The 56,068-nt window shown below is 71.2% G+C and carries 51 protein-coding genes and 1 pseudogene (1 of these 52 only partly in view); 29 read left to right on the top strand and 23 right to left on the bottom strand.

The window, feature by feature from the left end; genetic code table 11:
• Nucleotides 1-307, top strand: the end of a protein-coding gene (locus ACFRFC_RS30910) for a cystathionine beta-synthase (protein WP_382691912.1). It extends 1,082 nt beyond the left edge of the window; 307 of the gene's 1,389 nt are visible here — the last part of the coding sequence; its start codon lies beyond the left edge, outside the window; its stop codon occupies nt 305-307.
• Nucleotides 308-831: 524 nt separating this feature from the next.
• On the opposite strand, the gene ACFRFC_RS30905 is transcribed toward ACFRFC_RS30910, so the two are convergent.
• Nucleotides 832-1,266 (bottom strand): hypothetical protein, encoded by a 435-nt coding sequence (locus ACFRFC_RS30905; RefSeq protein ID WP_382691940.1) that lies wholly within the window; start codon nt 1,264-1,266, stop codon nt 832-834.
• A gap of 118 nt (nt 1,267-1,384) precedes the next feature.
• Between ACFRFC_RS30905 and ACFRFC_RS30900 the strand changes: the two genes are divergently transcribed.
• From ACFRFC_RS30900 to ACFRFC_RS30865, 8 genes are all read left to right on the top strand, one after another.
• Nucleotides 1,385-1,819 carry a PPOX class F420-dependent oxidoreductase gene (locus tag ACFRFC_RS30900; RefSeq protein ID WP_382691911.1) on the top strand — a complete coding sequence of 145 codons (435 nt, stop codon included), beginning with the start codon at nt 1,385-1,387 and terminating at the stop codon, nt 1,817-1,819.
• A gap of 1,409 nt (nt 1,820-3,228) precedes the next feature.
• Entirely contained in the window at nt 3,229-4,560 is a 1,332-nt protein-coding gene (locus ACFRFC_RS30895; RefSeq protein WP_382691910.1) for an MFS transporter, read from the top strand.
• A gap of 26 nt (nt 4,561-4,586) precedes the next feature.
• Nucleotides 4,587-5,645, top strand: coding sequence for a LacI family DNA-binding transcriptional regulator (locus ACFRFC_RS30890; RefSeq protein WP_382691909.1), 1,059 nt, complete (start codon nt 4,587-4,589; stop codon nt 5,643-5,645).
• 143 nt (nt 5,646-5,788) lie between these two features.
• Nucleotides 5,789-6,793: a nucleoside hydrolase gene (locus ACFRFC_RS30885; protein ID WP_382691908.1), complete on the top strand. Its 1,005-nt coding sequence runs from the start codon at nt 5,789-5,791 to the stop codon at nt 6,791-6,793.
• Between the two features lie 85 nt (nt 6,794-6,878).
• Nucleotides 6,879-7,622 (top strand): MgtC/SapB family protein, encoded by a 744-nt coding sequence (locus tag ACFRFC_RS30880; protein ID WP_382691907.1) that lies wholly within the window; start codon nt 6,879-6,881, stop codon nt 7,620-7,622.
• A 257-nt stretch (nt 7,623-7,879) separates the two neighbouring features.
• Complete coding sequence (locus ACFRFC_RS30875; RefSeq protein WP_382691906.1) at nt 7,880-9,379, top strand: aromatic amino acid ammonia-lyase; 1,500 nt, start codon at nt 7,880-7,882, stop codon at nt 9,377-9,379.
• Nucleotides 9,376-10,251 carry a MurR/RpiR family transcriptional regulator gene (locus ACFRFC_RS30870; protein WP_382691905.1) on the top strand — a complete coding sequence of 292 codons (876 nt, stop codon included), beginning with the start codon at nt 9,376-9,378 and terminating at the stop codon, nt 10,249-10,251. Before ACFRFC_RS30875 ends, ACFRFC_RS30870 begins: the two co-directional genes overlap by 4 nt.
• Before the next feature lie 117 nt (nt 10,252-10,368).
• Entirely contained in the window at nt 10,369-10,974 is a 606-nt protein-coding gene (locus ACFRFC_RS30865; protein WP_382691904.1) for a hypothetical protein, read from the top strand.
• Nucleotides 10,975-11,038: 64 nt separating this feature from the next.
• On the opposite strand, the gene ACFRFC_RS30860 is transcribed toward ACFRFC_RS30865, so the two are convergent.
• The 5 genes from ACFRFC_RS30860 to ACFRFC_RS30840 form a co-directional block, all read right to left on the bottom strand.
• The gene (locus ACFRFC_RS30860) at nt 11,039-11,413 is read right to left on the bottom strand and encodes a hypothetical protein (protein ID WP_382691903.1); all 375 of its coding nucleotides are present in this window, start codon (nt 11,411-11,413) and stop codon (nt 11,039-11,041) included.
• A 14-nt stretch (nt 11,414-11,427) separates the two neighbouring features.
• Entirely contained in the window at nt 11,428-12,015 is a 588-nt protein-coding gene (locus tag ACFRFC_RS30855) for a roadblock/LC7 domain-containing protein (protein WP_382691902.1), read from the bottom strand.
• A gap of 43 nt (nt 12,016-12,058) precedes the next feature.
• Complete coding sequence (locus ACFRFC_RS30850; RefSeq protein ID WP_382691901.1) at nt 12,059-13,063, bottom strand: hypothetical protein; 1,005 nt, start codon at nt 13,061-13,063, stop codon at nt 12,059-12,061.
• Nucleotides 13,060-13,455 (bottom strand): hypothetical protein, encoded by a 396-nt coding sequence (locus tag ACFRFC_RS30845; protein WP_382691900.1) that lies wholly within the window; start codon nt 13,453-13,455, stop codon nt 13,060-13,062. The genes ACFRFC_RS30850 and ACFRFC_RS30845 overlap by 4 nt, the downstream gene beginning before the upstream one ends.
• 236 nt (nt 13,456-13,691) lie before the next feature.
• Nucleotides 13,692-15,170, bottom strand: a complete 1,479-nt coding sequence (locus tag ACFRFC_RS30840; protein ID WP_382691939.1) for a diaminopimelate decarboxylase — start codon at nt 15,168-15,170, stop codon at nt 13,692-13,694.
• 268 nt (nt 15,171-15,438) lie between these two features.
• On the opposite strand from ACFRFC_RS30840, the gene hutU reads away from it, so the two are divergent.
• From hutU to hutI, 4 genes are read left to right on the top strand one after another with little or no spacing between them, the layout of a single operon-like run.
• Entirely contained in the window at nt 15,439-17,103 is a 1,665-nt protein-coding gene (hutU, locus tag ACFRFC_RS30835; protein ID WP_382691899.1) for a urocanate hydratase, read from the top strand.
• A gap of 26 nt (nt 17,104-17,129) precedes the next feature.
• Entirely contained in the window at nt 17,130-18,365 is a 1,236-nt protein-coding gene (locus ACFRFC_RS30830) for an allantoate amidohydrolase (RefSeq protein ID WP_382691938.1), read from the top strand.
• Nucleotides 18,362-19,732, top strand: coding sequence for a formimidoylglutamate deiminase (locus tag ACFRFC_RS30825; protein ID WP_382691898.1), 1,371 nt, complete (start codon nt 18,362-18,364; stop codon nt 19,730-19,732). The genes ACFRFC_RS30830 and ACFRFC_RS30825 overlap by 4 nt, the downstream gene beginning before the upstream one ends.
• A 26-nt stretch (nt 19,733-19,758) precedes the next feature.
• Complete coding sequence (gene hutI, locus ACFRFC_RS30820) at nt 19,759-20,937, top strand: imidazolonepropionase (protein ID WP_382691897.1); 1,179 nt, start codon at nt 19,759-19,761, stop codon at nt 20,935-20,937.
• 35 nt (nt 20,938-20,972) lie between these two features.
• On the opposite strand, the gene ACFRFC_RS30815 is transcribed toward hutI, so the two are convergent.
• Nucleotides 20,973-21,902 carry an RNA polymerase sigma factor SigF gene (locus ACFRFC_RS30815; protein ID WP_382691896.1) on the bottom strand — a complete coding sequence of 310 codons (930 nt, stop codon included), beginning with the start codon at nt 21,900-21,902 and terminating at the stop codon, nt 20,973-20,975.
• 258 nt (nt 21,903-22,160) lie between these two features.
• Between ACFRFC_RS30815 and ACFRFC_RS30810 the strand changes: the two genes are divergently transcribed.
• Nucleotides 22,161-22,538, top strand: a complete 378-nt coding sequence (locus ACFRFC_RS30810) for an STAS domain-containing protein (protein WP_382691895.1) — start codon at nt 22,161-22,163, stop codon at nt 22,536-22,538.
• A 154-nt stretch (nt 22,539-22,692) separates the two neighbouring features.
• Nucleotides 22,693-23,202 (top strand): ATP-binding protein, encoded by a 510-nt coding sequence (locus ACFRFC_RS30805; RefSeq protein WP_382691894.1) that lies wholly within the window; start codon nt 22,693-22,695, stop codon nt 23,200-23,202.
• A 27-nt stretch (nt 23,203-23,229) separates the two neighbouring features.
• Here ACFRFC_RS30805 and ACFRFC_RS30800 read toward each other — a convergent pair whose 3' ends face one another.
• Together ACFRFC_RS30800 and ACFRFC_RS30795 are read right to left on the bottom strand one after the other, a co-directional pair.
• Complete coding sequence (locus ACFRFC_RS30800) at nt 23,230-25,476, bottom strand: hypothetical protein (protein ID WP_382691893.1); 2,247 nt, start codon at nt 25,474-25,476, stop codon at nt 23,230-23,232.
• Between the two features lie 520 nt (nt 25,477-25,996).
• Nucleotides 25,997-26,245 carry a hypothetical protein gene (locus ACFRFC_RS30795; protein ID WP_382691892.1) on the bottom strand — a complete coding sequence of 83 codons (249 nt, stop codon included), beginning with the start codon at nt 26,243-26,245 and terminating at the stop codon, nt 25,997-25,999.
• A 356-nt stretch (nt 26,246-26,601) separates the two neighbouring features.
• Here ACFRFC_RS30795 and ACFRFC_RS30790 point away from each other — a divergent pair, with 356 nt between their 5' ends.
• Nucleotides 26,602-27,771: a helix-turn-helix domain-containing protein gene (locus ACFRFC_RS30790; RefSeq protein WP_382691891.1), complete on the top strand. Its 1,170-nt coding sequence runs from the start codon at nt 26,602-26,604 to the stop codon at nt 27,769-27,771.
• Between the two features lie 91 nt (nt 27,772-27,862).
• On the opposite strand, the gene ACFRFC_RS30785 is transcribed toward ACFRFC_RS30790, so the two are convergent.
• Complete coding sequence (locus ACFRFC_RS30785; RefSeq protein WP_382691890.1) at nt 27,863-28,681, bottom strand: class I SAM-dependent methyltransferase; 819 nt, start codon at nt 28,679-28,681, stop codon at nt 27,863-27,865.
• Nucleotides 28,678-30,018 carry a helix-turn-helix domain-containing protein gene (locus tag ACFRFC_RS30780; protein ID WP_382691889.1) on the bottom strand — a complete coding sequence of 447 codons (1,341 nt, stop codon included), beginning with the start codon at nt 30,016-30,018 and terminating at the stop codon, nt 28,678-28,680. The genes ACFRFC_RS30785 and ACFRFC_RS30780 overlap by 4 nt, the downstream gene beginning before the upstream one ends.
• Nucleotides 30,019-30,322: 304 nt before the next feature.
• Here ACFRFC_RS30780 and ACFRFC_RS30775 point away from each other — a divergent pair, with 304 nt between their 5' ends.
• From ACFRFC_RS30775 to ACFRFC_RS30760, 4 genes and pseudogenes are all read left to right on the top strand, one after another.
• The gene (locus tag ACFRFC_RS30775; protein WP_382691888.1) at nt 30,323-31,438 is read left to right on the top strand and encodes a hypothetical protein; all 1,116 of its coding nucleotides are present in this window, start codon (nt 30,323-30,325) and stop codon (nt 31,436-31,438) included.
• Nucleotides 31,435-31,815, top strand: a complete 381-nt coding sequence (locus ACFRFC_RS30770) for an ASCH domain-containing protein (RefSeq protein WP_382691887.1) — start codon at nt 31,435-31,437, stop codon at nt 31,813-31,815. The genes ACFRFC_RS30775 and ACFRFC_RS30770 overlap by 4 nt, the downstream gene beginning before the upstream one ends.
• A pseudogene (locus ACFRFC_RS30765) lies at nt 31,808-31,930 on the top strand (NUDIX hydrolase); the annotation flags it as partial. The gene ACFRFC_RS30770 and the pseudogene ACFRFC_RS30765, both read left to right, overlap by 8 nt.
• Entirely contained in the window at nt 31,927-32,334 is a 408-nt protein-coding gene (locus ACFRFC_RS30760) for an NUDIX hydrolase (RefSeq protein ID WP_382691886.1), read from the top strand. The pseudogene ACFRFC_RS30765 and the gene ACFRFC_RS30760, both read left to right, overlap by 4 nt.
• Nucleotides 32,335-32,466: 132 nt before the next feature.
• On the opposite strand, the gene ACFRFC_RS30755 is transcribed toward ACFRFC_RS30760, so the two are convergent.
• The gene (locus ACFRFC_RS30755) at nt 32,467-33,966 is read right to left on the bottom strand and encodes a peptide MFS transporter (protein ID WP_382691885.1); all 1,500 of its coding nucleotides are present in this window, start codon (nt 33,964-33,966) and stop codon (nt 32,467-32,469) included.
• A gap of 476 nt (nt 33,967-34,442) precedes the next feature.
• On the opposite strand from ACFRFC_RS30755, the gene ACFRFC_RS30750 reads away from it, so the two are divergent.
• Together ACFRFC_RS30750 and ACFRFC_RS30745 are read left to right on the top strand one after the other, a co-directional pair.
• Nucleotides 34,443-35,120: a response regulator transcription factor gene (locus tag ACFRFC_RS30750; protein ID WP_355739402.1), complete on the top strand. Its 678-nt coding sequence runs from the start codon at nt 34,443-34,445 to the stop codon at nt 35,118-35,120.
• Between the two features lie 12 nt (nt 35,121-35,132).
• Nucleotides 35,133-36,413, top strand: coding sequence for an ATP-binding protein (locus ACFRFC_RS30745; RefSeq protein ID WP_382691884.1), 1,281 nt, complete (start codon nt 35,133-35,135; stop codon nt 36,411-36,413).
• Nucleotides 36,414-36,520: 107 nt separating this feature from the next.
• Here ACFRFC_RS30745 and ACFRFC_RS30740 read toward each other — a convergent pair whose 3' ends face one another.
• On the bottom strand, nt 36,521-37,126 hold the full coding sequence (locus tag ACFRFC_RS30740) for a GtrA family protein (protein WP_382691883.1): 606 nt from the start codon (nt 37,124-37,126) through the stop codon (nt 36,521-36,523).
• Between the two features lie 164 nt (nt 37,127-37,290).
• Between ACFRFC_RS30740 and ACFRFC_RS30735 the strand changes: the two genes are divergently transcribed.
• The 3 genes from ACFRFC_RS30735 to ACFRFC_RS30725 are packed head-to-tail and all read left to right on the top strand — an operon-like array spanning nt 37,291 to nt 40,264.
• Nucleotides 37,291-38,508 carry a 5-(carboxyamino)imidazole ribonucleotide synthase gene (locus tag ACFRFC_RS30735; protein ID WP_382691882.1) on the top strand — a complete coding sequence of 406 codons (1,218 nt, stop codon included), beginning with the start codon at nt 37,291-37,293 and terminating at the stop codon, nt 38,506-38,508.
• A complete protein-coding gene (gene purE / locus ACFRFC_RS30730; protein ID WP_382691881.1) occupies nt 38,505-39,026 on the top strand; it encodes a 5-(carboxyamino)imidazole ribonucleotide mutase in 522 nt (173 codons plus the stop codon). The genes ACFRFC_RS30735 and purE overlap by 4 nt, the downstream gene beginning before the upstream one ends.
• Nucleotides 39,027-39,031: 5 nt before the next feature.
• Entirely contained in the window at nt 39,032-40,264 is a 1,233-nt protein-coding gene (locus ACFRFC_RS30725; RefSeq protein ID WP_382691880.1) for a dipeptidase, read from the top strand.
• Nucleotides 40,265-40,365: 101 nt separating this feature from the next.
• Here ACFRFC_RS30725 and ACFRFC_RS30720 read toward each other — a convergent pair whose 3' ends face one another.
• Nucleotides 40,366-41,523, bottom strand: a complete 1,158-nt coding sequence (locus tag ACFRFC_RS30720; protein WP_382691879.1) for an acyl-CoA dehydrogenase — start codon at nt 41,521-41,523, stop codon at nt 40,366-40,368.
• 246 nt (nt 41,524-41,769) lie between these two features.
• Here ACFRFC_RS30720 and ACFRFC_RS30715 point away from each other — a divergent pair, with 246 nt between their 5' ends.
• Nucleotides 41,770-43,113, top strand: a complete 1,344-nt coding sequence (locus tag ACFRFC_RS30715; protein WP_382691878.1) for a UDP-glucose dehydrogenase family protein — start codon at nt 41,770-41,772, stop codon at nt 43,111-43,113.
• Between the two features lie 204 nt (nt 43,114-43,317).
• Here the strand turns inward: ACFRFC_RS30715 and ACFRFC_RS30710 are convergent, their stop codons facing one another.
• A complete protein-coding gene (locus ACFRFC_RS30710; protein WP_382691877.1) occupies nt 43,318-43,824 on the bottom strand; it encodes a CGNR zinc finger domain-containing protein in 507 nt (168 codons plus the stop codon).
• A 132-nt stretch (nt 43,825-43,956) separates the two neighbouring features.
• Between ACFRFC_RS30710 and ACFRFC_RS30705 the strand changes: the two genes are divergently transcribed.
• A complete protein-coding gene (locus ACFRFC_RS30705) occupies nt 43,957-44,313 on the top strand; it encodes a VOC family protein (RefSeq protein ID WP_382691876.1) in 357 nt (118 codons plus the stop codon).
• Nucleotides 44,314-44,323: 10 nt separating this feature from the next.
• On the opposite strand, the gene ACFRFC_RS30700 is transcribed toward ACFRFC_RS30705, so the two are convergent.
• The 5 genes from ACFRFC_RS30700 to ACFRFC_RS30680 form a co-directional block, all read right to left on the bottom strand.
• Entirely contained in the window at nt 44,324-44,863 is a 540-nt protein-coding gene (locus tag ACFRFC_RS30700; RefSeq protein ID WP_382691875.1) for a GNAT family N-acetyltransferase, read from the bottom strand.
• A 127-nt stretch (nt 44,864-44,990) separates the two neighbouring features.
• Nucleotides 44,991-45,383 carry a DNA-binding protein gene (locus tag ACFRFC_RS30695; protein ID WP_382691874.1) on the bottom strand — a complete coding sequence of 131 codons (393 nt, stop codon included), beginning with the start codon at nt 45,381-45,383 and terminating at the stop codon, nt 44,991-44,993.
• On the bottom strand, nt 45,380-45,661 hold the full coding sequence (locus tag ACFRFC_RS30690) for a hypothetical protein (protein ID WP_382691873.1): 282 nt from the start codon (nt 45,659-45,661) through the stop codon (nt 45,380-45,382). The genes ACFRFC_RS30695 and ACFRFC_RS30690 overlap by 4 nt, the downstream gene beginning before the upstream one ends.
• A gap of 69 nt (nt 45,662-45,730) precedes the next feature.
• Nucleotides 45,731-46,924 (bottom strand): hypothetical protein, encoded by a 1,194-nt coding sequence (locus ACFRFC_RS30685; RefSeq protein WP_382691872.1) that lies wholly within the window; start codon nt 46,922-46,924, stop codon nt 45,731-45,733.
• A gap of 97 nt (nt 46,925-47,021) precedes the next feature.
• Nucleotides 47,022-48,365, bottom strand: coding sequence for an LCP family protein (locus ACFRFC_RS30680; protein WP_382691871.1), 1,344 nt, complete (start codon nt 48,363-48,365; stop codon nt 47,022-47,024).
• A 174-nt stretch (nt 48,366-48,539) separates the two neighbouring features.
• Between ACFRFC_RS30680 and ACFRFC_RS30675 the strand changes: the two genes are divergently transcribed.
• On the top strand, nt 48,540-49,082 hold the full coding sequence (locus tag ACFRFC_RS30675; RefSeq protein ID WP_382691870.1) for an acyl-CoA thioesterase: 543 nt from the start codon (nt 48,540-48,542) through the stop codon (nt 49,080-49,082).
• 44 nt (nt 49,083-49,126) lie between these two features.
• Here ACFRFC_RS30675 and ACFRFC_RS30670 read toward each other — a convergent pair whose 3' ends face one another.
• Nucleotides 49,127-50,620, bottom strand: a complete 1,494-nt coding sequence (locus ACFRFC_RS30670; RefSeq protein ID WP_382691869.1) for an LCP family protein — start codon at nt 50,618-50,620, stop codon at nt 49,127-49,129.
• Between the two features lie 151 nt (nt 50,621-50,771).
• Between ACFRFC_RS30670 and ACFRFC_RS30665 the strand changes: the two genes are divergently transcribed.
• The gene (locus tag ACFRFC_RS30665) at nt 50,772-51,800 is read left to right on the top strand and encodes a glycosyltransferase family 2 protein (protein WP_382691868.1); all 1,029 of its coding nucleotides are present in this window, start codon (nt 50,772-50,774) and stop codon (nt 51,798-51,800) included.
• A 102-nt stretch (nt 51,801-51,902) separates the two neighbouring features.
• Here the strand turns inward: ACFRFC_RS30665 and ACFRFC_RS30660 are convergent, their stop codons facing one another.
• Together ACFRFC_RS30660 and ACFRFC_RS30655 are read right to left on the bottom strand one after the other, a co-directional pair.
• Nucleotides 51,903-53,597 carry an LCP family protein gene (locus ACFRFC_RS30660; protein ID WP_382691867.1) on the bottom strand — a complete coding sequence of 565 codons (1,695 nt, stop codon included), beginning with the start codon at nt 53,595-53,597 and terminating at the stop codon, nt 51,903-51,905.
• 126 nt (nt 53,598-53,723) lie between these two features.
• Nucleotides 53,724-55,331, bottom strand: coding sequence for an LCP family protein (locus ACFRFC_RS30655; RefSeq protein WP_382691866.1), 1,608 nt, complete (start codon nt 55,329-55,331; stop codon nt 53,724-53,726).
• Between the last annotated feature and the right edge of the window lie 737 nt (nt 55,332-56,068).

Below are 56,068 nucleotides of genomic sequence, written 5' to 3'. Positions count from 1 at the left end.
CGTCTCCCAGATGCCCGTGGTCAAGCCGGGTGCCGGGCACCCGGACGTGATGGCCGCCGAGGTCGTCGGGTCGGTGGTGGAGCGCGAGCTGCTCGACGCGCTGTTCAGCCGGCGTGCCTCGCTCGACGACCCGCTGGAGAAGCACATGTCGGCCCCGCTGCCGCAGGTCGGCTCCGGCGAGCCGGTCTCCGACCTGATGCAGGTCCTGGGCAGCTCGGACGCGGCGATCGTGCTGGTGGAGGGGAAGCCCAAGGGGGTCATCGGACGTCAGGACCTGCTGGCGTTCCTCGCCAAGAACGGTAAGTAGCGGGAAGTAGCGGGGCGTCGTGGGGTGTAGTGGGGCACGGCAGGGTGTAGCGGTGATTAGCGGGACGTGACGCGAAGTCACGGCGACGTCGCCGTGAACGGCCGGTGTACCCGGCGAATCCCCGGTGACCTGCGCGGGTGCCGGACTTCGCGCAAGTGGTACGAGGGTGTCACGTGGCCGCAGCACCGGCTTAACACGCGTCCGGCACATTGGTTGATGTCGGCAGGGCGGGAGCGGCTCCCCGCCCAGGCCGGCACCGAACGTCCAAGGACCTCCGGAGCGGCTCCCGGACCTCCATGGACGCCCGGACGTGCAGGCCCTCACCGGGCCCGCGTCCCTCGCGGGGACCGCCGTCGTCCCGCCCCCCGGACACGGGGGTGCGGCGGTCCCCGCGCATACTTCTCACGGCCTTCGGGGGCTGTGCGCGTCCTTCGGGGCGGCGGTTCGCGATCCGCCGCCGAGGGCTATCCGCACAGGCTCCGTTGGCCGACCGGGACCGGCCGGGGGGCCGGTGGGCCGGGGGCTCACTCCTCCCAGGCGTCCGCGTCCTTGTCCTTCTTGTTTCCGCCGCGGCCGCCGAACAGGTTCGGGTTGGCGCGGGCCGCCTGGAAGGCGTTCACACCCACGATGCCCGCCCAGGCCACCATCAGGCCCGGGAGATCGGCGACCCCGCCGCCGATCGCGGACAGCGGGATCGCCAGCACCAGCGAGACGATCCCGAAGCCGAAGCGCTCGCCCCAGGAGTCCGTGGGCTGCGGGGAGCGGCTGCCGCGGGCCGCCGTCATCTGCTGCTCGGCGAACTGGCGGCGCACCCGCCGTTCGACCGCGCCGTCGATGCGCTGGTCGACCTTGTCCAGGAACGAGTCGACCAGCGCGGACTCGTACTCCTCACCCAGCTCCCGGCGTGCCTGGAGAGTGGCGTTGAGTTCCTTCTTCAGGTCGGCGTCCTGCGCGTCCATTCCGGTCATGCGTACCACCGTAAAGAGCGGGGACCCCGGCCGCACTGGGGTTAGCCCCCGTTTTCCCCTGACCCTTCCCTGATGGCCCCTGATGGCCCCTGATGGTGATGATGGGGTCATGACCGCCACATCATCGTTCAGCCCGCGTGTCCTGCTCGCCGAGAGCCGGCTCGGCGTCCTCGCCACGATCAAGTCGGACGGCCGCCCCCAGCTCTCACCCGTCATGCCTTACTACGACCCGCAGGCCGAGATCCTCTACGTCTCGACCACCGAGGCGACGGCCAAGACCGCCAACCTGCGCCGGGACCCGCGTGCCGCGCTGGAGGTGACCGGCCCCGACGGCATGTCCTGGGCCACCGCCGAGGGCACGGTACGTCTCACCGGGCCCGGGACCGACCCCGAAGGCCCCGAGGTGGAGGCGCTCGTCGACTACTACCGGCGGGCCGCCGGGGAGCACCCGGACTGGGCCGAGTACCGGTCGGTGATGGTGTCCGACCGCAGGGTGCTGATCATTCTGACGGTGGAACGGGTGTACGGCGCCAGCATCGGCTGACGGCCTCGCGGGGGAGCCTCCGGCTGTCCCCTGATGGCACCACGGGGAGCCCCGGTCCCTCCCCCGGACGGCACTCCGGGCGAGCCCGGCGCCCCCCCCGGCCCTCCCCGGGGGCCACCTGCAACCGGGTGACCATGTGTGCGGCGGCAGCGGCCCGTCGGGGCCTGCGCTGGCCGGGGCGCCCCGAACGACTGCCGATGCCTCCGGGGCAGGACCCCGGTGAACCCACCCCGGCGGAGGCCGGTCTCCGGATGCTCCCCATGGGCCTGGGCTCCATGGTCATGTCGGCTCGCTGCCCCGAGAGGCGGCTCGGTCCGGGGGCGGTGGTGGCTCCGGGGGCGGCCGTCATGGCGCTCCCCTGCCTGATGTCGAGCCGGTGCCTGATGTCGAGCCGGCTGACCGCGGACACGGCCGCCTGGCTGGTCGTGGCGCAGCCGATCTTAGGTTGGGGCCGGGGCCGCATCATGGCGGCGCCGGCGGGCGCCTCGCTCATGGCCGTCGCGACCCGGCCGAGCCGGGCGCCGAGCAGACCGTGTGGCGGACGACGCGTCAGGCCGCAGGGGGCCCGGGGATCGCGGTCATCGGCAGCATCCTCGGCGTGGTTCACCGCTCGGCGTGGGGGGCTACCTCGACTGCCTCGACTGCCTCGGCCACAGCGCGGCGGGTCGTTCGACGCCCGCCGGTGAAGCCATGACGGTGACGCGACCACGGACCACGTCCGCGCGGATCCTCCCGCCGGAGTGCACCACCGGCTTCTCGACCGTGGGCAGGCAGGCGTCGATCGCATGCTCCCGCGTGCCAGGCGTGCCAGGCGTGCCAGGCGTGCCAGGCGTGCCAGGCGCGCCCCGCGTGCCCGACGTGCCTCGGGGCCTGCGCGGCCGCGCGCATCCTCGCACAGCGGGCAATGATGTGGTGGCCGTACCCTGTCGCACCCGGGTGCTGTACCTGTCGCGCACCCGGCTGTACCTGTCGCCCCCGGCCGCACCCCGCCGCACCCGACAGCCGCAGCCCGCCCCCCGCGTCGCCGCACGGCAGTGCACAGGCGGCCGCCCCTTGAGCCGACATCCACCGAAACGCCCCCCATGGTCACCGAGCAGGCATTTCCGCGCACCCCCTTGTCAGGCGTGAATCGCGACTGTACGGTCCCTCAACCGGGGTAGACAACCCGGGTAGACATCCCGGGTAGACGCCCCGGGTAGACAGCTAGAGCCGAACAACCAGAACCAGAGCCGAACACCAGAACCAGGGCCGAACGCACGCACAACTCGGGACTTGACGGTGCGAACAACACGGAGACGTGCTCGATGAGGGACTTTCCAGAAGGACCGGCGGCCACGGCCGACCAGGCAGACCAGACAGACAACGTGACTGTGCTTCCAGAGCCGGGAAGCGCGGGCACCAATGCATCCGTGACGACAAAGGATGGCGCCGGAGCGAGCGGCAAGCGGTCGGATTTCCGCCGCGCCACGCTGTCGATCTGGCTCGGCACGACCATGGAGTACGTCGACTTCTCGCTCTACGGTCTGGCGTCAGGGCTGGTCTTCGGAGAGGTGTTCTTTCCCGGGACCTCGCCGGCGGTGGCACTGCTCGCCGGATTCGCCACCTACGCGGTGGGCTTCCTGGCCCGGCCCGTCGGTGCGGTCTTCTTCGGACGCATCGGTGACCGCAAGGGGCGAAAGGTCGTCCTGGTCACCACGATCGCCATGATGGGTCTGTCGACCATGCTCATCGGGCTGCTGCCGACCTACGCACAGGCCGGAGTGCTCGCCCCGATCCTCCTTGTCTGTCTGCGCCTGATACAAGGACTGGGGGCCGGCGCCGAACTGTCGGGCGGCGTGATCATGCTCGCGGAGTACGCACCACCAGCCCGCCGCGGCCTGGTGTCCGCGGTGATCGCACTGGGCTCCAACAGCGGGGTCCTGCTCTCCTCCGGGGCCTGGCTGCTGATCATCCAGATGCCTCAGGACAGCCTCATGTCCTGGGGCTGGCGCATTCCCTTCGTCGCCAGCGTCTTCATCACCGGCGTCGCGCTCCTCATCCGCCGGTTCATGAACGAGAGCCCGGTGTTCCTCCAGAGCCAGCAGGAGGCGAAGACGGTGAAGGCCGCCGCCCCGCCGGCCGACACCCGTTCCTTCTGGCAGCGCAACCGGGCCTTCTTCATCCTGCTGGGCCTGCGGATCGCGGAGAACGGACCGTCGTACCTGGCGATGACCTTTGTCGTCGGCTATGTCGCCAAGGTTCTGGTCATGGACGAGAGCCTCCCGGCCGAAGCGGTGTTCGTCGCCTCGCTCCTCGGGTTCCTGGTCATCCCGCTCTCGGGCTATCTGACCGACCGGTTCGGCCGCCGTGTGGTCTACCGGGGGTTCTGTATCGCGCTGGCGCTGTACGCCTTCCCGGCCTTCGCCCTTCTCCAGAGCCGCGAGCCGGCGGTCGTGTTCACCATCATCGTCCTCGGGATCTGCCTGGCCAGCCAGGGCATCTTCGCCGCGCAGGCCGCCTACGGAGCCGAACTGTTCGGCGTGCGCAGCCGCTACACGAGGATGGCCGTCGCCAAGGAACTGGGCTCGATCCTCTCGGGAGGCATCGCCCCCGTCGTCGCCTCCGCGCTGCTCGCGGCCTTCGGCCAGTGGTGGCCGGTGGCGGCCTACTTCGCGGTCATGGCGCTCATCGGTCTGGTGACGACGTTCTTCGCCCCCGAAACCCGTGGACGTGACCTCACGGCGGCGGAAGATGCGATATGAGTGGCACAACCGTCATGCTCACCTCCATGACTGATTCCAGCTCCGGCGGTGCGGCAGCCGACCACGAGAACACCGCGGCCCCCCGACGCGTCACCCGTCGTGACGTGGCGCGGGAAGCGGGCACCTCGGTCGCGGTGGTGAGCTATGTGCTCAATGACGGGCCGCGGCCGGTGGCGGCGCCTACCCGCAAGCGGGTGCTCGACGCCGTCGAGAAGACCGGCTACCGCCCCAACATCCTTGCCCAGGCGCTGTCCAAGGGCGTGACCCGGACCTTCGGTTTCGTCGTCCCCAACATCGCCAATCCCTTCATCGCGTCCGTCGCCCACCTGATCGAGAAGCAGCTCTTCGCGCAGGGCTGTGTGCTGCTGCTCGGCGACAGCGGCGACGACAGGGAGCGCGAAGCCGAACTGGTGGAGAGCTTCCTGGAGCGACAGGTGGACGGCGTCATCTACATGGGGGTGACCCAGGACCTGCACCTGGAGAGCCTCGTGCGCACCCGGACGCCGGTGGTGGTCTTCACCCACGCGTCCTCCGACGGCCTCGCCGCGTCGGTCCGTATCGACGAACGCGCCGCCGCCCGGGCCGCCACCGAACACCTCATCGAGCACGGGCGGACGCGGCTGGGTGTGATCACCGGTCCGGAAACCATGCTGAACGCGCAGATAAGGCTCGGCGGCTGGCAGGACGCGGTGGAGGCAGCCGGCCTGCCGGTGGTGAGCGAGTGGATCCTGCACACCCCGTACACGCGTCGCGGCGGCTATCAGGCCGGCCGTCGGCTCCTGGACGCCGACCAGCTGCCGGACGCCGTCTTCGCGGGCAATCAGGAACACGCGCTGGGACTGATCTCCGCGCTGTCCGAACGGCAGGTGCGGGTGCCCGACGACCTGGCCGTCATCTGCCTCAACGGCACACCGGATGCCGAGTACAGCGTCCCGTCGCTGTCCTCGGTGCGTCAGCCGATCGAGGCCATGGCCGAGAGGGCACTGGCGGTGCTGTCCAACCCGGACGCCTACCGACCCGACCCGATCACCTTCGACTTCGAGCTGGTGCCCTACCGCTCCTGCGGCTGCCCGCACGAACGCTAGGGCGTGCAGGGCGTCGCGGGGCGGGCGGGAATTGTCAGACACGCCCCAAGGCCCAGCAGACACCCGCCGTCCGGCCCGTGCCGCCTCACTCACCCGCGGCACGGGCCGGACAGGCGGAACGGGGAAACGAGAACGGAGTATGAGTGCGCATCATCATCGACTGCGACCCGGGAAACCGCGTGCCGGGCGCGAATGTCGACGACGGCCTGGCGCTGGGGCTCGCGGCGGCCTCACAGGACCTCGCCCTTGAGCTGGTCACGACCGTCGCCGGGAACACACCGGTGGACATCGGATACCAGGTGGCACGGTCGCTGCTGGACGACTGGGGCATGTCCATCCCGGTCCGCAAGGGCGCCGCGCGGCCGTTGCGGCAGGACCCCGGCCCCTGGCGCAAACGCCTGGACCGGCGCCGGGATCCGCTCGCGATGGACCTGTGGACCGATGTGGCGCCGCCCCGGCAGTACGCCCCCGCCGAGCCGACGGCGGACGTGGCCATCGCGGAGCTGGTGTCCGCCAACCCCGGCGAGATCACCATCGTGGCGATCGGCCCCCTCACCAACATCGCCCGCGCCATGCATCTGAACCCCGGCCTCGCCCGCGACGTGGCCGAGATCGTCATCATGGGCGGCGTCTTCGGCGTCGAGGGATACACGACCGACACCAACTTCGGGTACGACCCCGAAGCCGCCGCGACCGTCCTCGGCAGCGGCGCGCGCATCACCCTCGTCCCGATGGACGCGACCGTCCAGACCCTGATGACACATGGGGACCTGGACGCGATCGGCGCCATCGGCAGCCCGCTCACCCGCAGCCTGGTCAGCTCGACCCGGCCGTGGGTGACCTTCTCCTCCCGTACCCGCGGCATCCCCGGCGCCTGGCTGCACGACGTCCTCACCGTGGCCCTGCTGATCGACCGCACGGTCGCCACCGGCGTCACCGAGACGGTGGGGGTCGAACTCACCGACCCGACCTTCCGGGGACGGACCCGTCTGCGTCCCTCACCGGCCGCCGGCGGCGCACCCGGCACGCCCGCGGACGGATCACCCATGACGGTCCTCAAGACAGTCGACAACGACAAACTCCTGCGCATCGTGTTCGAAGCCTTCGTCTCCCAGGCGGCGGCCCTTTCGGCACGCACGGGGGAATGAGGCGACAGCTCGGTCCGCGGGCCGGGAACTTCCCAGCACGACGAGGTGCCGGACAGCTGATCAACAAACTGGAAAGAGGCTTTCCGTGACCGACCCCGGTACTCTCCTCGGGCTCTCACTCAGGATCTTCGAGGCCATGGTGCTGGGCGCGGCGATCGGGCTGGAGCGGCAATGGCGCCTGCGTACCGCCGGCATCCGCACCAACGCACTGGTCTCCGTGGGGGCCGCACTGTTCGTCGTCATGGGTGCCGTGGGACTCGGTGAGAACCCGGGCGCGGACCCCACCCGCGTGGCCGCCCAGGTCGTGTCCGGGATCGGCTTCCTCGGCGCCGGTGTGATCCTGCGCGACGGGTTCAACATCAGAGGGCTGACCACGGCCGCGACCCTGTGGTGCGCTGCCGCGGTCGGCTCGCTCGCCGGAGCCGGGATGGGGGCCATGGCCCTCATCGGCTGTGTGGCGATCATCGCGTCCAACACGCTCCTGCGGCCACTGGGCCGCCTGGTCAACGGACGCCAGCGCAAGGCCGGGGAGTCGACGCAGGAGGCGGACGACGAGGACGTCCCGACCGATTACATGCTGGAGGTCGTCACCACCGACAAGAGCGAGCCCCGCATCAGGGCGCTGGTCCTCCAGGCGGTCGACCGGCCGGAGTACACCCTGCGGTCGCTCGACATACGGTCCGGGAAGAGTTCGCAGGCGCGCGTCCTTGCGGGCGTGTCGGCACAGCACGCCGGTGACACGGCCGGCCTGGAAGTCGCGGTCCAGCGGATCAGCCTGGACCCGAAGGTGACCTCCAGCCGGTGGTGGCCGGCCGAGACCGACGACTGACGATCCCGGCCCGCCTCGGCTTACCGCTCTCCTTCTCCTGCGCGCCGCCCTCAGCCGTTCGCCGCCGGTGCCGCCTCACCCGTCCGCCGCCGGTGCCCCTCCGCCCTTGCCCCGCTGTATAGCGTCATGCAGAGTTCTCGGTGCGTGAATACGGTGAGACTGTGCGGGCGTACGAGCCCGCGCGTACGGAGCCGGGTGTGCGGGCCGGGGAGTGCGGGCCGGGGCGTGTGTGCCCGGGTCGGTGAGGAGAGCGGGGCGTGGTGACGGCGTCGAGCGGTGGGCCCGTGGGCGGGATCGTCGTGCTGGACGGGATCGGTCTCGGGGTCGAGGACGTCGTACGGCTCGCCGACGGAAGTGCGCGGCCGGTGCCGGGGACCGACGGGATGAAACGCGTCGAGGTGTCCTGGGACGCGGCCCGGCGGATCGCCGCCACCGGGCGGGTCTACGGCCGCTCCACCGGCGTCGGCGCCAACCGCACCGAGGATGTGCCCACCGACTCCGCCGCCGGGCACGGCCTGCGGCTGCTGCGCAGTCACGCCGGGGCGATCGGCGCCGAACTGCCCGCCCGGCAGGTGCGCGCGATGCTCGCCATACGCGCCAACCAGCTGCTCGCGGGCGGCGCCGGGCTGCGGCCCAGTGTCGTCGCCGCCCTGTGCGAGGCGCTGGAGAACGGCACCCACCCGGTCGTCAACGAATTCGGCTCCGTCGGCACCGGCGACCTCGCCGCCCTCGCCCAGCTCGGCCTCGCCCTCGCCGGGGAGCACCCCTGGCACGGCACCGGCGCCCCCGCGCCCCAGCCCCTCGACAACAACGACGCCCTCGCCCTGATCAGCAGCAACGCCCTCACCCTCGGCCAGGCCGCGCTCGCCCTGCACGAACTGCGCGCTCTGATCGCCGCCACGCAGGTCGTCGCCGCGCTGTCCCTGATCGCCGTCGACGGCTCGCACGAGGCGTACGCCGCTCCCGTGCACGCCGCCCGCCCGCACAAGGGCTCCCTCGACGTCGCCCGGCGGATGCGCGAGCTGCTCGGCGCCGCCGACCGGCCCACCCCGCCGCTCGGCCGGATCCAGGACCCGTACGGCTTCCGGTGCCTGCCCCAGATCCACGGGCCCGCCCATGACGCCGCCGACGCGCTGGACGACGTACTCGCCGTCGAGATCAACTCCGCCGCCGAGAACCCGCTGATCTCCGCCGACGACCTCGCCGCCTACCACCACGGCGGCTTCTACCAGGCCCAGCTCGCCCTCGCCCTCGACCACTTCCGGCTCGCCCTCACCCAGGTCGCCCGGCTCTCCACCTCCCGCCTGTCCACCCTCAACGAGCCCGCCTACACCCGCCTCAAGCCGTTCCTCGCCGACCCCGGACCCGCCTCCTCCGGCGTGATGATCCTGGAGTACGCCGCCGGAGCCGCCCTCGGTGATCTGCGCGCCTTCTCCGCTCCCGCCTCCCTCGGCCACGCCGTGCTCTCCCGGGGCGTCGAGGAACAGGCCAGCTTCGCCTCCCTCGCCGCCCGGCAGAGCCTGCGCGCGTGCGGCGCCTTCCGGCTGGTCGTCGGCTGCGAACTGGTCGCCGCCGTACGGGCGTTGCGGATGCGCGATCTGCGGCCGGACCCGGCGCTGCCCGCCGGACGGGCACTGGAACTGGCCGAAACGGTGCTGGACGCGGACCTGGCCGACCGGCCGCTCACGGACGATGTGACGGCCGCCGCCACACTGCTGGACCGGTTCACCGACCTCTGGAGGGGCACCACGCCATGAACGCCGCCGAGAGCCGCCCGGCCGCCGAGAGCCGACCGGCCGACACCGCCGCCGCACGGTTGCAGACCCTCTTCGAAGGGCATCGGCTGACCCCCACCCAGCGGCGCATCGCGCACAGCATGGTCCGCCGCGCCGCCGACGTACCGTTCCTGTCCAGCGTGGAACTCGCCGAACTCGCCGGGGTCAGCCAGCCCTCCGTCACCCGCTTCGCCGTCGCCCTCGGCTTCGACGGCTATCCGGCGCTGCGCCGCCATCTGCGTGAGGTCGCCCCCGCCGGACCCGCCCCGGAGGGCACCGCCCCCAACGAGTACCAGCAGGCCGTCGAGGCCGAGATCGAGAACCTCCGCCATCTCGCCGAGGCCCTCGCCGACCCGCGTTCCGTGCGGCGGGCGGGCCGGATGCTCGCCGCCTCCCGCCCGCTGCCCGTCCTCGGGCTGCGCGCCGCCGCCGCCCAGGCGTACGGCTTCGCCTACTTCGCCGCCAAGGTCCATCCGGACGTACGGCTGCTGGACGAGGGCGGCACCATGCTCCAGGACCGGATCACCGCCGCCGTCGACGCGGGCGCCTCCGCCCTGCTGTGCTTCGCGCTGCCCCGGCATCCCCGCGAGGTTCTCGACACCCTCGGCTACGCCAAGGAGGCCGGGCTGAGCGTGGTCACCGTCGCCGACTCCGCGTTCGCGCCGGTCGCCAAGGTCTCCGACCTGCTGCTGCCCGCCGCCGTCGGCACCGGGCTCGCCTTCGACACCGCCTGCGCGCCGATGCTGCTGGGGCGGGTGCTGCTGGAGGCGATGTGCGACGACCTGCCGCAGGCGCAGGCGCGGCTGGAGGAGTTCGACGCGCGGGCGGCGGCCCGGGGGCTGTTCGTGGAATGAGCCACCCGGCGGCCCAGGTGTTCTCAGACTCGTCTCAGCTTGTTTCGTTATTCTGCGCCGCCCGGAGGCTGTACGCCGGGAGCAGGCCAGAAGCAAGCCAGGAGGAGGCGGCAGCACATGGCACACGCGGATCGCAAGGGCCAGGGCAGGGCTCAAGGTCTGGCCCGGGTGGCCGTCGTCGTACGGGCCGGGTCGGTACCGATGTGGTGGGCCGGGGTGTTCGCGGCCGGCATCGGGGTGCTCGTCCCGGGGATCACCGGACGCCGGATCGGAGTGATGGTGGGGGCCGCGCTGTTCATCGTCGCGCCGGCCGTGATCGCGCTGCGCGGGCGCAAGCGGTACGCCGTTCTCGCCCGCGGCGCCTCCCGCGCGGGCAAGCACGATGTGCTCCAGGACCGGGCGGTGACCACCCGCAACTGGCGGCGCGGCCATCGCTGGTGGCTGCTGCTGGCGTTCGCCGCCGCCCTGGGCAGTTCGTTCGCCGTGCCCGCGGCCGGCGGGATGCTGCTCGCCGGGTGCGGGGTGGGGCTGCGGCTGAAGGCGGCGTGGCTCGGCCGGCGCGAACGGGCCGAGGACGTGCTGCTGTGGGTGCGCGTCGACTGGCTCGCCAAGAACGCCGGGCGTCCGGCCGGCAAGGCGGTCAGGGGGTTCCGCAGCACCGGCATCGCGGCGGGCGACGCGGCCCCGGGCGGGGCCCGCCGCCGCACCGCGGCGCTGGTCTAGGGAAGGGTCCGGACCGTCCGGACCCTTCGGACCGTCCGGACCGAGGTGACCTCGTGGGTGGCGGTCAGACCTCCAGGTTCTCCTCGATCCTCTTCAGCTGGTGACGGGCCATCGCCAGATTCGCGCGGCTGGAGTCCAGCACCAGGTAGAGGAAGAGCCCGTTGCCGCCGCGGCCCCTGAGCAGCCGGATCAGGTGGTACTGGTCGGAGAGCGTGATCAGGATGTCCTCGATCTCGGCCTTCAGACCGAGGTGCTCCATGGTGCGCATCTTGGCGCGCACCACGTCCGTGTTGCCCGCGGCGGCCACGTTCAGGTCGAAGCTCTTGCTGCCGCCCAGCGTGCCCAGGGCCATGCCGCTGGTGTAGTCGACGAGCGCGGCTCCGGTGGCGCCCTCGATGGAGGCGAGTGCTTCCTTGAGGGCGGTTTCGGTGTTGGCCATGATGTGGTGTCCTCTCAACTTTCCTTGTGGTGTGCCGGGGTGACCGGGTCGGCCGGGCTGATCCCGGTGACCGGGGTGACCGGGGTGACCGGGCCGGTGGTGGTCTGCGGAGCGCGGGAGGCCCGGACGGCGCGGGCCGTCCGGGGGCGCTCGACCGGTGCGGCGGGGCGGGTGGCGGGGGGCGCGGCGGGGGGCGCGGCGGCCTGTTCGGCGGCGGCCGTGCGCGGGGGTGCGGCGGCGTCCACGAGTTCGCCGATCCGCGCGGCGGCCCGGCGGCCCTCCAGGTGCAGCCGGCCGACGTTCGCCCGGTCCTCGGTGAGCAGCGTCAGTACGGCCGTACGGCCCGCCGCGTAGGTCGCCACATAGCCGCGGGTGCCGCGCAGCAGCAGTTCGCGCAGCTCGCCCCGGCCGGTGGCGTCCGTCGTGCGCACGGCGACGCCGAGCGCGGCGGCGGTGAGCGCGGCGAGGCCCTCGGGTTCGACACCGGGGGTGTCATGGGCGATCACCAGGCCGTCGACCCCGGCCGCGAGGGCGCCGGTGAGCTGGGGCAGCAGGGCGCGCAACCGGTGGAGTTCGTCCAGGATGGGGGGCTCGGCCGTCAACGGGCCGCTCCTTTCGGCGTGTGCGTCGTACGGTCGTCGGCGTTCAAAGGGCCTCCAGCGCATCCCTGAGCCTTTTCAGCAGGGTGATGTCGGGATCGGCGACCTGGGGCGCGGCGCCTTCGGGTACGGCACCTATCGCCTCGGGCGGCGTCGCCGGGCCGCCTGATGCGTATGGGTCGGGCCGGTCGTGCGGGTCGGGCAGGCCGGGGAGGGTGGGGAGGGTGGGGACGCCGGAGAGGCCAGGGATGCCAGGGACGCCGGGCACGCCGGGCGGTGGCTGTGGGTGGACCAGTCCGGCCGCCGCGAGCCGCCGTACGTCCACCAGCGTGTGGAACGCCTGCCGCCGCAGCTCCCGGGCGATCTCCGGCGCCGTCCGCACCCCGTCGACCCGGTCCAGTACGGCCCGCTGCCGCGCGGTGACCGAACGGACCGCACCCGGCGGGTCCCCGGCGCGCTCGGCCCGCACCAGCGGCGCGGTGTCGGCCCGCTCGTCCGGCCAGATCCGGTCCAGCAGCGCCCGCCGCCGCACCACCGACCGCTCCAGTACGGCGACCGGCACCGCGCGCGGTCCGGCGGGCGGCGCGGCACTCACGTACCGGAACCGGCCGGGCGCGCTGCTCGGCGCGAGCGCGAAGTACGCGGCGTCGTAGAGGGCTCCCAGGCGGCAGAGTTCCAGGGCGCCCTGGGGGACGGGGGGTGGGGCGGGGTCCCGGGCCGGGGGAGGGCCGGGGGCGTGGGGGCCGGCGGGGCCGAGCCGATCCTGGGCGTTCCCGGCGACACCTTCCCGCTCACCCTCACCCCCACCCTCCAGCTCCTCCCCCTCCAGCTCCGCCCCCAGCAGCTCCGCCGCCCCCGGTGCCGCCGGGCTCTCCGCGTACACCACCGCGCCGCCGGCGAGGTGCAGGGTGCCGCGTTCGCGGTGCAGGACGCCGGTGGCCTGTTCGGCGGCCAGGCGGGTGAGCATGGGGGAGAGGGCGCCCGGGGGCTGGTCGCCGGGGGCGGGGCGGTGGCGGACCGGCAGGGGCGGGCTGGTGTCGAGGGGGGTCATCCCAGCATCAGCCGTCCGGCTATCTCGCCCAGCCGGATCCGGGCGAGCGCGAGATTGCCGTCCGCCCGGCCGAGCCACACGTGCAGCACGACTGTGCTGTCGAAGGACGCCGGCAGGAACCGCAGCACGTGGTAGGCGTCCCGGCTGGTGACGATCAGGTCCTCCACCGGGGGACCGGCGTCGTCCGGGTCGCCGTCCTGCGGTGCGAAGACCCTCAGCTCGGCGGCCGGGCGGGCCAGCTCCGCCGCCTCGGCCGCCGCCGCCTCCGCGTCACCGCCCGGGAACTCCCCGACGACCCCGAGCGCCAGCCCGCTCGTCCAGTCCACCAGCGCGGCGCCCCTGGCCCCGGGCAACCGCATCGTCTCCAGCAGACACTCGTCGATTCCGGCCACGCCCGTCTCCCTCCCGCCTTGTAGTACGCATGTGTGCGCTAAAAACTACGCACCGTGCGGGAGAAGAGTGGGGGTTCCGGCATTTTCCAGTGGAACATGCGTCCGGCGTACTAATGTTGGCCAACTGACGTATGTTTCACGCCGGTCGACCCCCGCTGTCCGCGGCCGGATGTCCCGTTTTCGGTCGTTCGCTGACTGTTTTCGGTGGTCGACTTCCGGCCCACCGCTCCCGGGCGTCAACGGCGGCCCGGCGCGCGCAGAGTGGTGAGCGCGTCGGCGTGCGCCCCTCCCGACTCGGCGACTATCTCCGCCAACTGCTGCGGCTCCCGCACGGTCGCGAAGCTCACGCCATCACCACTCCGGCCGCCCGCGACGCCCTCCGCGCCCCCCGTCGCCGTCCCGTCCGGTACGAAGCCGTACACCCCGGGCCGGGCCAGCGAGTTGTAGCCGTAGTGGTGGGCGAAGTAGTACGCGCCCGTGTCCAGCGCCGCCGCGTGGTCGCCCTGCTCCAGCAGCGGCAGCGCGCGCGCCTCGGCGAGCAGGTCGCCCGCGAAGCACGCCGGTCCCGCCACGTCCTGCACCACCTGTGGCCCGCTCTTCGCCCGCCCCTTCGCGTCGTACGCGGCGATCCGCAGCGGCCACGACTCCGGCGCGTACACCGTCCGCGTCGCCACCTGCACGCCCGCGTGCGTCACCGCCACCGGACGGCCGCCCGCGCTCTTGGCGTACTCCACCCGCGCCACCACCGTCCCGTGCTTGGCCAGCAGCGACCGCCCGAACTCCGTCACCAGCCCGTACCGCCCGTCGAACAGCCCCGGCACCGCCCGCGCCAGCAGCCGCGCGTAGTCCCCGTACGTCGGGCTCTCCTCGTCCGAGCCGAAGTTCACCGGCAGCCCGCCGCCGATGTCGAGGGTGTCGATCTGCGGTCGCCCGATCCGCGCGTTGATCTCCTCGGCCAGCGCGTAGGTCTGAGCCACCCCGTGCGCCAGCAGCTCCAGCGGGATGCCCTGCGACCCGGTGTGCGCGTGCAGCCGGGTCAGCCACGGCCGCTCCCGGTAGGCCCGTACGACCCACTCCCGCGCGCCCTCGTCCCGCAGCGCCACGCCGAACTTCGAGGTCGCCGTCGCCGTGGACGTCGACCCGATGGAACCGCCCCCGACCTGCGGATTCACCCGGATGCCGAGCGGTGAGCGGCTGGGCGCCGAGGCCATGAGGGCGTCGATGCGGTCCAGCTCCTGCGGATTGTCGGCGTTCACCGCGATGCCCAGCGCCAGCGCCTCGCGCAGCTCGGCCGGGGTCTTCGCCGGGGAGTCCAGCACCGTCCGCTCCGGCGGCAGCCCCGCCGCCCGTGCCAGCGCCAGCTCACCCGGGCTCGCGACCTCCGCGCCGATGCCCTCCTCGCGCAGCAGCCGCAGCACCGGCACCAGCGGGGCCGCCTTCACCGCGAAGGCGTGCAGCACCGGCGTGCCCGGCGCGGTGACCTCGGCGAACGCCGCCCGCAGCGCCGCCGCCGACTCCCGGATGCCGATGACATCCAGCAGCCCGACGACGGGGGAGCCGGGGCCGAGCAGCCCCTGTGCCACGGCCGCCCGCACGGCGTCGTCCCGCCGGGCCGCCCGGGCGCCGCCCCGATCACCCTCGTACGCCGCGCCCGCGCCCGTACCTGCGCCCGTACCTATGCCCACACCTATGCCTGTGCCCGTGTTCGCGCCCATGTCCGTGCCCATGTCGTCCCCCGTCCCCCCGGTCCCGTCCCGTCCGATGTGCGAACCCATGCATCCAGCCAAACACGCCCACGACGGGCCGCCGCCGGAGCCCCACCTATTGACTAGGGTTATTCAGCGGATCAGGATGTGAATAATCGAATGTGGACGGGCGCCGCGCACGGCAGGCGGCGATCCGTCCACGGGAGCGATCAGCCAGAGCGATCAGCCAGAGCCATCAGCAGAGCGATCAGCAGAGCGATCAGCCAGGAGGCAGACCATGTCAGGACCCCGGCCCGTCCGAGCCCCGCGCGGCACGGAACTGAGCGCCCTGGGATGGCAGCAGGAGGCCGCCCTGCGGATGCTCCAGAACAACCTCGACCCCGAGGTCGCCGAGCACCCCGACAAACTCGTCGTCTACGGCGGCACCGGCAAGGCCGCCCGCGACTGGCGCTCCTTCGACGCCATGGTCCGTACGCTGCGGACCCTCAAGCAGGACGAGACCATGCTGGTCCAGTCCGGCCGCCCGGTCGGCGTCATGCAGACCCACGAGTGGGCCCCGCGCGTCCTCATCGCCAACTCCCACCTCGTCGGCGACTGGGCGAACTGGGAGGAGTTCCGCCGCCTGGAGGCCCTCGGCCTGACCATGTACGGCCAGATGACCGCCGGGTCCTGGATCTACATCGGCACCCAGGGCATCCTCCAGGGCACCTACGAGACCTTCGCCGCGGTCGCCGCCAAGCGGTTCGGCTCCACGCTCGCCGGGACGATCACCCTCACCGCCGGGCTCGGCGGCATGGGCGGCGCCCAGCCCCTCGCGGTCACCATGAACGACGGTGTGGCGATCTGTATCGACTGCGACCCGCGCGCCATCGACCGCCGGATCGAGCACCGCTACCTGGACGTGCGGGCCGACAGCGTCGACCACGCCCTGCGGCTCGCCGTGGAGGCCCGTGACGCCCGCCGCCCGCTGTCCATCGGCGTCCTGGGCAACGCCGCCGAACTCCTCCCCCAACTGCTCGCCATGGGCGCCCCCGTCGACATCGTCACCGACCAGACCTCCGCCCACGACCCGCTCGCCTATCTGCCGCTAGGCGTCGCCTTCGACGACATGGCGGACGCCGCCGCCAAGGACCCCGCCGGGTTCACCGCCAAGGCGCGCGAGTCCATGGCCCGGCACGTCGAGGCGATGGTCGGCTTCCAGGACGCGGGGGCGGAGGTCTTCGACTACGGCAACTCGATCCGCGGCGAGGCCCGGCTCGCCGGTTACGCGCGGGCGTTCGCCTTCCCCGGGTTCGTCCCGGCGTACATCCGCCCGCTGTTCTGCGAGGGCAAGGGCCCCTTCCGCTGGGCCGCCCTCTCCGGCGACCCCGCCGACATCGCCAAGACCGACCGGGCGATCCTGGACCTCTTCCCCGAGAACGAGTCCCTCGCCCGCTGGATCGAGCTCGCCGGTGAACGCGTCCACTTCCAGGGCCTCCCGGCCCGGATCTGCTGGCTCGGCCACGGCGAGCGCGACAAGGCCGGTGAACGCTTCAACGACATGGTCGCGAGCGGCGAGCTGGCCGCCCCCCTGGCCATCGGCCGCGACCACCTCGACTGCGGCTCCGTCGCCTCCCCCTACCGGGAGACCGAGGCGATGCTCGACGGCTCCGACGCCATCGCCGACTGGCCGCTCCTGAACGCCATGGTCAATGTGGCGTCCGGCGCCTCCTGGGTCTCCCTGCACCACGGCGGCGGCGTCGGCATGGGCCGCTCCATCCACGCCGGCCAGGTGACCGTGGCCGACGGGACCGAACTCGCCGGTGAGAAGATCCGCCGCGTGCTCACCAACGACCCCGGCATGGGCGTCATCCGGCACGTGGACGCCGGGTACGACATCGCCGAGTCCGTCGCCGGGGAGCGCGGCGTACGGATCCCGATGCGGGAGGGCGACGACGCGTGACCCCGCGAACCGACTCCTTCCACGCCATGTGGCGGGACCTCCTCCCCCTCGGCCGCCACCCCGGCTCGGGCGGCTACCGGCGCTACGCCTGGACCCCCGCCGACGCCGACTGCCGGGCCTGGTTCCGGGCCCAGGCCGAGACACGCGGGCTCGCCTACCAGGCCGACCGCAACGGCAACCAGTGGGCCTGGCTCGGCGACCCCGCCCAGGGCGACGCCGTGGTCACCGGCTCCCACCTGGACTCGGTGCCCGACGGCGGCGCCTTCGACGGACCCCTCGGAGTGGTGTCCGCCTTCGCCGCGCTGGACGAGGTGCGGCGCCGGGACGTGCCCCTCACCAAGCCCCTGGGCATCGTCAACTTCGGCGACGAGGAAGGCGCCCGCTTCGGCCTCGCCTGCGTCGGCTCCCGGCTCACCGCCGGGCACCTCACCCGCGCCGCGGCCCACCGGCTCACCGACGCGGACGGCGTCACCCTGCCCCGGGCCATGGAGGCCGCCGGTCACGACCCGGACGGCATCGGCGCCGACCCCGAACGGCTGGCCCGCATCGGCGCCTTCGTCGAACTCCATGTCGAGCAGGGCCGGGCGCTCGACCTCAGCGGCGACCCGGTCGGCATCGCCGGCGCCATCTGGCCGCACGGCCGCTGGCGGTTCGACTTCCGCGGCGAGGCCAACCACGCGGGCACCACCCGCCTGGACGACCGCCGGGACCCGATGCTGCCCTACGCCGAGACGGTGCTCGCCGCCCGCCGCGAGGCCCGCCTCGCCCGAGCCGTCGCCACCTTCGGCAAGGTCACCGTCGAACCCAACGGCGTCAACGCCATCCCCTCCCTGGTGCGCGGCTGGCTCGACTCGCGCGCCCCCGGCCAGGACGACCTGGACACCGTCGTCGGGGCGGTGGAGAAGGCCGCCCGCGAGTACGCCGACGCCCACGGCGTCGACCTCGACGTCGTCCGGGAGTCCTTCACCCCCGTCGTGGAGTTCGACCACGCCCTACGGGACCGGCTCGGCCGCATCCTCACCAAGGACGCCTCCGGCGCCGCAGACACGAAGGCCCCCGGCAAAGACACCCCCGTCCCCGTCCTCGGCACCGGCGCCGGACACGACGCCGGCATCCTCTCCGGGACCGTCCCGACCGCCATGCTGTTCGTGCGCAACCCGACCGGCGTCTCCCACTCCCCGGCCGAGTCCGCCACCGAGGACGACTGCGTGACCGGCTTCCTCGCCCTCGCCGACGTCCTGGAAGGGCTGATCCACACGTGAGCGGCACCGACTACGGCACCTACCGCGGCACCGACTACGCCACCTACTGGCTGGAGCACGCCTGGCTCGGCACCCACGTCGAGCCGGGCGTCCTCGTCACCGTCGACAACGGGCTCCTGCACACCGTCACCCCCGGCACCGCCGCCCCGCCGCCCGGCGCCGAACCCCTGCGCGGCCTCACCCTCCCCGGCCTCGCCAACACCCACTCGCACGCCTTCCACCGCGCCCTGCGCGGCACCGTCCAGGTCGGCTCCGGGACCTTCTGGACCTGGCGCGAGGTCATGTACTCCGTCGCCGACCGGCTGACCCCGGAGACCTATCACGCCCTCGCCCGTGCCGTGTACGCCGAGATGGCGCTGGCCGGGATCACCGCCGTCGGTGAGTTCCACTACGTCCACCACGCGCCCGGCGGCACCCGGTACACCGACCCCAACGCCATGGGCGAGGCGCTGATCGCGGCAGCCGCCGACGCCGGTATCCGCATCACCCTCCTCGACACCTGCTATCTCTCCTCCGGCTTCGGACAGCCGCCCACCCGCCACCAACTGCGCTTCTCCGACGGCACGGCCGACGCCTGGGCGGAACGCTCTTCACTTCTCAAGGATCGCGATCACGTACGGATCGGGGCCGCCGTGCACTCCGTACGGGCCGTGCCCGCGCGGCAGCTGGGGACCGTCGCCGACTGGGCCGAGCGGCGGCGGGCCCCGCTGCATGTGCATCTGTCCGAGCAGACCGCCGAGAACGACGCCTGTCTCGCCGCCCACGGCCGCACCCCCGCCCGGCTGCTCGCCGACCACGGGATCCTGGGCCCCCGCACCACCGGCGTCCACAACACCCATCTCACGGACGCCGACATCGCCCTCATCGGCGGCTCCGGCACCGGCACCTGCATGTGCCCCACCACCGAACGCGACCTCGCCGACGGCATCGGACCCGCCCCCGCCCTTCAGCGGGCCGGATCCCCGCTCTCCCTCGGCTCCGACAGCCACGCCGTGATCGATCTGCTCGAAGAGGCACGGGCGATGGAGCTGAACGAGCGGCTGCGCACCCGCGCCCGGGGCCACTGGACCGCCGCCGCACTGCTGCGCGCCGCCACCGCAGACGGCCACGCCGCCCTCGGCTGGGACCGGGCGGGCAGCATCGAACCCGGCGCGCTCGCCGACCTCACCACCCTCGCCCTCGACACCGTCAGAACGGCCGGGCCACTGCCCAGGCTGGGCGCCGAGACCGCCGTCTTCGCCGCGACGGCAGCGGACGTACGGCACACGATCGTGGGCGGCCGACACGTCGTACGGGACGGGGCCCATGCCCTTGTCCCCGACGCGGCCCGCGCCTTGTCCACGGCCGTGGACGCCCTCCGAGGCTGACCCGCTCCCCCCACCACGAGGACACGATGAGCAGCACCACTACCGTCATCACCAACATCGCCACGCTGGTCACCAACGACCCCTCCCTGGGTGACGGGACCCCCCTCGGTCTGATCCAGGACGCGGCCGTCGTCATCGACGGCGACCGGGTCGTCTGGACCGGTGAGTCAAGCAAAGCACCCGCCACTGACAATCGGGTCGACGCGGGCGGCCGGGCGGTGCTCCCCGGCTTCGTGGACTCCCACTCCCACCTGGTCTTCGCGGGTGACCGCACCGCCGAGTTCAACGCCCGGATGTCCGGCCGTCCCTACAGCGCGGGCGGCATCCGCACCACCGTCGCCGCCACCCGCGCCGCCACCGACGCCCAGCTCGAAGCCAACCTGGTCCGCCACCTCCGCGAGGCCCTGCGGCAGGGCACCACCACCATGGAGACCAAGTCCGGCTACGGCCTCACCGTCGCCGACGAGGCCCGCGCCCTGCGGATCGCCGCCGCGCACACCGACGAGGTCACCTACCTCGGCGCCCATGTCGTCGCCCCCGAACTGGCCGACGACCCGGCCGCCTATGTCGCCCTGGTCACCGGCGAGATGCTCGACGCCTGCGCCCCGTACGCCCGTTGGGTGGACGTCTTCTGCGAGCGCGGCGCCTTCGACGGGGACCAGGCCCGAGCGATCCTCACGGCGGGCAAGGCAAAGGGGCTCACCCCCCGCGTCCACGCCAACCAGCTCACCCATGGCCCCGGCGTGCAGCTCGCCGTGGAACTCGACGCCGCCAGCGCCGACCACTGCACCCACCTCACCGACGCGGACGTGGACGCCCTGGCCCACAGCCGTACGGTCGCGACCCTGCTGCCCGGCGCCGAGTTCTCCACCCGCGCCCCGTGGCCCGACGCCCGGCGCCTCCTCGACGCGGGCGTCACCGTCGCGCTGTCCACCGACTGCAACCCCGGCTCGTCGTTCACCTCGTCCGTGCCGTTCTGCGTCGCGCTCGCCGTACGGGACATGGGCATGACCCCCGACGAGGCCCTCTGGTCGGCCACGGCGGGCGGTGCCGCCGCCCTGCGCCGCACGGACGTGGGCCGGATCGCCCCGGGCGCGTACGCGGACCTCGCGATCCTGGACGCCCCCAGCCACGTCCACCTCGCCTACCGCCCCGGCGTCCCCCTGGTGACGGAGGTCTGGCGCAGAGGCGTACGAGCCACCTGACCGTCGCTCACGCCCGACCGGCACTCCATCGCTGCTCAGTCCTCGACGGTCAGCCCCCGCCGCAGCCGCCCCAGCGTCCGGGACAGCAGCCGTGACACATGCATCTGCGAGATGCCCAGCTCGTCACCGATCTCGGACTGGGTCATGTTGGCGACGAACCGCAGGGAGAGGATCTTCCGGTCCCGGGAGGGCAGCTCGGCGATCAGCGGCTTCAGCGACTCGACGTACTCGATGCCTTCGAGCCCGTGGTCCTCGTAGCCGATCCGGTCGGCCAGCGAACCCTCCGAGTCGTCCTCCTCCGGCTGGGCGTCCAGCGAGGAGGCGGTGTACGCGTTGGCGGCGGCCATGCCCTCCACCACCTCGTCGGCGGAGATGCCCAGATGCCCGGCGAGTTCGGCGACGGTGGGCGACCGGTCCAGCCGCTGGGCCAGTTCGTCCCCGGCCTTGGCGAGGTCGATCCGCAGCTCCTGGAGGCGCCGGGGCACCCGCACCGACCATGACGTGTCCCGGAAGAAGCGCTTGATCTCACCGACGATGGTCGGCATCGCGAAGGTGGGGAACTCGACCCCTCGGGCCAGTTCGAATCGCTCGATCGCCTTGATCAGGCCGATGGTGCCGACCTGGATGATGTCCTCCATGGGCTCGCTGCGGGAGCGGAACCGGGAGGCGGCGAACTTGACCAGCGCGAGATTCAGCTCGACGAGCGTGTTACGGACATAGGCGTGGTCATGGGTGCCTTCCTCAAGGCACTCCAGCCGCTCGAAGAGGGTCTTGGACAGGGCCCGCGCGTCGACCGGCCCGATCTCGGCGAAGGGCGGGATCTCGGGGAGCCCGGCAAGGGGATCGGCTGGTGGATCGGCCAGTGGATCGGCCCTCGGGTCGGTCTCGTACGTCGACGGCGACGTCGATGTCGTCGCCGTCGGGGTATGCGATCCGTCGAGCCGGGGTGACATGGTCTCCTCCATCGTTCACGGCATATGGCTGCCGGAGCCGTCAGGTGCACTACGGTGTGCGGCGCCTCCAAAGCCGGCCGTGTCGGTTACGTGTCCCTACTAGCCCTACCCGCTCCTCCGTGCCGACTGCAAGTGTCGTTCGTTGGTAAATGTCAATGTATGTCCGATTGTTCGGGTGTCGAAGGGCGTAGTGAGGGCGTAGGGTTTCGAGGGCGTACATCACATCGCGTCACATCAGTCAGCGGCCACGACCTCCAGGGGAGAGACGGCATGGACCACGGGATGCTCGGCAGCGCACAGTCGGGCCGGCTTCTGGTGGAGGTGCGGCAGGAGGGCGTGAGCGCCGTCCTGACTCCGGCGGGTGAGCTGGATCACCACACGGCCGATCTGCTCCGCGAACCGCTGGAGGAATGCCTCGCGCAGGGGCTGAGCCGGCTGGTGGTCGACTGCGTCCGGCTGGACTTCTGCGACTCCACGGGCCTCAATGTGCTGCTCGGCGCCCGGCTGAAGGCCGAGGCGGCCGGTGGCGGTGTCCATCTGGCGGGCATGCAGCCCGTGGTGGCCCGGGTCTTCGAGATCACGGGCGCGGAGGCGGTCTTCACCCTCCATGACTCGGTCGAGGCCGCTCTGGCCGACGAGTCCACCTGAGGGGTGTTCCTCCCGAATCGTCGGGCAGAAGAGATCGTGGCGCCGGTACGAATGTTCGATGCGGATGTTCGTTCGATATGGATGTGCGGACCTCCGGCACCACGGAGAATGACCCTTAAATCATGAACTGGTGAATCGGTGAGGTGAAGCGCTGATGAGCACCACCCGGCCCTTCTCGCCGGGCTCTCCTGAGCCCAGTGGCGCTTCCGGCGTGTCCGAGTCGGACCCGGCCGCCGTACGGCAGCAGCCCGGCGGCGGGACCGTACGCAGGCTGAGCTTCGAGGGGCAGAGCGGGGTCGTGCCGCTGGCCCGTGACTTCGCCCGGCAGGCCCTCTACGCCTGGGGCTGGCTGCCCGCCGCCGGCGCCGACCGGCGGGCCGCGGCCGAGGACGTCCTGCTGGTCGTCTCCGAACTGGTCACCAACGCCTGTCTGCACGCAGAGGGCCCGGACGAGATGGCGATCGCCTGCGACCGCAAGGTGATCCGTATCGAGGTCTCCGACCGAGGCACCGGCCAGCCGTCCCCCCGTACGCCCCACCGCGCGGGCCGCCCCGGCGGCCACGGCATGTTCATCGTCCAGCGGCTCTGTCTGGACTGGGGTGTCGTACGGACGCCGGGGGTGGCGGGCAAGACGGTCTGGGCGGAGCTGGGCGCGCCCGCGTAGCGCGCCCCGCGTTCAAATGGTGCCCGGTCAGGACCTGCCGTATTGGTGTTCCTGTTTACAGCTGCCATAGCTGCCGCCATAGCTGCCGCTGTTGCCGCCGCCATAGCCGCCGTAACCGTCACCGTCGCCGTAGCTGTCCTTGCAAGGCTTCTTGACGGTGACGGTGATGGTGGCCTCGGCCGGGTCCGAGTGGACCGTGCCGTTTTCGGCTTCGGCCACGGCGGTGTTGGTGACCTTGCCCTTCTTGGCATCCGCCTGCGTGACCGTGTAGGTGCCGGAGCAGGTGGTGCTCTCACCCGGCGCCAGGGTGGTGTTCTGGCAGGTGACATCACTCACGCGGTTGTCGGTGACAGCGATGCCGGTGAGTTCGGTGCCGCCCGTGTTGGTGACCGTGTAGGTGTAGGTGACCTGGTCACCCGGACGGTAGACGCGCGAGGCGTCGACGGTCTTCTCCAGGCTCAGCCCCGGTTCGGCTGGGGTGACGACGGTGATCGTCTCCTCGTCGGGCGGCGAGGTCACGGTGGTGCCGTCCGTGGTGCCCTGTGCGGTCGCGACATTGGTGACGGTGCCGCGTAGGACGTCCTCGGCGGTGACGGTGTAGGTGCCGGTGCACGTCGTGTTCGCCCCCGGGGCCAGGGTCGTGGTCTCGCAGGTGACGCCGTTGACACGGTCGTCGTCGACGGTGATGCCGGTCAGTTGCACGTCCCCGGTGTTGGTGACCGTGTACGTGTACGGCACCTCGTCACCCACCTGGTACACCTGCGAGGTGTCGGCGGACTTCTCGATGCCGAGGCTCGGGCCCGGGGTGACGGGCAGGGTCACGTCGTCGGGTGGGGAGGTGACGGGGGTGCCGCCGCTGTCGCCCGTCGCGGTGGCGGTGTTGGTGACGGACCCGGCCTGTCCGTCGGCGTCGGTGATGGTGTAGGTGCCGGTGCATGTCATGCTCTCGCCGCTGGCGAGGCTGGTCTGGGGACAGATGATGCCGGTGACGTGGTCATCGGAGACGGTGATGTCGGTGAGGGTGGTCGCGCCGCTGTTGGTGACCACGTACTGGAAGGGCACTTCCGTGCCGGGGGTGTACGCGGGTGGCGGGGCCGGGTCCTGGGACACCTGCTTGACCAGGTTGAGCCGGGGCAGTTCTGCCGCGGGGTGCACGGTGACGTTGCGGATGAGGTGGACATCGGTGAACAGGCCGGTCGACGCGGCGAACCCGAACTTGTAGGTGTCCGGCACCGGCTGCGGCGCCGGAGTGCTCAGGACCTGCTGGGTGCCGTTTCCGTCGTGGAAGTCGATAGAGACGGTGATCACCGGGTCGGGCGCCGGGGAGATCTCCACGGTGACGGTGCGGCGCGAGGGCTCCAGCAGCGCCTCGGCCTCCTCGGGCGTGGCATCGGGCGGCACGTCGGTCGTGGGTCCGTGCAGTTGGCCCGGCAGTGTGGACGGCCAGGGGCCGGTGGTGGAGAAGTTGCTGGTGGTGGCGGTGAGGAAGCAGTAGCCCTCGGTGCCGTTGCCGGGCCCGCGCAGCGTCACCATGTTCGCGCCGGGCGCCGGGATACGGAACTCGGTGCCGGCCGGGGAGCGGTTGTCACAGCCGTTGCCGCGGTGTTCCCAGTCGCCGAAGTAATTGCCCAGCACGTCCAGGCCGACCCCGACGTAGCCGTGATTGACGCCGGGCAGGAACTCCTGGCCCGGGTCGTCATTCGGCAGCTTCTGCGCGTATCCGAGGCTGCCGCCGAAGGCTCCGGGCGCGGTCAGTGACGCCGCGCCGTCGATGAGGAAGAAGGAGATGCCGTCGGCCGGAGGGTTGGTCGTCCCGCCGTACTGCCACTGGTCGAAGGTGGTGACCAGACCCTGGTTCGCGGGGAGCGCGTGGTTGTAGAGGACGGCGGCCGACTGGTCGTTGGACGCGTCGGTCAGCCGCAGATAGCCGTGCGGAGCGGCGTTGTCCGGCGGGACGGGGCCCGTGGCGTTCGGCGGGCAACCGGTCAGGGGGTGAGTGCCGGGACCGGGGGCGGGTGCCTCGGCGGCACCGGTCAGACAGGCGGGGCCGAAAGCCTCGAACTCGGTATCCGCGGTCGCGCCGGTGAACGTCTCGTCCACCAGTGGCACCCCGACGGGCTGTGCCTGGGCGGGCACGACGGACAGGCCCAGCCCCGCGGAGACCAGACCGAGCACACCGAGCGCGGCCCCGGCCAGCCGCGGCCCCGGCGCCGCATGTTTGTACCGGGCGTTTCTTCCGGCCGGGACCCGGCCAGGTAGGGACAGTAATCTCATGCGGGGAATGTGACGCCCCAACAGGGACTTCTCTGCGAACCCCACTCCGGGCATACCCCCTCAGGGCATACTAATACGCCATTCGGAGCACGGAGAACTCGCTCCGACGTGGGAGGTTTCCCCGGTCGTCGCCGACCGACGGAGGGGGGAGATCCTGTCAGCCCGGACCTGCTTGCGGTGCGGGTGTCGTGGTCGTGGCCCTGGTAGGCGTGGAGCGTCGTGGGCCGTCGCCGGGTACGCCCGATCGCCTGGCGGCTTATGTCCTCCCGGGTCGGATGCGGTCAGCGATCCAGCCATACGCACCACCAGATCGCCAGGATCAGCGCGCTGACGCTGCACACCGTCAGGACCCCGCTCCAGAAGGCGTCGTCGAGCGGGGTCCGCCGCTTCACGGCCGATGATCCAGGCGCAGATGCCGCCGCATGAGCACGTTCGCGTCGACCAGCGCGCTCTCGTCGGTTCCTGCCCGTGCCGCCGGGAAGAGGTCGCCGGGAACCTTCGTCATCCCGCCTTCCTCCTGTCAGTCGGATTCTGGTTCTCGCACCAGCAGTTCGTCACCGGCCGGGAAGCGTGCGGTGCCGCCCTCCTCCCAGACGACGACCACGGCCAGGCCGCCCATCGGGCCCCGGTCGGTGCTCGTCGCCTTCACCGTGTGCCACTCGCCCGCGTAGCCGATCACGTCTCCCCGGGCGAGCAGGGCCGCGCGTTTGGTGGGATGGTTCCACCGCTCTCGTCCACAGGCCGGACGAGAGCCAAAGGGACTTCCCATTCGATGCCACCCCCCTTCGGCCGGAGGTAGGCGGTTCGGGTGAGGACCCTTCCGGTGTCCTTGGACCGTTCCTCGATCACGTCTTGAAGTTCGCCGTGACGACTCGTCCTGGTGTCCGCCATGAGCGTGCCGCGCGGATACGGCAATCTGCCGTGGCTGAGCATCGTCGGTGGCATGGCGTGTATGCGTGTCATGGCGCTCGTCACCTCTCGTCCCGCCTGGGCGTACGTGTCTCACCCAGGAGAACTTCCGCTGTGTGGGGGGAGCTTGCACACCTCATGCACAACCCCGGGCACGGGAGGGGCGCCAGTGCCACCATGGGACATGACGGAAGTCGAGCGGGAAGACGCAAAGACATGAGCGTGACCAGGAATCCCGGACCCGGTGCCAATGTGGCCCTCCGCCGTAAGACGCGGGGCTTCAGCCAGGTCGCCCTCGCCCGGCGGGCAGGTGTGTCGGTGTCGTTGCTGAGCAAGATCGAGGTGGGCGACCGCGCGCTGACCCAGGGCATCGCCGCCGCTCTCGCCCAAGCGATGGGCCTGACCCTGGACGAGCTGCTCGGCACGGCTCCGGTCGGGCGTGCCGACGAGAGCAGCCTCACCGACCTCAATTACGTCGTCCGGCGGTTCGAGATCCCGGGCCCGCCACCACCGCACCCGGAGGATCTGCCCTACGCGCTGGCTGAGCTGAACGCACACCGCCACCGCACCGAGCTGTCGGCCGTCCTGCGGAAGCTGCCGGGTGTGCTGGCCGACGTGACCCACCACGCGCACGCCACCCAGTCCCCCGACGCCTGGACCCGCGTCGCCGACACCTACAGCGTGGTCTACTGGCTCGCCGCCCGGCACCGCTGGATGCACCTCGCCGAACTCGCCGTCATGAAGCAGCGGTCGGCCGCCGAGCGCGCCCACCCGATCGCGGCCACCGTCGCGGCGCGTGACGAAGCCGGAGCCTTTCTCAACTCGGGTGACTTCGCCGGCGGGCTGGCCGTGGTGGACCGGGCGATCGTGGAGGCGCAGTCGGTGCTGCGGGGCCGCGAGCGCGCGTACGGCCTGGGCATCCTGCATCTGCGCGGGCTGACCCTGGCTGGACGGGTCAAGGACAAGGCGACTGCGGGACAGCACATCGACGCGGCGTGGCGGGTGGCCGAGGAGTTCCCCGAGGACATCGAGGACCACGGCATCCACTTCGGACCCGAGAACACCGCCGTGCATGTCATCGCGACGGCCTCCGACATGGAGGACTACCGCGAGTCGCTCGACACGGCCGCTGATCTGATCCGGGGCGGACTGACCCTCCCGGCCACCCGGATCGCCCCGCTGCACATGAACATCAGCCGGTCGAAGCTAGCCCTGGGCGACCGCGAAGGGGCACTCGCCTCGCTCGAAGAGGCGTGGGACGTCGCCCCGGAGATGGCCAGGGTGCACCCGACGAGCCAGGAGCTGATGCGCGTCCTGACCTCCCTGCACCAGCGCAGCAACCCCCGCCTCACCCGCCTCGCCAAGCGCGCGGGAGTGCCCTTCTGACATCGGTCGAGCGAGGGCAGAGTGGGTGCTGCGCGACGCGATGCGGCATCGTCCGGCCGGGTGGAAGGACAGCGGGCCGAAGCCGCGGCCCTCAACGGCGGCAGACGAGGATGCCGCCCAAGCAGGTGACCTCGAAGGCTCCGTGCTCGGCGATGTGGTCGACCAGGATGGCGTGGGCCCGCTCGATCGTGGCCCCGAAAGGCACGTCGTGCTGGTCGGCCCACGCTCGGTAGGAGGCCATGTGCGCGATGACCGGCTCGGGGTCGTGGACCGTGATGGTGCCGGGCAGTTCGATCGTCTCCACCTGGTCGAATTCTTCGCGCAGCAAGGCCGGGGCCTTCTCCAGGGAGAAGCGGGCGCTGAGCGAGATGCGGGCGGGGCCCCGTCCGCTGCCGAGGATGTCGCCTGCGGCTCGCTGCCACAGAACGTCGAGTTCCGCTTTGTCCCGGTCGCTGTTGGTGGAGGCGATCACCAGGCCGTCACGAGCGACGATGCGGGACAGCTCTCGCACCGCCTGGGGAATGTCGGGGACGTGGTACAGCATGTGCAACGCGAGTGCCGCGTCGACACTCGCCGTGGCCAACGGCAGGCGGGTGGCGTCCGCCACGGCGACCGGGCCGGGCACTCCGGCGAGGATGCCGGGAGCGATGTCCACTCCGAGCAGGGCCAGTTCGGGCCGGTCATGGCGGAGCCGTTGAAGGAACTTGCCGTTGCCGCAGCCGACATCGACCACCCGCCCGTGTACGCCGCTCAGCTGCTCGGCGACGATGCCGGGGAGATCGTGACGGGGCGTCTGCCACTGATACAGCGACTGACGCGCGGCCAGGTCCCGGTCTGTGCGGTAGGCGCTATTGGTGAGGCGGTCCCGGTCCGTGACGGCGGCATCGTGTGCGGCGGACGGTTCGGTCACGTTGGCAGCTCCGGTGGGTGGGCGGCTGATGAGGCCGCGAGGAAGGCCGTGTGCTGGAGTCGTTCGCGAAGGTGCGTGGCCTGCGCGGCTCCACCGTACTGCGGCGCGCTCAGTTCCTGGCCCAGAGCCCTGAGCCGGCGCACGATGCTGGCCGACATACGCTCCGGCGGGGATGCGAGGACGAATCCGAGCATCGCCTCGGTGCCGTCCAGGTCGCCCAGGAGCAGCTGGCCGCGGGCGAGATCGACATGGGCGGCGAACAAGTCTCCGACGGACCGGTCGTCGTCATCGGCGCTGCGGTAGAGCCGGATCGCGGTCTCCGCGCTGACCATGGCCTGCTGAACATGGTCCCGCCCGCCCACGGCCAGGTTGGTCGTCCCGGCGTACGCGAACTGCTTGGCGGCCGGGAAGGCGAAGATGCCCGGCACCTCATCGTGGCCCGACATCGCTTCGTAGGAGCGTTCGGCCTCCGCGAGAGCGGCCACCGCGCCCACCCGGTCTCCGACTATCGACAGCGCCCGTGCCTCCAGGCTCGCCAGCCGGGTTCCGATGCTGCCGCGAGCCCGATGGCGGCGCCCCTCTTGCGCCAGCCGTGCCGCCAACCGGTATCGCCCGGTCCAGTAGGCGATCAGAGACTCCACGGCCCGCACCCAGGCCAGCATCCCTTTGTGCCCGGCCGCCTCGGCGCACGCCCGAGCGGTACGAGCGTGCGTGGCAGCGGAGTGATAGTCGCCCAGGTCCAGACAGACGTGCGCCGACAGCCCGCACAGCCGGGACACAGCGACGTACAGGTCGAGGGTCTGTCGCGGATGCTGTCGCCCGCGTAGCAGCTCGAACGCTCCGTCCCGCAGGTGCTTGATCTCGACATAGAGCTCCAGCAGCGGATGGCTGACGTAACCGCGGGCGAGTCGCGCGACATCGGCCTCCAACTGCTCGATGACGAACTCGTCGACATTGCGTTGGGCGATGAACCGGGCGAACTCGGCTGACATCTCCGCGTCAGCCGAGACGGGACCCACACCGGAGCCCGAAGGCCCGGCAGTCCGCGCGGGCCGCTCCCGCGAAATCCCTGAGGCGTAGCTCTCCGCACTCCGGAGACTCTTGCTGAGGGCCACAGCCCGGTCGAGCACCGAGACATCGACACCGAAGACCAGCGCCAGGTACTTACGGGTGTACGGAACCGGGAAACGCGCTTCGCGCTCATAGCGCCCGATCTCCTTACCCGTCTTGGCGGCACGCCCTTCCAAGGCGTTGTACTCGTCGGCCACCCGCTGCTGGGTCCAACCGCGTGCAGTGCGGAGTCGACCGAGCAACGCGCCGATCCCGGTGTCGTCCATCTCTCTCCCCGGAATACACGGACGCTGGCCCCCATAGTGGCCTCCTGTATGGCCCCCGCGCTGGCTCCCGACTCGAACGAAGGACAGTGGTTGGCTGTTGGCATGCCCAGCAGGCTGCCCGAGGATGCGGACATCCTCGTACCGGACCGAGCCTTCGGCGGCGGGTCGGCCGGGTTGGTCGCCGACCTCTGGCCACCACCCACGGGAGGCATCGCACGTGCCGCCTCCGCCTTGTGTCCCAACCACCCCGTTGCATGGCCACACCCCAATCGAATGAACCCGACCCACCACAGGGGGACACGCTGTGACGACCCACCCCGTCTCACCGAACACCGTCCTCGCCAATGCCCTCCACCACACCGAGGATGTACTGACCCCACGCGTCCTGGCCGGCCGGCCGGAACGGATCGTGCTGGTCGTCGGCACCCAGATCAACGGTGCCCCGCACATCGGGACCTCGCTCGTGCAGTCCCTGGCCTTCGCCATGGCCGCCCGCCTGCGCGACCGCTTCGGCATCCCCACCCAAGTTCTCTTCAGCGCCCTCGACAACGCCCCCTACGAGCTGACCATCGACCCGGTCAGCGGCCACCGCTACCAGCGCGCCTACGCTCAGGCCCTCGGCGACGAGGCCCTGACCGACCTGGTCACCGCCCTCTACCGACCCCTGTTCACCGCGCTGTCCCGGCGCCTGGGCATCCCCCATCGGGTCGAGACCTACAGCCAGCAGCAGGCCGGTGAGCACTTCCGCCGCACATGGCTGCGGCTCCTGCCCCGCCTGGACACCGCCCGCTGGTGGCTCGCCCCCTCCACCGGCAACCCACACCTGCGCGTCCCCTGCCCGCACACCGGCTGCGGCTGGGCCGAGAAACATGCCGAACGCACCCGAGTCCACCTCACCGACCGCGAGACCGCGTACGTCACCGCCGTATGCCTCCACCATGGCCCCTACGAAGGGATCGTCACCCCGACCGGAGGCGTCTACCTCGACTTGGCCACCCTGTACCGCAACGCGGTCAAGGAACTCGCACTGGCCAACCCCCACGGCACCCTCCATGTCATGGTCAAGGGTGGCGACTGGGTCTTCGGCTCCCACCTGGTGGACGAAGCCCTCCAGGCCGTCGGCCTCACCCGTGCCCAATTACCCGCCCGGTTGTTCTGCCCCCAGGTCGTCACCGAGACCGGCGCCAAATTGTCCAAGTCGCTGATCCGCGAGGGCCGCTCGTCCCTGCCCGGAGGCGTGGCCGACTGGATGCTCGACACGCGGCAGTGGCCCGGGAGCGTCGCGGAGTACGCCGGGCACCTGCTGACCCTGACCGATACCTTGCTGTCGGACCCCCGCCACTTCTTCCGTGCGTACTCGGCTGCCGAGATCGGCCGTATGTTGGCCGCACCAGCTACCAGGAGCGTTCCCGCCCCATGACCGACACCACCGCCCGCGTCCGCGAACTGCACCTCTACCGCCAGTACTTCGACCTCGTCACCGCAGGCACCAAGACCATCGAGGTACGGGTGAAATACCCGCACCTCGCCGACCTCGCCGCAGGCGACATCATCCGGTTCCGGATCAAGGGCACCGACAAGACGTACGAGGTCAAGGTCGAGCGCGTCACCGAGTACCCGGACTTCGAGGCCCTGCTCGACACGGAAGGGCCGGCCAACGTGAACCCGACCGCCACCCGGGAGCACCAGCTCGCCAGCATCCGTGCCATCTACCCGCCCGAGAAGGAAGCCCTCGGCGCCCTCGCGATCGAGATCGGGCCCCTCATCGCCGTACGCCGGAGCACGACCGACCTCTAGCGACACCGTCGAGAACATCGACGTAATGGGGGTGCCCGGGAAATCGGTGCCCCGCTTCATCCCCGTCGATACGATCTTCCCACCCATCCTGGCCGTCCTGGAGGAACAGACGTGACACAGCGCAACGCTGACGACCGGCCCGGGATCGCCGCAGCCATCGTCGTGCACGACAGCCGGGTGCTGATGGTGCGGTCGGTCAGTGAGGGCCAACTCTCCTGGCAGTTCCCGGCCGGAGAGGTCGAGCCCGGTGAGTCGCGCGAGAACGCCGCCGTGCGGGAGACCAGGGAAGAGACCGGGCTGAAGGTGAACGCCCTCGGACTGCTCGGTGAGCGCGTCCATCCGGCGACCGGCCGGCTGATGTCCTACACCGCCTGCGAAGTGGTCAGCGGTACCGCGCACGTCGCGGACACCGAAGAACTGGACGAACTCGCCTGGGTCGCCCACGCCGACATTCCCCAGTACGTCCCGTACGGACTGTTCGAACCGGTGCAGCGGCACCTGGACGCCACCCTGGGCTGACGTCGACACTCGGCAGATGGAAAGGCGCCTCGACCGCGCCGCCGCCTCCCGCTTCGGGAGACAGGGAGGCAGGGAGACGGAGAACGGGAGAAGGGGCCCCGGCGTGAGGGGCCCACTTCCGGCCAGGACGGGTCAGCGAACCTCCCCCATCAACCCCTTGACCCTCCGCCGATACATGAACACCGCCACCCCCGCCAGCACAGCCAACGCCGCCTCCGCCGCCACCACACCCGTCTTGTTCAGGTCGACCCCGTACGTAGACAGCAGCCCCGTCACCGCGTCCCCCGCCGTCACCGCCAGGAACCACACGCCCATCATCTGCGAGGCGTACTTCGCGGGGGCCATCTTCGTCGTCACGGACAGGCCCACCGGGGACAGCATCAGCTCGCCCGTCGTCTGGCAGAAGTAGATCAGGACGATCCACCACGGGGAGACCGCGCCACCGTCGGCCGCCACCAGGGGGAGGAGGAAGACGAAGAACGAGATGCCGACCAGGACCAGGCCCCCGGCGAACTTGACGATCGTGCTCGGCTCCCGGCCGCTGCGGGCCAGCGCCAGCCACACCGTCGCGAAGATCGGTGCCAGGGCCATCACCAGGACCGGGTTGACCGACTGGAACCAGGAGATCGGGAACTCCCAGCCGAAGACCTGGTTGTCGACATGCTGGTCGGCGAAGAGGGACAGGGTCGAGCCGCCCTGGTCGTAGATCATCCAGAAGACGGCGGCGGCCACGAAGAACCAGATGTACCCCGACACACGGGACTGCTCGGCGCCGGTGAGGTCCTTGTCGCGCTTTATGCGGGCCAGGACCGCGATCGGGACGACCAGGCCGATGATCATCAGCGGGACCATCACCCAGTTCAGGGTGTACGTGCCCGTGCCGACCACGATCGCGTAGAAGACGACCGCGATCAGCAGCCAGATCATCGACTTGCGCAGCGTCGCGCCCCGCTCGGCGAGGTCGAGCGGCTTGGGGACGATGCTCGACTTCGCCGACAGATGGCGGCTGCCGAGCAGGAACTGGGCCAGGCCCAGCGCCATGCCCAGCGCGGCCAGCGCGAAGCCCAGGTGCCAGTTGACCTTCTGGCCCACCGTGCCGATGACCAGCGGCGCGGCGAACGCGCCGAGGTTGATGCCCATGTAGAAGACCGTGAAGCCGCCGTCGCGGCGCGGGTCGGTGGGGCCGTCGTACAGCTGGCCCACCATCGTGGAGATGTTGGACTTGAGGAGGCCCGAGCCCATGGCCACCAGCAGGAGGCCGAAGTAGAAGGTGCCCGCCGTGGGGAGGGCCAGGACCAGGTGGCCGGCCATGATGACCGACCCGGCGATCGCGACCGTCTTACGGGGGCCCCAGACCCGGTCGCCGAACCAGCCGCCCGGCATCGCCAGCAGGTACACCGTCGAGACGTAGACGGAGTAGATGGCGATCGCCGTACCGGCGTCCAGGCCGAGCCCCGCCGGGGCGACCAGATAGAGGGGGAGCAGGGCCCTCATGCCGTAGTAGGAGAAGCGCTCCCACATCTCGGTCATGAAGAGCGTGGCCAGTCCGCGGGGGTGGCCGAAGAAGGTCTTCTCGGATCCGGATCCGGGGGTGCCCGGGAGGGCCGAGTCCTTCGTCAGGCTGGACGCCATGGGTCGTTCCTTGCTGTCGGGACGCGCCGAAGGAGCGGGGCGCGCCCGGTGGGGGAGCCGGCACCGGCCGGTCGGACCGTCCATCCCACGCCCACGGGAACTCCGCCCCGGGTCACGGGACGGCGGACGACGACCACCGGGATCCACGCCTCTACGCGCGTCACTGCGCTACGAGGCCCGGCCACAGGTCATTCCGTTCGGGCCGGCGGTCAGCCGGCCCGCACACAAAAGAGACCCTCAGCGTCAAGTGCCGCAGAAGGTCCCTGTCGGTGCTACAGGCGTTCAATCACCATAAGGGAGGTAAATCCATGGTATGGGGGGACTTGAGATGCATATCACAGGCTGTGACGGAAACGTAAGCAGCCGTTCCGCTTAACCGCGAGCGACGTGACCGATATATCCGCCATGTGCATCAGTAAGAATCCGTCCAGGCGATCTCACCTCGGTGTCGTGGCCTGCGGGACTACCATCACCCCATGACCCGTGTACTGCTCGCCGAGGACGACTCCTCCATTTCGGAGCCCCTGGCCCGCGCGCTGCGCCGAGAGGGCTACGAGGTCGAGGTGCGGGAGGACGGACCCACCGCACTCGACGCGGGCATGCAGGGCGGCGTCGATCTGGTCGTACTGGATCTCGGCCTGCCCGGCATGGACGGTCTGGAGGTGGCCCGCCGACTGCGTGCCGAAGGCCACACCGTGCCCATCCTCATCCTCACCGCCCGCGCGGACGAGGTCGACACGGTCGTCGGCCTCGACGCCGGTGCCGACGACTACGTCACCAAGCCCTTCCGGCTCGCCGAACTCCTCGCGCGGGTACGCGCGCTGCTGCGCCGCGGCGCAGCCGAGCCCCAGCAGCCCCCGGCCACCCACGGCGTACGGATCGACGTCGAGTCGCACCGCGCCTGGATGGGCGAGGAGGAGCTACAGCTCACCGCCAAGGAGTTCGACCTGCTGCGGGTGCTGGTGCGCGACGCGGGCCGGGTCGTCACCCGTGACCAGCTGATGCGCGAGGTCTGGGACACCACCTGGTGGTCCTCCACCAAGACCCTGGACATGCACATCTCCTGGCTGCGCAAGAAGCTCGGCGACGACGCGGCCAACCCCCGCTACATCGCGACCGTGCGCGGCGTCGGCTTCCGGTTCGAGAAGAGCTGACCCCCACCGCACATGCGCCGCCGACTGATCCAATCCACGCTCGCCGTCGTGCTCGTCGTGATCGCCGTCTTCGGCGTCTCGCTCGTCATCGTCGAGACCCGGACCATCAGCGAAGCCGCCCAGGACCGGGTGGAGTCCGAGTCCGTGCGGCTGGCCAGCATCGTGGACAGCCGCATCCTCGGGCACGAGGAGATCTCCGCCACGATCCTGGGCGAGCAGGTCGGCGAGGGACAGTACGCGGTCGTACGGCTGCCCGGCCGGCCGCCCATCGAGATCGGTGAGCGGCCCACCGGCGACGTCATCGAGCACACCGCCCGCGGCGAGGAGGGCGAGACGGTCACCTTCCAGGAGCCGCGCTCCTCGGTGACCGACGAGGTCGGCCGTACGCTGCTGATCATCGGCCTGGTCGCCCTGCTCGCCGTCATCGCCGCCGTCCTGCTCGCCGTCCGCCAGGCCAGCCGACTCGCCTCCCCGCTCACCGACCTCGCCGAGACCGCCGAACGCCTCGGCTCCGGCGACCCGCGCCCCCGCCACAAGCGCTACGGCGTCCCCGAGCTGGACCGGGTCGCCGATGTGCTGGACGCCTCCGCCGAGCGGATCGGGCGGATGCTCACCGCCGAGCGCCGGCTCGCCGCCGACGCCTCCCACCAACTGCGCACCCCGCTGACCGCGCTGTCCATGCGGCTGGAGGAGATCACCCTCACCGACGACCCGGACACGGTGAAGGAGGAGGCCACGATCGCGATCGCGCAGGTGGAGCGGCTCACGGACGTCGTCGAGCGGCTGCTGACCAACTCCCGCGACCCCCGCACCGGCTCCGCCGTCTCCTTCGACCTGGACGAGGTCATCCAGCAGCAGCTCGCCGAGTGGCGCCCCGCCTACCGGCAGGCCGGACGGGCCATCGTCAGCTCCGGCAAACGGCACCTCCAGGCGGTCGGCACCCCCGGCGCGGTCGCCCAGGTGCTGGCCGCGCTGATCGAGAACTCCCTCATGCACGGCGGCGGCACCGTCGCCCTGCGCACCCGCGTCACCGGCAACCAGGCCGTCATCGAGGTCACCGACGAGGGACCCGGCGTCCCCGCCGACCTCGGGGCACGGATCTTCGAGCGCGCGATCAGCGGCCGGAACTCCACCGGGATCGGGCTCGCCGTCGCCCGGGACCTCGCGGAGGCGGACGGCGGTCGACTGGAGATGCTCCAGGCACAGCCGCCGATTTTCGGCCTCTTCCTGTCCCGGAACCCACTGATGAAGGAGTCGAAGGAGTCGGGGGACGAGGGGCGGACGGTCCGCTAGCCCCGTCCCTGCGGTCCGCTAGCCCGTCCCTACGGGGGCTCGGCAGATCCCTTCAAGGGCTCGCCCGACGGTCCCGCCGGTCCCTGATCCCCCCCCGGTACGCCGGATCACACCCGGGCGCGCGCCCGCTGCTGCCGCTCCCGCTGCCGCTGTCGTACCGTCTGCGGCTTCTCCAGGAACGATTCCGCGCCCCCCACCGCCCCCGCCGCCTCCACCGTCCCGGCCGTTCCCGCCGCAGCCTGCGGCTCCCGCGCGGGCAGCGCACGGAACACCCAGGAGCGATACGACCAGAACCGGAACAGCGTGGCGATCCCGATGCCGAGGAACTTGAAGATGTTGTTCTGCATCGGGGTGTCCCAGCCGAGCCCGTACGTCGCCAGGTACAGCACGCCGTTCTCGATCACCAGCCCCACCGCGCTGAACAGCAGGAACAGGGACATCTCGCGGGTACGGCGGTTCTTGTCCCGGTCACGGTAGGTGAAGTAACGGAACCCGATGTAGTTGAAGACGATGGCCACGACCGTCGCGATCACGCTGGCGCGTACGACCTGGAGGTCGGTGACCGCCCGGACCAGGTTGAAGACCAGCAGATTGACCAGGAGGCCGATCCCGCCGACCGCGCCGAACTTGGCGACCTCGCGGGTCAGCCGCCGCAGGCGCGGACGGAAACCGCTGGTGGGCGTCGTGAGGAGCCCTGAGGAACCACGTGCCATGGCGGAGAAGGCTCCCGTCGGGTCGAAGGCGTCTGTCGGGAAAACGAAGGCGTCAACTCCGCCATGCTAACCAGCCCCCTTCCGTGATCGCCCCCGGACTAGCTCACGGGTTCGGAAAGAAACGGTGAGAACGGGCGGATCCGGGTGGCCGATACCCTGTGGGTGTGACGTTCCCGGTAGTCGGCATGGTCGGCGGTGGCCAGCTCGCTCGTATGACACACGAGGCAGGCATCCCGCTCGGCATCAGGTTCAAGCTCCTCAGCGAGACCCCCCAGGAGTCCGCGGCGCAGGTCGTGAGCGAGGTCGTCATCGGCGACCACCGCGATCTGGAGACGCTGCGCGCCTTCGCGCGGGGCTGCGATGTGATCACCTTCGATCACGAACACGTCCCCATCGAGCATCTGCGCGCCCTCGAAGCGGACGGGATCCCGGTCCGGCCCGGCCCGGACGCCCTGGTGCACGCCCAGGACAAGGGCGTGATGCGGGCCCGGCTGGACGCGCTCGGCGTGCCCTGCCCGCGCCACCGGATCGTGACCGACCCGGCGGACGTGGTGCGCTTCGCCGCCGAGGGCACCCACGGGGGGCGGGGCGAGGGGCAGGCCGACGGGCGGGCCGATGGCCAGGGCGACGGCCGGAGCGGCGGGCAGAGCGACGGCTTCCCCGTCATCCTCAAAACCGTCCGCGGCGGCTACGACGGCAAGGGCGTGTGGGTCGTCCACAACGCCAAGGACGCCGCCGAGCCCTTCCGCGCGGGCGTCCCGGTGCTGGCCGAGGAGAAGGTCGACTTCGTCCGGGAGCTGGCCGCCAACGTCGTACGGTCCCCGCACGGCCAGGCCGTCGCCTACCCGGTGGTCGAGTCCCGGCAGGTCGACGGCGTCTGCGACACCGTGATCGCGCCCGCGCCCGAGCTGCCCGAGGCACGGGCGCTGGCGGCCGAGGAGATGGCCCTGCGGATCGCCAAGGAACTCGGCGTGGTCGGCCATCTCGCCGTCGAGCTGTTCGAGACCCGCGACGGCCGCATCCTCGTCAACGAACTGGCGATGCGCCCGCACAACTCCGGCCACTGGACCCAGGACGGCGCGATCACCTCCCAGTTCGCCAACCACGTCCGGGCCGTCCTGGACCTGCCCCTCGGCGACCCCCGCCCGCGCGCCAGGTGGACCGTCATGGCCAATGTCCTGGGCGGCGACTACCCCGACATGTACTCCGCGTACCTGCACTGCATGGCCCGCGACCCCCAGCTGAAGATCCACATGTACGGCAAGGACGTGAAGCCCGGCCGCAAGGTCGGCCATGTCAACACCTACGGCGACGACCTCGGCGACGTACTGGAGCGCGCCCGTCACGCAGCCGGCTATCTGAGAGGCACGATCACCGAATGAGCCCTGTTGTTGGCATCGTCATGGGGTCAGACTCCGACTGGCCCGTCATGGAGGCCGCCGCCCAGGCCCTCGCCGAGTTCGAGATCGGCTACGAGGTCGACGTCGTCTCCGCGCACCGGATGCCGCGCGAGATGATCACGTACGGTGAGCGCGCGGATGGCCGGGGGCTGAAAGTGATCATCGCGGGGGCGGGCGGCGCCGCCCATCTGCCCGGGATGCTCGCCTCGGTGACCCCGCTGCCGGTGATCGGCGTACCGGTGCCGCTGAAGTACCTGGACGGCATGGACTCCCTGCTGTCGATCGTGCAGATGCCGGCCGGGGTGCCGGTGGCCACGGTGTCCGTCGCGGGCGCGCGCAACGCGGGCCTGCTGGCGGCCCGCATCCTGGCCACGCACGACGCGGAACTCCTCGGCCGGATGCGGGACTTCCAGCAGGAGCTGAACGACCAGGCGACCGAGAAGGGCAAGCGGCTGCGCGCGAAGGCCGACCACTCCACCGGCTTCGGCTTCGGGAAGTGACGGCGATGACCGCGCCCTCGCAGCCCTCCCCCTCGCAACCTTCCCCCTCGCTGCCGGAGGCCAGGGCCCTGCTCGCCGAGTTCCCCGTGGTGGACGGTCACAACGACCTCCCCTGGGCGCTGCGCGCGCAGGTCCGCTACGACCTCGCGGCCCGGGACATCGCCGCCGACCAGTCGGCCCACCTGCACACCGACCTGCCCCGGCTGCGCGCGGGCGGGGTCGGCGCCCAGTACTGGTCGGTGTACGTCCGCGCGGACCTGCCCGACCCGGTGCCCGCGACGCTGGAACAGATCGACTGCGTACGGCAGTTGCTGGCCCGCTACCCCGAGGACCTGGCCCCCGCGCTGACGGCGGCGGACATGGAGGCGGCCCGGCGCGAGGGCCGTATCGCCTCCCTGATGGGCGCGGAGGGCGGCCACTCGATCGCGTGCTCGCTGGCGACGCTGCGCGGCCTGTACGCCCTGGGCGTCCGCTATATGACCCTCACCCACAATGACAATGTCCCCTGGGCGGACTCCGCGACGGACGAGCCGGGGGTGGGCGGCCTGTCCGCCTTCGGCCGTGAGGTCGTACGGGAGATGAACCGCACCGGCATGCTGGTGGACCTCTCCCATGTGGCCGCGACGACCATGCGGGACGCGCTGGACACCTCCGAGGCGCCGGTGATCTTCTCGCACTCCTCGGCGCGCGCGGTGTGCGACCACCCGCGCAACATCCCCGACGACATCCTCGAACGCCTCCCGGTGAACGGCGGGATGGCGATGGTGACCTTCGTCCCGAAGTTCGTCCTCCAGGCGGCCGTGGACTGGACGGCGGCGGCCGACGACAACATGCGCGCCCACGGCTTCCACCCCCTGGACGGCACGGCCGAGGCGATGAAGGTCCAGCGCGCGTACGAGACGGCCCACCCGCGCCCGGTCGCCACGGCGGCCACCGTCGCGGACCACCTCGACCACATGCGCGAGGTGGCGGGCATCGACCACCTGGGCATCGGCGGCGACTACGACGGCACCCCCTTCACCCCCGACGGCCTCACCGACGTCTCCGGCTACCCCCACCTGATCGCGGAACTCCTGGACCGCGGCTGGTCCCGCCCCGACCTGGCCAAGCTCACCTGGCAGAACGCGGTACGGGTACTGGGCGCGGCGGAGGACGTGGCCCGGGACGCGCAGACCCGCCGGGGCCCGTCGAACGCGACGCTGGAGTCCCTGGACACGCCCGCACCGGCGGACGCCTGAGGTACACCCGACCTGCGTAGTCCGTGGGGCGTAATCCGTAGTACGTACGCACCACGTACTACGCACCACGTACTACGGATTACGGGCTACGGGCTACGGGCTTACGGCAGGTTCCGCGCCATCACGATCCGCTGCACCTGATTCGTGCCCTCGTAGATCTGTGTGATCTTCGCGTCCCGCATCATCCGCTCCACCGGGTAGTCGCGGGTGTAGCCGTAGCCGCCGAGGAGCTGGACGGCGTCCGTGGTGACCTCCATGGCGACGTCGGAGGCGAAGCACTTGGCCGCCGCGCCCTGGAAGGTGAGGTCGGCGTCGCCGCGCTGGGACTTGGCCGCCGCCGCGTAGGTCAGCTGGCGGGCGGCCTCGATCTTCATGGCCATGTCGGCGAGCATGAACTGGATGCCCTGGAAGTCGCCGATCGGCTTGCCGAACTGCTTGCGCTCCCTGACGTAGCCCTTGGCGTAGTCGAGGGCGCCCTGGGCGATGCCGAGGGCCTGCGCGGCGATGGTGATGCGGGTGTGGTCCAGGGTCTTCATCGCGGTGGCGAAACCGGTGCCCTCGGCGCCGATCATGCGGTCCGCCGGGATACGGACGTTGTCGAGATAGACCTCGCGGGTCGGGGAGCCCTTGATGCCGAGCTTCTTCTCGGGGGCGCCGAAGGAGACACCGGCGTCCGACTTCTCCACGACGAAGGCGGAGATGCCCTTGGAGCGCTTCTCCGGGTCGGTCACGGCCATCACGGTGTAGTACTCGGAGACGCCCGCGTTGGTGATCCAGCGCTTCACGCCGTTGAGGACGTAGTGGTCCCCGTCGCGTACCGCCTTCGTCTTCATCCCGGCCGCGTCCGAGCCCGCGTCCGGCTCGGACAGGCAGTACGAGAACATCCCGTCGCCCTTGGCCAGCGGGGTCATGTACCGCTTCTTCAGCGACTCGGAGCCGGACAGGATCACCGGCAGCGAGCCCAGCTTGTTGACGGCGGGGATCAGGGACGAGGACGCACAGACCCGGGCCACCTCCTCGATCACGATGACCGTCGCCAGCGCGTCGGCGCCCGCGCCCCCGTACTCCTCCGGTACGTGCACCGCGTGCAGGTCGTTCGCCGTCAGGGCGTCCAGCGCCTCTTGCGGGAAGCGCGCCTCCTCGTCCACCACGGCGGCGTACGGCGCGATCTTCGCCTCGGCCAGCGCGCGGACGGCGTCGCGGAGCATGTCGTGCTCCTCCAACGGTCGGTACAGGTCGAATTCAGCCGATCCGGCCACGGTGTCTCACGCTCCAAAGACGGGGTGAAGCTGATGCTAATTACCGTTAAGTAACTCGAATTTTAGAGGCCGGTCCGGCCGACGGGTACGTGAGCTAGGCGACAGCGGCAAAGTGCCCGTTGAAGCGGGGTGCGTACCCCCGACTATGCTCGGGCACCGCGCCCCGCGACGCATGTTCGACGAAGTTCCGGCTTCGCTCCCGTCTTCTCCGTCTTCCCCCGTCCTCCCCGTCCTCTGGAGTACCGCATGGCCCTGAAGATCACCGTGATCGGCACCGGCTACCTCGGCGCGACCCACGCCGCGGCCATGGCGGAGCTGGGCTTCGAGGTGCTCGGCCTGGACGTGGTCCCCGAGAAGATCGAGATGCTGCGCGCGGGCCGGGTCCCGATGTACGAGCCGGGCCTCGAAGAACTGCTGCGCAAGCATGTGGCCGGGATCGAGGGCGCCACCGGACGGCTCCGCTTCACCACCGACTACGCGGAGGCCGCCGCGTTCGGCGACGTCCACTTCGTCTGTGTGAACACCCCGCAGAAGCACGGCGAGTACGCCTGCGACATGAGCTACGTCGACGCCGCCTTCGCCTCGCTCGCCCCCCACCTCACCGGCCCAGCCCTGGTCGTCGGCAAGTCCACCGTGCCCGTCGGCTCCGCCGACCGTCTCGCCGCCTACCTCGCCGCCCACGCGCCCGCCGGGCAGGACGCCGAACTGGCCTGGAACCCGGAGTTCCTGCGCGAGGGCTACGCCGTCAACGACACCCTGCGCCCCGACCGGATCGTGGCCGGAGTGCGCAGCGAGCGCGCCGAGAAACTGCTGCGCGAGGTGTACGCGGGCCCGATCGCCGAGAACACCCCCTTCGTGGTCACCGACTTCCCGACCGCCGAACTGGTGAAGACCGCCGCGAACTCCTTCCTCGCCACCAAGATCTCCTTCATCAACGCCATGGCCGAGGTCTGCGAGGCCGCCGACGGCGATGTGCTCCGGCTCGCCGAGGCCATCGGGTACGACGACCGGATCGGCGCCAAGTTCCTGCGGGCCGGTATCGGCTTCGGCGGCGGCTGTCTGCCCAAGGACATCCGGGCCTTCATGGCGCGCGCCGGGGAACTGGGCGCCGACCAGGCGCTGACCTTCCTGCGCGAGATCGACTCGATCAACATGCGCCGCCGCGGCCAGATGGTGGAGATGACCCGCGAGGCCCTCGGCGGCGGCTCCTTCCTGGGCCGCCGGGTCGCCGTCCTCGGCGCCGCGTTCAAGCCCGACTCCGACGACGTACGCGACTCCCCGGCCCTGAACGTCGCCGGGCAGATCCATCTCCAGGGCGGCCAGGTCACGGTGTACGACCCGAAGGGCATGGCCAACGCCAAGCGGCTGTTCCCGACCCTGGCCTACGCCGACACCGCGACGGAGGCGGTACGCGGCGCCCATGTCGTCCTGCATCTGACCGAGTGGCGGGAGTTCCGCGAGCTGGACCCGGCCGCGCTCGGCGAGGCCGCCGAGTCCCGGGTGATCCTGGACGGCCGTAATGCCCTGGACCCGGAGCGCTGGCGCCGGGCGGGCTGGACGTACCGCGCGATGGGCCGCCCGACCGCCTGAGCGGTTGACGGGAGCGACGCCGGTTCGGCCGAGGCTCAGTCGGCCGAACCGGCGCACGGTCGCATTCTGCACCACGGGGGTCGGCGCCGGACAGCGAACGCGTGGTGGATCACGCCTTCTTGGACGCCGGCCCGGCTGCTCCCTCGGCCACTCCCACGGACGCCCTGCGGGCCGCCCCGTTGGACGCCCCGGTGGCCCGGTGGATCACGCCCCCTTGGCCCGGTACCGGCGCATCTTCGCGCGCGCTCCGCACACCTGCATCGAGCACCAGCGGCCCCGTCCGGCCGGGCTGCGGTCGTAGTACGCCCAGTGGCATCGCGGCAGCTCGCACGCCTTGAGCCGGAGCCAGGTGCCCGCCGTGACCGCCTCCGCGACGGCCGCCGCGACCCGCGACAGCAGTGGCCCCGCGTCCACGGGGGCCAGCCGCGCCGACCCGTCCCGCTCGTCGACCGCCACATACAGCGGGGCCCGCGCCAGCAGTACGCCCAGGGGGGTCACCGCGCGGTGCGGCGGGTGCCCGGCATGGGCGAGACAGGCCGCGCGCAGCGACTCGCGCAGTACGGCCACGTCGGCGAGGTCGCGCTCGGCGATCCCGAAGGGCGCACGTCCCTCAGGAGTGTCGAGAGCGTCCCGGCCCGACTCCAGATCCAGAGTGTTGACGAGCGCCTCGACCAGTTCCAGGCCACCGGGCGCGGGAGATCGGTCGTTCACGCTTGCGAGGTTACCTGTACTCGGGCATGATGCGGTAACGGCCGCGGTTACCGCATGATGGCCATTGCAGGTAACTCCACGCAAACAGCCCTCTTGCAGGTAACTCCGCTCACACTCCCTGGGAGGAAAATCATGGCTCTCGCGACACTGGGTGAAGTGGTCCTGGACTGCCGCGACCGGCACGCCCTCGCCGCCTTCTACCTCGAGGTGCTCGGCGGAACGCTGAACGACGAGGACGACTGGCTGGAACTGCGCCTGCCGGACGGCCAGACCCTGGCGTTCCAGGAGACGCCGGACCATGTGGCCCCCGAGTGGCCGTCGGGCGACCGCTCCCAGCAGTTCCACCTGGACCTGATGGTCCCGGACCTCGACACGGCGGAAACGGCAGTCCTGGCCCTGGGCGCCAAGCCACTGGACACGGCGCCAGGACGCAACTGGCGGGTGTACGCGGACCCGGCGGGGCATCCGTTCTGTCTGTGCCGCGCCTGAGACGTCGGGCTCAGGTGGACGGCGTGACCGGGGCCCGCAGGCCGAGCCACTGCTCGGCGTCCCAGGCATGGAACCGCTCCACCTCGGTGAACCCCAGCTTCGCCGCGAGGCGCATCGAGCCGACGTTGGCGGTCTGGGTGGCCAGCACCACCGGCTCGCCGGGAAGGACGCCGTCGAGCCAGTCGAGCGCCGCCGAGCACGCCTCGGCGGCGTACCCGAATCCCCAGGCGCGCGGCAGGAACAGATAGCCGAGATCGGCCTTCCCGGCGGCGGCCGGGCGATGCCGCTGTGCGGCTCTCCTGAGCAGGATCTGGCCGATCATCGCCCCGTCGAGTTCGACGACGAAACACCCGGGCCACCGCCCGGGCACCGCAGGCATCTCGCGCTCAAGCTCGTCACGCGACCGGGGACCACCGAGGTAGGTGTGCACCTCCGGCGACGCCAGCAACTCGACGAACACCGCACGGTCCCGGGCCTCGGCCTCACGCAGCACCAGCCGCTCGGTCCTGATCGGAGCGGGCGGCCAGGCGACGGGTCCGAGGTCGGTCATACCGGCCAGCCAATCAGCGGGGTCGACGGCGATCAAGACGCGCGGGCCGGATCAAGACGCGCGGGCCGATCAGGGCATCGGCCCGGGGGCCCGCACTCACCAGCGGGGCCGGGGCCTGTATCCACGCTCAGATCGGCTCGACGGCGATGCGAAGGTGGCACAGTCGGCGCAGGTCATCGGCGTCGCTCGTGACGACTGTGACGTCGCCGTGTTCCACATGAGCCGTAGCCGCGAGCATCGCATCGATGGCGTACTTGTGGCCGTGCAGGCTTTTGGCGGCGAGCAGTCTGCTGGCCGCACGTGCGATCTCCTCGGTGACGGGGCGCACCTTGGTCAGGGAAACGGCATGGTCGAACGCCGCCTGGGGCACCTTCGGGTCGCGTGCCTCCACCAGCGTGGCCGCACTCGTCACGACGAGCAGGTCCAGGCTGCGGGCGATATCCAGCCAGACGGTCATGTCGCGGTGTCGGCGGGAGAGCTTGGAGAGGGCCTCGCTATCCAGAACGAGAGTCCCGCTCATGCAGCGTCCGCTGGAGCGGACTTGCCGCGGTGGGCAGCGTGGTGGGCGCGGATGCGCTCGGCCCTGGCCGACACCTCGGCCGGGTCGACAGGGCCGTGCTCCGCCTCAGCGGCGGCGATGTACTCGTCGATGGCCTCGCGCTGGAGCTGCCGCTGTACGGCCTCCTCGATATAGGACGAGACGTTCTGTTTGCCGGCGCGTGCGCGAATCGCCTCCAAGGTCTCGGCGCGCAGAGAAACGCTGGTGACTCGGGTCTTGCCAGGACGGGGCTTATCCATAGAGGAAGTGTAGTACACAGCCTATTAACTCGCTGGCGCTTCGAGCGTGGGTGCTCTCGTGACCGGTGGCTACCGGCGGTCGGCGACCAGCTCACTGAGGCGGTCGCCGATCACGGAGACGCCCGGACGGGGCTGATGCTCGTAGTACCAGGGCTTCCGTCGGCGTAGCAGGCTCTCGCCGTGTTCGCTCCAGGTGAATCCGGGCTTCTTCAGGAGCTTTTGGAACACCACGTCCGTTGTCTCCGGGTGGGCGGCGGCCAGTCGGCGGATCGGCAGTGGCGCGATCGACTCCTCACGCAGGTACGTGCGCAACAGGTCCTGATGCTGTCTGCGGCCCGCGAGGGCCGGGTCCGTGAAGAGGTCTCGCAGCATTCCGTAGTCCGCGTAGAAGTTGAGCCCGTCGACCTCGTCGTAGATGACGCCGATGGTGTGCGAGTCCGCGAGTTCTTGAGGCAGTTCGAAGAGGGGCAGGTCCAGGCGAGGGAGCCGCCTTCCCCGGGCACGGTCGGAAGGTGCGGCGGCGGCGGCGGTCTCCTGGCGGTGGCGGTAGTAGGCGTTGATACGGTCCTCGGCCTCGGCAGGCGGCAGGACCAGTTCGTCGCCGCCGCAGAACTCGACGAACGCGGCCCGGTCCTCCCGCATCCGCTGCCACCCCTGTTCGATCTTCACCGGGTTGCGGAAGACCAGTTCGGGCCGGCTGGTCGCCAGGTGGAGAGCGGCCCGGGCGATCTCGGTGGCGCTGGACCTGGGGTAGCTCGACATCGCCCCGGACACCAGCCACGCCCCGCCGGTCGAGTGGACCGGTACCAGGCAGGTGTGGAGGAAGCTCCCCTTGGACACCCCGCGGAACGCCGCCCGCCCGGCATTGGAGTACGTGCGGTACTCCAGGTCGTCGACCAGGTTCAGCAGGACGACGGCATCACCTTCCTTGCGCCGGACCTCGAAGATGCCCTCGACCGGGTCACGCCAGCCGAGCAGCATCTCCCGGTCGACCGCGGTCAGGTCCTTCCGTCCGGCGACGAACCGGTCCACCACGGTCGAGCCGTCCGGCAGGCGGTACCGCAGGATGAAGTGGTCGGTGATCCGGATCGCCTCGCCCTCGTCCAACTGCCGCTCAGGCCCTGCGGCCTCCAGCAGGAGGGGCGTCAGCCACCGGTCGAAGCGGGCGCTCTGCGCGAAGGCGACCAGCTGCCCCTTCAACTCGGCGCTGCGCTCGATGAGATCGGTCAGCGACGGTCGACCGGCGCCCTGATGCGTGCCCATGGGGGCCACGGTAGCGGCCCCCATCGCGACGCCGGGCGTGGCTTCCTCGCCCGGCTCCGCCGGCGATCACCTGCCGTGGCGGCCGTTCCGGAGCGGGTCAGTCGCCGGTGACCGTCACCTTCTCGTCGTTCTTCAGCTCATCCACCAGCGTCTTCACCTTCTCCGTGTCCCACTGGAGGTTGCCGTTGGCCGAGTTGCCCGCCAGTGGCATGTTCATCGAGGTGCCGTCGCCGCCGCTGACGCCCTTCATCGCCCAGAACATGCCGGCCAGGTCGTACAGGCCCATGTCCTTGTCGACGGTCAGGGCGTCCAGGCCCGCGCCCAGGGTCGGGTAGAGCGCGAAGGGGTTGAGGACCGTGCCCGGCGTGGCCACCTGATTGGCGAGGGCGGACAGGAACGCCTGCTGGTTCTTGGTGCGGTCCAGGTCGGAACCGGCGAGCGCGTACCGGGTACGGACGAAGGCGAGAGCCTCCTCGCCGTTCAGGGTCTGCGTGCCCTTCTTGAGGTCCGCCCCGGAATTCGTGTCCTTGATGTCCTGCGGGATGTCCATCTCGACGCCGCCGACCGCGTCCACGATGTTCGCGAAGCCCGCGAAGCCGATCTCCACGTAGTGGTCGATCCGCAGCCCCGTGTTGAACTCGACGGTCCGCACCAGCAGCTCCGGGCCGTCCTCCGCGTACGCCGCGTTCAGCTTCACCTCGCGGCCGGTGCCCTCGTACGTCTTGCCGGACTCCGAGCCGACGAAGGTCGGGATCTCGACGTTCGAGTCACGGGGGAGGGAGACGAGGGTGGAGCCGTTGCTGCCGGTGTGCAGGATCATCATCGAGTCCGTGCGCTTGCCCTCCGTGGACCCGGTGTTCAGTTCCTTCTGCTCCTCGGCCGTCATGCCCTCACGGCTGTCGGACCCGACGATCAGATAGTTCGTGCCCTCGCCCTCCTCCGGGCGGTCGATCACCTTCGACAGATCGACCTCGCGGTTGAGCTTGGAGTCGGCCCAGAAGTAGGTGGCCACCGACGTGACGACCAGCACCGTCACCACGGTGATCGCGGTCACCTTGATCCGGCGCCGCCAGTTCGGCGCGGGGCGCGGCCCGCCCGCCCCGGGGCCGCCGTGGCCGCCGGACCCGCGGCCACCGGGATTGCCGCCGTACACCTGGCCGGTGTTGTAGCCACTGTCATAGGAGTCGCCGCTTTGGCCCGGCCCGCTCCCGTACGACGGCTGCCGCGGGACTCCGTCGTACGGCGGATGCGGGGGCTGCTGCGGGGGAACGGGCGGCCGGCCACCGGGACCGGACGGCCCGCGGCGCACCTGGCGCATCACCTGCGCGCCCTCCGGCTGCGCGCTCGCGCTGCCGCCGCCGTAGCGGTTGCCGCGGCCTGCGCCGCCGCGGTTGTCGCTGCCGCGGTTGTCGTCCGACGATCCCTGGGGCCAGTCATTCATGGGCCTTAGTGTGCAGTGCGCGACTATGCGCCCCACAAGGTTCACAGGAAAATCGGAGCGGGGCTGTTGCGAACCTGACACAAACGCCCTGATAAGTCCCCGATAAGTCCCTGACGAGTTCCCTGATACGTCCCTGATGAGTCCCTGATCTGTTCCCCGCCTAGGCTGGTCGGTATGACAGAGCGAGCCGGGTCCTCCGGCCTCCCCGGCAAGGCGACGTCCGCGTCCCGGACCACGCTCAGCACGATCATGGGCCACAACGACACGAATCTGCTGGGGACCGTCCACGGCGGCGTGATCATGAAGCTGGTGGACGACGCGGCGGGCGCGGTCGCCGGGCGGCACAGCGGCGGGCCCGCCGTCACGGCGTCCATGGACGAGATGGCGTTCCTGGAGCCGGTCCGGGTGGGCGACCTCGTCCATGTGAAGGCCCAGGTCAACTGGACCGGGCGGACCTCCATGGAGGTCGGCGTCCGGGTCCTCGCCGAGCGCTGGAACGAGTCGACGCCCGCGACGCAGGTCGGCTCCGCGTACCTCGTCTTCGCGGCGGTCGACGCCGACGGGCGCCCCCGCCCCGTCCCTCCCGTCATCACCGAGACGGAACGCGACAAACGGCGCTACCAGGAGGCCCAGATCCGCCGCACCCACCGCCTGGCCCGCCGCCGCGCGATCATGGAGCTACGGGAGAGGCGGGCGGCGGAGGGCATCGAGGACTGACGCGGAGCTGCGGGCGCGGTGAGTGATACGCCGGTACCCGCACGCTAGCCGCACCCCACCTCATCCCCCCGTACCACCCCGTCGGCAGACCCCGCCGGCTCCGTCGCCCGCACCTCGCGCACCGACCGGAAATCCGACCCCACCGTCACCTTCAGCACCGGCCCCTGGCCCTTCACCTCCCGCAGCTCGCTGCCCGGGAGCGCTGCCGCGAGGGACTTCGCCGAGCGGTCCCAGCGCGGGTCGTAGGAGACGACCGTGCGCTCGGCCCCCGGCCGCTCCGCGTTCGTCGGCTGCCGGGTGGTCCGGAACCCCTCCGCCGCCAGCGCCGTGTCCACCCGCTTCCCCAGACCCGCACTCTCCGTGCCGTTCTCGACCTGGACCTGGATCTGGCCCGGCGGCACCGGCACCCGCACCGGTTCCCGCGCGGGCGCCGGCGTCCCCGTGCGCCCCGACAGCGGCTGGTCCTCGCGCAGGGCCCGGAAGAGCTGCTCCGAGCGCACCGGGTCCCACTTCAGCGTGGAACCGATGCCCTTGACGACGTACCCCATCTGCCCGATCGGGACGGTCGTGAACTCCGAGGAGGACGGGGAGAAGTTGCGCATCGCCCGGCCGAGGTCGAGCAACTCGTCCGTGCCGAAGCCCTTGTCCGCCCGCACCGACCCGAGGACCGCCCGCGTCACGTCCCGGAACTTCATCGGGTTCAGCAGCACCCCCGACGACGTGGCCCGCTCCAGCAGCGCCGCCAGGAACCGCTGCTGCCGCTGCATCCGCCCCAGGTCCGACCCCCCGTCGACATGCCGGGCGCGGACGAACTGGAGCGCCTGGCCGCCGCTCATCCGATGGCGTCCGGCGGGGAGGTTCAGCCCCGTGTACGTGTCCTTCACCGGCTCGGCCGTGCAGATCTCGACGCCGCCCAGCACATCCACCGTCTTCATGAAGCTGGTGAAGTCGACCTCCAGATAGTGGTCGATCTTCACCTTCGTCAGCGCCTCCACCGTACGGACCGTCAGCTGCGGCCCGCCCTCCGCGTACGCCGCGTTCAGCTTGATGGGATGGGCGCCGTGCCGCTTGCCCGTCGTGGCGTCGGTGTGCGCGGGCAGTTCGGCGTACGAGTCGCGCGGCAGGCTCACCACACTGGCCCGCTCCCGGTCCTCCGAGATGTGCACCATCATGATCGTGTCGGTGCAGTGGCAGGGCGCGCCGCCCAGCCGGTACGCCCGCCGCTCGGCCTCGGAGATCTTGTCCCGGCCGTCGGTGCCGACCAGCAGGACATTCATGCCGTGCCCGGCGCGCGGCCGGTTCTTCATGTCCTTGAACGGGTCGACGCGCGCGATGTCCGCGTCCAGGCCGCTCATCACCGCGTGCCCGATCCCGGCCGACGCCAGCACCACCACCGACAGCGTGGTCACCGCCCGCATGGCCCAGCGCGGGCGGCGACGTGGCCGTTCCGCCGGACGGCCGGTACGTGAGCGGCCCTGTGCGGGACGGGGTGGGCGGCGGCGCGGACCGGCGGGCGACCGGGGTGGCGTGCTGGACATGGGGGGACACCTCCGGCGGAGCCTGGGCGAGCGGCCTGCCGGGATGCAGACCCCGGCCGTGAGCACGGTAGGCCCATACGATCTGCGACCTGGCGCCAGCGCACCCGGCGGCGCGCGAGCGTGTCCCCCGTTCGCGGTAACGTGAGCACCGATGAACGCCAACTCCGAGATGCAGCTCCCCGCCGTTTCCGTGATCATGCCCGTCCTCAACGAGGAGCGGCATCTGCGCGGAGCCGTCCACGCGATCCTCGCGCAGGAGTACGCCGGTGAGATGGAGGTCGTGATCGCCCTCGGCCCCTCCACCGACCGCACGGACGAGATCGCCGCCGCCCTGGTCGCCGAGGACCCCCGCGTCCACACCGTGCCCAACCCGACCGGGCGTACCCCCGCCGCGCTCAACGCCGCCATCAAGGCGTCCCGGCACCCGATCGTGGTCCGCGTCGACGGCCACGGCATCCTCTCCCCGAACTACATCGCCACCGCCGTACGGCTCCTCGCGGAGACCGGCGCGCAGAACGTCGGCGGCATCATGCACGCCGAGGGCGAGAACGACTGGGAGCACGCCGTCGCCGCCGCGATGACCTCGAAGATCGGCGTCGGCAACGCCGCGTTCCACACGGGCGGCGCGGCCGGTGCCGCCGAGACCGTCTACCTCGGGGTGTTCCGGCGCGAGGCGCTGGAGCGGCAGGGCGGTTACAACGAGGAGTTCATCCGCGCCCAGGACTGGGAGCTGAACTTCCGCATCCGCGAGGCCGGCGGCCTGATCTGGTTCTCGCCGGAGCTGAAGGTGTCGTACCGCCCGCGTCCGAGCGTGCGCGCCCTCGCCAAGCAGTACAAGGACTACGGACGTTGGCGGCATGTCGTCGCCCGGTACCACGCCGGCTCCATCAATCTGCGCTATCTCGCCCCGCCGGTGGCGGTGTGCGCCATCGCGGCGGGCCTGGTGGTGGGGGTGGCGCTGACGCCGTGGGGGCTGGTGATCCCGGGCGGGTATCTCGCGGCGATCGCCGCCGGGTCGCTGCCCGCGGGCAAGGGGCTGCCGCTCAGGGCCCGCCTCCAGATCCCGCTCGCCCTCGCCACCATGCACATGTCGTGGGGCTTCGGCTTTCTGACCAGCCCGAAGTCCCTGGCCAGGAAGGTCATCGCGTCCCGCCGCCCGGCGGTGCTCAGCGCGAGCTGAACACCACGGAGGGGGCGCGGGCTCACCGGATGCGGCTCGGGTCCACCGGGTGTCGTCAGCGTTCACCGGGTGTCGTCAGCGTTCACCAGGTGCAGTTCGGGTTCACCAGGTGTAGTTCGGGTTGACCTCCATGCACGCCGTGTCGTCCGCGCCGTTGAGCGGGTTCGCGGACTCGGGCATGGTGTCGTCGGCCTCCGGCGCCCGGTACTCCGTACCCTCACGCCAGTCCGCGCCCACGACCAGGGTCACCCCCGTGACGTCCGTGGTCTGCTGCACCGCGTCCGCCGGGACGCCCAGCGCCGCCGCCACCCGGTGCGCGTCGCCCTCCAGATCGGTGCTCGGGTAGCGCACCACGGTCCGCTCCTCGCTCAGCGCGGACGACTGATCGGCGAACGCGTCGCCGAAGCCCCGCTCCACCAGCAGAGCGGCCACCGCACTCGCCCGCCCGCTCGCCGGTCCGAGCACCTCGGTGCGGGTGCCGTTCTGCACCTGTACGGCGATCTCGGCGTCGTCGGCCGCAGGATCGGTGGGCGCCGGGGGCTCCTCGGCAGGTCCCTTCGGCGCGTCCTTGCCGTCCAGCGCGATGTCCTCGCGCACCAGCCGGAACACCTGCTCGGCGTCCTCGGTCGGCTCGACCCGCGCGCCCACGTACCGGTTGGGCATCGTCGTCATCGTGATCCGCTCCGGCTCGACCTTGCGCAACTCGTTGCTGAGGTCGTACAGCTTCTTGACGGTGTCCAGGCCCTCGTCGACGGTGAGCGCCCGCGTCGCCTCCTCGACCAGCCGGCGCAGCTTGTTGGGGCTGCTGAGGGTGGCGTTGGCGCGCAGCTCGCGGACCATCGAGTTCATGTACATGTGCTGCGCCTTCGCGCGGGCCAGATCGCTGCCGTCCTCGAAGCCGTAGCGGGTGCGCAGCCATTGCAGGGCCTGCTCGCCCTGGATCGAGGTGGTGCCTTCCGCCAGCTTCAGCCCGGAGCCCTTGCCGTCGCTGCTGCGGGAGTGGATGTTGGCGTCCACGCACACCGGCACCCCGCCGATCGCGTCGGCCATGCTCACCACACCCGCGAAGTCGACCATGATGAAGTGGTCGATCCGGATGCCGGTCAGCTCCTCCCAGGTCGCCACCGCACACCCCGGACCGCCGTGGCTCAGGCTCTGATTGGTCATCACCCGGCCGTCGCTCGCCGGGTACACCGTGCCGTCGTCGGGGTCCGTGCACTGGGGGATCTGCACCAGGGTGTCCCGGGGCATGCTGATCACCGACATGTTGGTGCGGTCCGCCGACAGATGGATCAGCATCTGCACATCCGCGAGCGGCGCCGAGCCGAACGTCTCCTTCGCGCCGCCCAGCGCCTGGTTCTCCGCGGTGTCCCGGGCGTCGGAGCCGATGAGCAGGATGTTCAGCGGGGTCTGCCCGGCGGCGTTCGGGGTGGGCGCGGCGACCGCGCTGTCACCGAGGTTGAGATGGTCCTTCTTGAGGTTGTCGTTGAGCCGCTCGTAGTACAGACAACCGGCCCCGGCCACACCGAGCACGACGACGGCGAGCCCACCGGCGACCCACCGCAGAACCCGGCGACGGCGTGGGCGAGGGCGAGGGCGACGCGGGGCTACGTCTCTGTCGGCGCCGTTGCCTATGTCCGGGTCGGCGTCCAAGTCCCGGTCGGTTTCCCGGTTGGTCTCCGGGTCGGTTTCCGGGTCGATGTCCGGCGGTCCGTCGGCGCCCCGGACGGGCGTGAGCGTCCCCTCACCCTGTCCCCCTCGCTCCTTTCGCCCCCCTCGCACACGTTGCTGCGTCATTGTGTCCGTCCTCCCCACCCCTGCGCGGTACGGGGATCAGTGACCCGCGGAGCAGGTCTGCACCAGAACAGATGTGATCTTTTCCAGCAGGTCCCGGGCGGGCAACCCTTGCCTGCGTGACCTGTGTCACCAGCGGTAAGGCGCGTACACCTCCATGCACGGGCTGTCGTCGGAGCCGTTGATGGCGTCGGCGCTGTCGGGGAGGTCCCCGGCCTTCGGCGCCTGCCGCTTCGGGTACGCCGTACCGTCCCGCCAGTCGGAACCCACCACGAGCGTGACCCCCGAGACCTCGGCGGACCGCCGCACCGAACTCAGCGGAATCCCCAGGGAGGTGGCGACCCGCTGGGCATCGCCCGCCAACTCGGCGCTCGGGTACGAGACCTCCGTACGCTCCTGGGCGAGCGACCCCGACGGATCGGCGACCGCCAGGGTGAACCCCGCGCCGACGAGCTGCTCGGTGATCGCCCCGGCCCGCCCGGGGACGGCCGCCTCGGCGTCGGTGCGGGTGCCGTTGCGCACCTGTACGGCGATCTCGGCGTCCGGCGCGGACGGGTCGGTGGCAGCCTTTTCGCTGGCCTCGTCTGCCGGGACCTTCGACGACCCCGACTTCTTGCCATTGGCGTCGAAGGGGATGTCGTCGCGGAGCATCGCCCACAGCTGCTCGGCGTCGGCGCCGTCGGGGACGACATGGTTCTCGTCCTGCGGGTCCTGGACGTTCGGCATGGTCGTCACGGTGATGCGGTCCGTCGGGACGGTCTTGAGCTGCATCCCGAGGTCGTACAGCTTCTTGACCGAGCCGATCTCCTCGGAGACCGTCAGCGAGTCGGTGGCCGACTCCGCCAGGCCCATCAGCCGACCGGTGTCGCTGAACACGCTCTGCTGCTTCAGGGTGCGGATCATCGAGTTCAGATACATGTGCTGGGCGCGGGCGCGCAGCAGATCACTGCCCCAGGCGTGCCGGGTACGCAGCCACTGGAGCGCCTGTTCGCCCTGCACCTTCTGCTTCCCCTTCCGCAGCTTCAGCCCGGAGCCGCCGGACATGCCGGGCAGCGGCCGGTCCCATACGTTCTGCTGGACGCAGACCTCGACGCCGCCGATGGCGTCCGCCATGCTCACCACGCCGGCGAAGTCGATCGTCATCCAGTGGTCGACATAGACGCCGGTGAGGTTCTCCCAGGTGGCGAGCGTGCAGCCGGCGCCGCCGCGGCCCAGGGACTCGTTGATGATGGCGTTGGTCGCGGGGTAGGTCTCGCCGCTCTCGGGGTCCTTGCACTCCGGTATGTCGACCCGGGTGTCGCGCGGGATGGTCACCACGGACGCGTTCCGGCGGTCGGCGGAGAGATGGATCAGCATCTGCACATCGCCGAGCGGGGGACTGTCCCGGTGGTCGCGGCTGCCGCCCAGCGCCACGTTCGCGTCGGAGGCGCGGCTGTCGGAGCCGATGAGCAGGATGTTCAGCGGGGTCTGCCCGGCGGCGTTCGGCGCGGTGCGCTCCGCCTTGGAATCACCGCTGCTGCGCTCGCCCTTCTCCAGATTGCCGTTGAGGTGCTGGTAGTAGAGGTATCCGGCACCGGCCGTCCCGAGGATCACCACGGCGAGCGTGCCGGCGGACCAGCGCAGCAGCCGCCCCGACCCGGCACGGCCGCGCCGCGTGCGCGTCCCAGGGGCACCGCGTGAGCCCCGTGAGCCCCGTGGGCCGCGTCGGCCCCGTGAGCCGCGCGTGGTCAGCGGCATCGTGTCATCGACCGCGGGCGTATCCCCCCGCACACTGCTCCCGCTCAACTCCCCGCCCCTCCCCGCCCCTCGAACCCACTCCACTCCCACTCCACCGACACCGATCGGCTACCTGTCAGACCCTTGAGCCCACGCAGTGGTTGGCCACACCACGGTAAAAATCCCACGCGGAGCTGACGGAGGGGCGTACGGGCACCGGGGAAGCCCCGGCCGGACACCGGCTGGCCCTCCCCGAAACCGCAGGTGAGCGACGCCGTCGGGGGCGGGATCGCCGGGTGCGGGGGAGGGGCGGCGGGGCGAAAGTGGGTGCGGGGGCTGGGCTGGGAGATGGGTGCCCACCGACGGGTGGGCGAGGGACGGTCGCGGGAGGTGGGCGCCGGTGGGCGGGAGGGATAGGTGCGGTGAGGTGGGCGCCGGTGGGCGGGAGGGATAGGTGCGGTGAGGTGGGTGCCGGTGGGCGGGGGTGGGATCGGCGCGGGAGGTGGGTGACGCTGGACGGGAACGACGAGTGCGGGAGGCGAGACAGTGGCCGGGTGCCGGGTGCCGGGTGCCGGGCCGGGCACGCGAGTGCCCGAGTGCCCGAGTGACGGTCACGGAGAACGCCGCCCGACCCCAACCCCCCAGGGGCGCGGGGAACTGCGCGACCAGCCCCCACCCACCCGCACCGGACGACGAAGCTACCCCACCCGCACCGGACGACGAAGCTACCCCACCCGCACCGGACGACGAAGCTACCC

The sequence above is a fragment of the Streptomyces sp. NPDC056734 genome (assembly GCF_042790455.1).
Lineage (GTDB): Bacteria > Actinomycetota > Actinomycetes > Streptomycetales > Streptomycetaceae > Streptomyces.
Note: the sequence above shows the minus strand (reverse complement) of the source record. Positions and strands in the feature narration are given on the sequence as shown.

Excerpts from the sequence above, each read along its gene's own strand:
- ACFRFC_RS30665 (WP_382691868.1), top strand. The coding sequence starts at position 50,772 with ATGAACGCCAACTCCGAGATGCAGCTCCCCGCCGTTTCCGTGATCATG.
- ACFRFC_RS30830 (WP_382691938.1), top strand. The coding sequence starts at position 17,130 with ATGTGGCGGGACCTCCTCCCCCTCGGCCGCCACCCCGGCTCGGGCGGC.
- ACFRFC_RS30715 (WP_382691878.1), top strand. The coding sequence starts at position 41,770 with ATGGCCCTGAAGATCACCGTGATCGGCACCGGCTACCTCGGCGCGACC.
- ACFRFC_RS30690 (WP_382691873.1), bottom strand. The coding sequence starts at position 45,661 with ATGGATAAGCCCCGTCCTGGCAAGACCCGAGTCACCAGCGTTTCTCTG.
- ACFRFC_RS30740 (WP_382691883.1), bottom strand. The coding sequence starts at position 37,126 with ATGGCACGTGGTTCCTCAGGGCTCCTCACGACGCCCACCAGCGGTTTC.
- hutU (WP_382691899.1), top strand. The coding sequence starts at position 15,439 with ATGTCAGGACCCCGGCCCGTCCGAGCCCCGCGCGGCACGGAACTGAGC.
- ACFRFC_RS30860 (WP_382691903.1), bottom strand. The coding sequence starts at position 11,413 with ATGGCCAACACCGAAACCGCCCTCAAGGAAGCACTCGCCTCCATCGAG.
- ACFRFC_RS30680 (WP_382691871.1), bottom strand. The coding sequence starts at position 48,365 with ATGAATGACTGGCCCCAGGGATCGTCGGACGACAACCGCGGCAGCGAC.
- ACFRFC_RS30655 (WP_382691866.1), bottom strand. The coding sequence starts at position 55,331 with ATGCCGCTGACCACGCGCGGCTCACGGGGCCGACGCGGCCCACGGGGC.
- ACFRFC_RS30900 (WP_382691911.1), top strand. The coding sequence starts at position 1,385 with ATGACCGCCACATCATCGTTCAGCCCGCGTGTCCTGCTCGCCGAGAGC.
- ACFRFC_RS30865 (WP_382691904.1), top strand. The coding sequence starts at position 10,369 with ATGGCACACGCGGATCGCAAGGGCCAGGGCAGGGCTCAAGGTCTGGCC.
- ACFRFC_RS30780 (WP_382691889.1), bottom strand. The coding sequence starts at position 30,018 with ATGGACGACACCGGGATCGGCGCGTTGCTCGGTCGACTCCGCACTGCA.
- ACFRFC_RS30660 (WP_382691867.1), bottom strand. The coding sequence starts at position 53,597 with ATGACGCAGCAACGTGTGCGAGGGGGGCGAAAGGAGCGAGGGGGACAG.
- ACFRFC_RS30705 (WP_382691876.1), top strand. The coding sequence starts at position 43,957 with ATGGCTCTCGCGACACTGGGTGAAGTGGTCCTGGACTGCCGCGACCGG.
- ACFRFC_RS30905 (WP_382691940.1), bottom strand. The coding sequence starts at position 1,266 with ATGGACGCGCAGGACGCCGACCTGAAGAAGGAACTCAACGCCACTCTC.
- hutI (WP_382691897.1), top strand. The coding sequence starts at position 19,759 with ATGAGCAGCACCACTACCGTCATCACCAACATCGCCACGCTGGTCACC.
- ACFRFC_RS30870 (WP_382691905.1), top strand. The coding sequence starts at position 9,376 with ATGAACGCCGCCGAGAGCCGCCCGGCCGCCGAGAGCCGACCGGCCGAC.
- purE (WP_382691881.1), top strand. The coding sequence starts at position 38,505 with ATGAGCCCTGTTGTTGGCATCGTCATGGGGTCAGACTCCGACTGGCCC.
- ACFRFC_RS30770 (WP_382691887.1), top strand. The coding sequence starts at position 31,435 with ATGACCGACACCACCGCCCGCGTCCGCGAACTGCACCTCTACCGCCAG.
- ACFRFC_RS30700 (WP_382691875.1), bottom strand. The coding sequence starts at position 44,863 with ATGACCGACCTCGGACCCGTCGCCTGGCCGCCCGCTCCGATCAGGACC.
- ACFRFC_RS30790 (WP_382691891.1), top strand. The coding sequence starts at position 26,602 with ATGAGCGTGACCAGGAATCCCGGACCCGGTGCCAATGTGGCCCTCCGC.
- ACFRFC_RS30840 (WP_382691939.1), bottom strand. The coding sequence starts at position 15,170 with ATGGGCGCGAACACGGGCACAGGCATAGGTGTGGGCATAGGTACGGGC.
- ACFRFC_RS30695 (WP_382691874.1), bottom strand. The coding sequence starts at position 45,383 with ATGAGCGGGACTCTCGTTCTGGATAGCGAGGCCCTCTCCAAGCTCTCC.
- ACFRFC_RS30670 (WP_382691869.1), bottom strand. The coding sequence starts at position 50,620 with ATGTCCAGCACGCCACCCCGGTCGCCCGCCGGTCCGCGCCGCCGCCCA.
- ACFRFC_RS30755 (WP_382691885.1), bottom strand. The coding sequence starts at position 33,966 with ATGGCGTCCAGCCTGACGAAGGACTCGGCCCTCCCGGGCACCCCCGGA.
- ACFRFC_RS30890 (WP_382691909.1), top strand. The coding sequence starts at position 4,587 with ATGACTGATTCCAGCTCCGGCGGTGCGGCAGCCGACCACGAGAACACC.
- ACFRFC_RS30800 (WP_382691893.1), bottom strand. The coding sequence starts at position 25,476 with ATGAGATTACTGTCCCTACCTGGCCGGGTCCCGGCCGGAAGAAACGCC.
- ACFRFC_RS30815 (WP_382691896.1), bottom strand. The coding sequence starts at position 21,902 with ATGGAGGAGACCATGTCACCCCGGCTCGACGGATCGCATACCCCGACG.
- ACFRFC_RS30795 (WP_382691892.1), bottom strand. The coding sequence starts at position 26,245 with ATGGGAAGTCCCTTTGGCTCTCGTCCGGCCTGTGGACGAGAGCGGTGG.
- ACFRFC_RS30725 (WP_382691880.1), top strand. The coding sequence starts at position 39,032 with ATGACCGCGCCCTCGCAGCCCTCCCCCTCGCAACCTTCCCCCTCGCTG.
- ACFRFC_RS30685 (WP_382691872.1), bottom strand. The coding sequence starts at position 46,924 with ATGGGCACGCATCAGGGCGCCGGTCGACCGTCGCTGACCGATCTCATC.
- ACFRFC_RS30810 (WP_382691895.1), top strand. The coding sequence starts at position 22,161 with ATGGACCACGGGATGCTCGGCAGCGCACAGTCGGGCCGGCTTCTGGTG.
- ACFRFC_RS30745 (WP_382691884.1), top strand. The coding sequence starts at position 35,133 with ATGCGCCGCCGACTGATCCAATCCACGCTCGCCGTCGTGCTCGTCGTG.
- ACFRFC_RS30675 (WP_382691870.1), top strand. The coding sequence starts at position 48,540 with ATGACAGAGCGAGCCGGGTCCTCCGGCCTCCCCGGCAAGGCGACGTCC.
- ACFRFC_RS30850 (WP_382691901.1), bottom strand. The coding sequence starts at position 13,063 with ATGACCCCCCTCGACACCAGCCCGCCCCTGCCGGTCCGCCACCGCCCC.
- ACFRFC_RS30750 (WP_355739402.1), top strand. The coding sequence starts at position 34,443 with ATGACCCGTGTACTGCTCGCCGAGGACGACTCCTCCATTTCGGAGCCC.
- ACFRFC_RS30805 (WP_382691894.1), top strand. The coding sequence starts at position 22,693 with ATGAGCACCACCCGGCCCTTCTCGCCGGGCTCTCCTGAGCCCAGTGGC.